The sequence below is a fragment of the Kosakonia sp. genome (assembly GCF_032052965.1).
Taxonomy (GTDB): Bacteria; Pseudomonadota; Gammaproteobacteria; order Enterobacterales; family Enterobacteriaceae; genus Kosakonia.
Map to the genome: position 1 here is coordinate 57,672 of NZ_DAMBVN010000015.1, position 56,561 is coordinate 114,232.

At 56.9% G+C, this 56,561-nt stretch carries 54 protein-coding genes (2 of these 54 cut by a window edge); 29 read left to right on the forward strand and 25 right to left on the reverse strand.

All coding sequences use genetic code 11. From position 1 onward, the window contains the following. Nucleotides 1-2,072 carry the 3' portion of a nitrite reductase large subunit NirB gene (gene nirB, locus RTX30_RS16880; RefSeq protein ID WP_312691371.1) on the forward strand. The gene continues 841 nt to the left of window position 1, outside the view, so only the last 2,072 of its 2,913 coding nucleotides appear in the window; the start codon falls outside the window, past its left edge; its stop codon occupies nucleotides 2,070-2,072. A 19-nt stretch (nucleotides 2,073-2,091) separates the two neighbouring features. Beyond that, nucleotides 2,092-5,835, forward strand: a complete 3,744-nt coding sequence (locus tag RTX30_RS16885) for a bifunctional nitrate reductase/sulfite reductase flavoprotein subunit alpha (RefSeq protein WP_312691318.1) — start codon at nucleotides 2,092-2,094, stop codon at nucleotides 5,833-5,835. 122 nt (nucleotides 5,836-5,957) lie between these two features. Here RTX30_RS16885 and RTX30_RS16890 read toward each other — a convergent pair whose 3' ends face one another. From RTX30_RS16890 to RTX30_RS22405, 4 genes are all read right to left on the reverse strand, one after another. Further along, nucleotides 5,958-6,461 carry a surface-adhesin E family protein gene (locus RTX30_RS16890; RefSeq protein ID WP_312691319.1) on the reverse strand — a complete coding sequence of 168 codons (504 nt, stop codon included), beginning with the start codon at nucleotides 6,459-6,461 and terminating at the stop codon, nucleotides 5,958-5,960. Continuing rightward, the gene (locus RTX30_RS16895) at nucleotides 6,458-7,066 is read right to left on the reverse strand and encodes a hypothetical protein (RefSeq protein ID WP_312691320.1); all 609 of its coding nucleotides are present in this window, start codon (nucleotides 7,064-7,066) and stop codon (nucleotides 6,458-6,460) included. Before RTX30_RS16895 ends, RTX30_RS16890 begins: the two co-directional genes overlap by 4 nt. 122 nt (nucleotides 7,067-7,188) lie before the next feature. Next, complete coding sequence (locus RTX30_RS16900) at nucleotides 7,189-7,746, reverse strand: hypothetical protein (protein WP_312691321.1); 558 nt, start codon at nucleotides 7,744-7,746, stop codon at nucleotides 7,189-7,191. A 13-nt stretch (nucleotides 7,747-7,759) separates the two neighbouring features. Further along, complete coding sequence (locus RTX30_RS22405) at nucleotides 7,760-8,080, reverse strand: LysR family transcriptional regulator (protein WP_409429827.1); 321 nt, start codon at nucleotides 8,078-8,080, stop codon at nucleotides 7,760-7,762. A gap of 94 nt (nucleotides 8,081-8,174) precedes the next feature. Between RTX30_RS22405 and RTX30_RS16910 the strand changes: the two genes are divergently transcribed. Continuing rightward, a complete protein-coding gene (locus RTX30_RS16910) occupies nucleotides 8,175-8,519 on the forward strand; it encodes a nitrous oxide-stimulated promoter family protein (RefSeq protein WP_312691322.1) in 345 nt (114 codons plus the stop codon). A 71-nt stretch (nucleotides 8,520-8,590) separates the two neighbouring features. On the opposite strand, the gene flhA is transcribed toward RTX30_RS16910, so the two are convergent. Genes flhA through hypA form a run of 6 tightly spaced genes read right to left on the reverse strand, consistent with a single transcriptional unit; the run spans nucleotide 8,591 to nucleotide 14,323 of the window. Further along, nucleotides 8,591-10,663: a formate hydrogenlyase transcriptional activator FlhA gene (flhA, locus tag RTX30_RS16915; protein ID WP_312691323.1), complete on the reverse strand. Its 2,073-nt coding sequence runs from the start codon at nucleotides 10,661-10,663 to the stop codon at nucleotides 8,591-8,593. Between the two features lie 45 nt (nucleotides 10,664-10,708). Beyond that, the gene (hypE, locus tag RTX30_RS16920; protein WP_312691324.1) at nucleotides 10,709-11,719 is read right to left on the reverse strand and encodes a hydrogenase expression/formation protein HypE; all 1,011 of its coding nucleotides are present in this window, start codon (nucleotides 11,717-11,719) and stop codon (nucleotides 10,709-10,711) included. Beyond that, a complete protein-coding gene (gene hypD / locus RTX30_RS16925) occupies nucleotides 11,716-12,837 on the reverse strand; it encodes a hydrogenase formation protein HypD (protein ID WP_312691325.1) in 1,122 nt (373 codons plus the stop codon). Before hypD ends, hypE begins: the two co-directional genes overlap by 4 nt. Further along, a complete protein-coding gene (locus tag RTX30_RS16930; RefSeq protein ID WP_312691326.1) occupies nucleotides 12,837-13,109 on the reverse strand; it encodes a HypC/HybG/HupF family hydrogenase formation chaperone in 273 nt (90 codons plus the stop codon). The genes hypD and RTX30_RS16930 overlap by 1 nt, the downstream gene beginning before the upstream one ends. Next, entirely contained in the window at nucleotides 13,100-13,972 is an 873-nt protein-coding gene (gene hypB, locus RTX30_RS16935) for a hydrogenase nickel incorporation protein HypB (RefSeq protein ID WP_312691327.1), read from the reverse strand. Before hypB ends, RTX30_RS16930 begins: the two co-directional genes overlap by 10 nt. Nucleotides 13,973-13,975: 3 nt before the next feature. Beyond that, complete coding sequence (gene hypA / locus RTX30_RS16940; RefSeq protein ID WP_312691328.1) at nucleotides 13,976-14,323, reverse strand: hydrogenase maturation nickel metallochaperone HypA; 348 nt, start codon at nucleotides 14,321-14,323, stop codon at nucleotides 13,976-13,978. Nucleotides 14,324-14,523: 200 nt separating this feature from the next. Here hypA and hycA point away from each other — a divergent pair, with 200 nt between their 5' ends. The 9 genes from hycA to hycI all read left to right on the forward strand — a co-directional run bounded on the left by hycA (nucleotide 14,524) and on the right by hycI (nucleotide 22,342). After that, a complete protein-coding gene (gene hycA / locus RTX30_RS16945) occupies nucleotides 14,524-14,991 on the forward strand; it encodes a formate hydrogenlyase regulator HycA (RefSeq protein WP_312691329.1) in 468 nt (155 codons plus the stop codon). 97 nt (nucleotides 14,992-15,088) lie between these two features. Continuing rightward, nucleotides 15,089-15,697 (forward strand): 4Fe-4S dicluster domain-containing protein, encoded by a 609-nt coding sequence (locus tag RTX30_RS16950; protein WP_312691330.1) that lies wholly within the window; start codon nucleotides 15,089-15,091, stop codon nucleotides 15,695-15,697. Then, complete coding sequence (hycC, locus tag RTX30_RS16955; protein ID WP_312691331.1) at nucleotides 15,694-17,508, forward strand: formate hydrogenlyase subunit 3; 1,815 nt, start codon at nucleotides 15,694-15,696, stop codon at nucleotides 17,506-17,508. The genes RTX30_RS16950 and hycC overlap by 4 nt, the downstream gene beginning before the upstream one ends. A gap of 2 nt (nucleotides 17,509-17,510) precedes the next feature. Continuing rightward, nucleotides 17,511-18,437, forward strand: coding sequence for a respiratory chain complex I subunit 1 family protein (locus tag RTX30_RS16960; protein WP_312691372.1), 927 nt, complete (start codon nucleotides 17,511-17,513; stop codon nucleotides 18,435-18,437). A 12-nt stretch (nucleotides 18,438-18,449) separates the two neighbouring features. Continuing rightward, nucleotides 18,450-20,162, forward strand: a complete 1,713-nt coding sequence (locus RTX30_RS16965) for a hydrogenase large subunit (RefSeq protein ID WP_312691332.1) — start codon at nucleotides 18,450-18,452, stop codon at nucleotides 20,160-20,162. A 15-nt stretch (nucleotides 20,163-20,177) separates the two neighbouring features. After that, entirely contained in the window at nucleotides 20,178-20,720 is a 543-nt protein-coding gene (locus RTX30_RS16970; RefSeq protein ID WP_312691333.1) for a formate hydrogenlyase complex iron-sulfur subunit, read from the forward strand. After that, nucleotides 20,720-21,484, forward strand: a complete 765-nt coding sequence (locus tag RTX30_RS16975) for an NADH-quinone oxidoreductase subunit B family protein (protein WP_312691334.1) — start codon at nucleotides 20,720-20,722, stop codon at nucleotides 21,482-21,484. Before RTX30_RS16970 ends, RTX30_RS16975 begins: the two co-directional genes overlap by 1 nt. Beyond that, a complete protein-coding gene (locus tag RTX30_RS16980) occupies nucleotides 21,484-21,894 on the forward strand; it encodes a formate hydrogenlyase maturation HycH family protein (protein ID WP_312691335.1) in 411 nt (136 codons plus the stop codon). The genes RTX30_RS16975 and RTX30_RS16980 overlap by 1 nt, the downstream gene beginning before the upstream one ends. Continuing rightward, entirely contained in the window at nucleotides 21,887-22,342 is a 456-nt protein-coding gene (gene hycI / locus RTX30_RS16985; RefSeq protein WP_312691336.1) for a hydrogenase maturation peptidase HycI, read from the forward strand. Before RTX30_RS16980 ends, hycI begins: the two co-directional genes overlap by 8 nt. 27 nt (nucleotides 22,343-22,369) lie before the next feature. On the opposite strand, the gene RTX30_RS16990 is transcribed toward hycI, so the two are convergent. Both RTX30_RS16990 and RTX30_RS16995 read right to left on the reverse strand, forming a co-directional pair. Continuing rightward, on the reverse strand, nucleotides 22,370-23,326 hold the full coding sequence (locus tag RTX30_RS16990; RefSeq protein WP_312691337.1) for a sensor domain-containing diguanylate cyclase: 957 nt from the start codon (nucleotides 23,324-23,326) through the stop codon (nucleotides 22,370-22,372). Nucleotides 23,327-23,384: 58 nt separating this feature from the next. Next, complete coding sequence (locus RTX30_RS16995; protein WP_312691338.1) at nucleotides 23,385-24,299, reverse strand: LysR substrate-binding domain-containing protein; 915 nt, start codon at nucleotides 24,297-24,299, stop codon at nucleotides 23,385-23,387. A 97-nt stretch (nucleotides 24,300-24,396) separates the two neighbouring features. On the opposite strand from RTX30_RS16995, the gene RTX30_RS17000 reads away from it, so the two are divergent. After that, complete coding sequence (locus RTX30_RS17000; RefSeq protein ID WP_312691339.1) at nucleotides 24,397-25,257, forward strand: aldo/keto reductase family oxidoreductase; 861 nt, start codon at nucleotides 24,397-24,399, stop codon at nucleotides 25,255-25,257. Between the two features lie 61 nt (nucleotides 25,258-25,318). Here RTX30_RS17000 and RTX30_RS17005 read toward each other — a convergent pair whose 3' ends face one another. Both RTX30_RS17005 and RTX30_RS17010 read right to left on the reverse strand, forming a co-directional pair. Beyond that, a complete protein-coding gene (locus RTX30_RS17005; RefSeq protein ID WP_312691340.1) occupies nucleotides 25,319-26,338 on the reverse strand; it encodes a LacI family DNA-binding transcriptional regulator in 1,020 nt (339 codons plus the stop codon). A 20-nt stretch (nucleotides 26,339-26,358) separates the two neighbouring features. Continuing rightward, nucleotides 26,359-28,218 (reverse strand): beta-glucoside-specific PTS transporter subunit IIABC, encoded by a 1,860-nt coding sequence (locus tag RTX30_RS17010; protein ID WP_312691341.1) that lies wholly within the window; start codon nucleotides 28,216-28,218, stop codon nucleotides 26,359-26,361. 210 nt (nucleotides 28,219-28,428) lie between these two features. Between RTX30_RS17010 and RTX30_RS17015 the strand changes: the two genes are divergently transcribed. Genes RTX30_RS17015 through RTX30_RS17025 form a run of 3 tightly spaced genes read left to right on the forward strand, consistent with a single transcriptional unit; the run spans nucleotide 28,429 to nucleotide 29,841 of the window. After that, nucleotides 28,429-28,752 carry an antibiotic biosynthesis monooxygenase gene (locus RTX30_RS17015; protein ID WP_312691342.1) on the forward strand — a complete coding sequence of 108 codons (324 nt, stop codon included), beginning with the start codon at nucleotides 28,429-28,431 and terminating at the stop codon, nucleotides 28,750-28,752. Beyond that, the gene (locus tag RTX30_RS17020; protein ID WP_312691343.1) at nucleotides 28,745-29,137 is read left to right on the forward strand and encodes an amino acid-binding protein; all 393 of its coding nucleotides are present in this window, start codon (nucleotides 28,745-28,747) and stop codon (nucleotides 29,135-29,137) included. The genes RTX30_RS17015 and RTX30_RS17020 overlap by 8 nt, the downstream gene beginning before the upstream one ends. Next, nucleotides 29,134-29,841: a winged helix-turn-helix domain-containing protein gene (locus RTX30_RS17025; protein ID WP_312691344.1), complete on the forward strand. Its 708-nt coding sequence runs from the start codon at nucleotides 29,134-29,136 to the stop codon at nucleotides 29,839-29,841. The genes RTX30_RS17020 and RTX30_RS17025 overlap by 4 nt, the downstream gene beginning before the upstream one ends. Nucleotides 29,842-30,224: 383 nt before the next feature. Here the strand turns inward: RTX30_RS17025 and RTX30_RS17030 are convergent, their stop codons facing one another. Together RTX30_RS17030 and ascF are read right to left on the reverse strand one after the other, a co-directional pair. Next, nucleotides 30,225-31,649, reverse strand: coding sequence for a 6-phospho-beta-glucosidase (locus RTX30_RS17030; RefSeq protein ID WP_312691345.1), 1,425 nt, complete (start codon nucleotides 31,647-31,649; stop codon nucleotides 30,225-30,227). A 20-nt stretch (nucleotides 31,650-31,669) separates the two neighbouring features. Beyond that, entirely contained in the window at nucleotides 31,670-33,112 is a 1,443-nt protein-coding gene (ascF, locus tag RTX30_RS17035; RefSeq protein WP_312691346.1) for a PTS cellobiose/arbutin/salicin transporter subunit IIBC, read from the reverse strand. Nucleotides 33,113-33,374: 262 nt separating this feature from the next. On the opposite strand from ascF, the gene RTX30_RS17040 reads away from it, so the two are divergent. The 4 genes from RTX30_RS17040 (at nucleotide 33,375) to hypF (ending at nucleotide 39,541) form a co-directional block, all read left to right on the forward strand. Continuing rightward, nucleotides 33,375-34,388, forward strand: a complete 1,014-nt coding sequence (locus tag RTX30_RS17040; protein ID WP_312691347.1) for a LacI family DNA-binding transcriptional regulator — start codon at nucleotides 33,375-33,377, stop codon at nucleotides 34,386-34,388. Between the two features lie 143 nt (nucleotides 34,389-34,531). Next, complete coding sequence (gene hydN, locus RTX30_RS17045; RefSeq protein WP_312691373.1) at nucleotides 34,532-35,077, forward strand: electron transport protein HydN; 546 nt, start codon at nucleotides 34,532-34,534, stop codon at nucleotides 35,075-35,077. A 35-nt stretch (nucleotides 35,078-35,112) separates the two neighbouring features. Then, nucleotides 35,113-37,263, forward strand: coding sequence for a formate dehydrogenase subunit alpha (gene fdhF, locus RTX30_RS17050; RefSeq protein ID WP_312691348.1), 2,151 nt, complete (start codon nucleotides 35,113-35,115; stop codon nucleotides 37,261-37,263). A gap of 4 nt (nucleotides 37,264-37,267) precedes the next feature. After that, on the forward strand, nucleotides 37,268-39,541 hold the full coding sequence (gene hypF / locus RTX30_RS17055; protein ID WP_312691349.1) for a carbamoyltransferase HypF: 2,274 nt from the start codon (nucleotides 37,268-37,270) through the stop codon (nucleotides 39,539-39,541). Here the strand turns inward: hypF and norW are convergent. Next, entirely contained in the window at nucleotides 39,486-40,619 is a 1,134-nt protein-coding gene (gene norW, locus RTX30_RS17060) for an NADH:flavorubredoxin reductase NorW (RefSeq protein WP_312691350.1), read from the reverse strand. The genes hypF and norW overlap by 56 nt on opposite strands. Further along, nucleotides 40,616-42,067, reverse strand: a complete 1,452-nt coding sequence (gene norV / locus RTX30_RS17065; protein ID WP_312691351.1) for an anaerobic nitric oxide reductase flavorubredoxin — start codon at nucleotides 42,065-42,067, stop codon at nucleotides 40,616-40,618. The genes norW and norV overlap by 4 nt, the downstream gene beginning before the upstream one ends. A 182-nt stretch (nucleotides 42,068-42,249) precedes the next feature. On the opposite strand from norV, the gene norR reads away from it, so the two are divergent. Continuing rightward, a complete protein-coding gene (gene norR / locus RTX30_RS17070; RefSeq protein ID WP_312691352.1) occupies nucleotides 42,250-43,764 on the forward strand; it encodes a nitric oxide reductase transcriptional regulator NorR in 1,515 nt (504 codons plus the stop codon). Here norR and gutQ read toward each other — a convergent pair. From gutQ to srlA, 7 genes are all read right to left on the reverse strand, one after another. Then, nucleotides 43,761-44,726 carry an arabinose-5-phosphate isomerase GutQ gene (gene gutQ / locus RTX30_RS17075; protein ID WP_312691353.1) on the reverse strand — a complete coding sequence of 322 codons (966 nt, stop codon included), beginning with the start codon at nucleotides 44,724-44,726 and terminating at the stop codon, nucleotides 43,761-43,763. The genes norR and gutQ overlap by 4 nt on opposite strands. Beyond that, complete coding sequence (locus RTX30_RS17080) at nucleotides 44,719-45,492, reverse strand: DNA-binding transcriptional repressor (protein ID WP_312691354.1); 774 nt, start codon at nucleotides 45,490-45,492, stop codon at nucleotides 44,719-44,721. The genes gutQ and RTX30_RS17080 overlap by 8 nt, the downstream gene beginning before the upstream one ends. Nucleotides 45,493-45,562: 70 nt before the next feature. Beyond that, nucleotides 45,563-45,919, reverse strand: a complete 357-nt coding sequence (gutM, locus tag RTX30_RS17085) for a transcriptional regulator GutM (protein WP_312691355.1) — start codon at nucleotides 45,917-45,919, stop codon at nucleotides 45,563-45,565. Nucleotides 45,920-46,030: 111 nt separating this feature from the next. Continuing rightward, on the reverse strand, nucleotides 46,031-46,810 hold the full coding sequence (gene srlD / locus RTX30_RS17090; RefSeq protein ID WP_312691356.1) for a sorbitol-6-phosphate dehydrogenase: 780 nt from the start codon (nucleotides 46,808-46,810) through the stop codon (nucleotides 46,031-46,033). Nucleotides 46,811-46,827: 17 nt separating this feature from the next. Beyond that, a complete protein-coding gene (gene srlB / locus RTX30_RS17095; protein ID WP_312691357.1) occupies nucleotides 46,828-47,190 on the reverse strand; it encodes a PTS glucitol/sorbitol transporter subunit IIA in 363 nt (120 codons plus the stop codon). Nucleotides 47,191-47,200: 10 nt separating this feature from the next. Continuing rightward, nucleotides 47,201-48,160, reverse strand: a complete 960-nt coding sequence (locus RTX30_RS17100; RefSeq protein WP_312691358.1) for a PTS glucitol/sorbitol transporter subunit IIB — start codon at nucleotides 48,158-48,160, stop codon at nucleotides 47,201-47,203. Beyond that, complete coding sequence (gene srlA / locus RTX30_RS17105) at nucleotides 48,157-48,717, reverse strand: PTS glucitol/sorbitol transporter subunit IIC (protein WP_312691359.1); 561 nt, start codon at nucleotides 48,715-48,717, stop codon at nucleotides 48,157-48,159. The genes RTX30_RS17100 and srlA overlap by 4 nt, the downstream gene beginning before the upstream one ends. Before the next feature lie 269 nt (nucleotides 48,718-48,986). Between srlA and mltB the strand changes: the two genes are divergently transcribed. From mltB to alaS, 8 genes are all read left to right on the forward strand, one after another. Then, nucleotides 48,987-50,072 (forward strand): lytic murein transglycosylase B, encoded by a 1,086-nt coding sequence (gene mltB, locus RTX30_RS17110; RefSeq protein ID WP_312691360.1) that lies wholly within the window; start codon nucleotides 48,987-48,989, stop codon nucleotides 50,070-50,072. 225 nt (nucleotides 50,073-50,297) lie between these two features. Then, on the forward strand, nucleotides 50,298-50,972 hold the full coding sequence (locus RTX30_RS17115; RefSeq protein WP_312691361.1) for an ATP-binding cassette domain-containing protein: 675 nt from the start codon (nucleotides 50,298-50,300) through the stop codon (nucleotides 50,970-50,972). Beyond that, a complete protein-coding gene (locus RTX30_RS17120) occupies nucleotides 50,969-51,832 on the forward strand; it encodes a metal ABC transporter permease (RefSeq protein WP_312691362.1) in 864 nt (287 codons plus the stop codon). The genes RTX30_RS17115 and RTX30_RS17120 overlap by 4 nt, the downstream gene beginning before the upstream one ends. Nucleotides 51,833-51,844: 12 nt before the next feature. Continuing rightward, nucleotides 51,845-52,723, forward strand: coding sequence for a metal ABC transporter substrate-binding protein (locus RTX30_RS17125; RefSeq protein ID WP_312691374.1), 879 nt, complete (start codon nucleotides 51,845-51,847; stop codon nucleotides 52,721-52,723). 185 nt (nucleotides 52,724-52,908) lie between these two features. Continuing rightward, entirely contained in the window at nucleotides 52,909-53,406 is a 498-nt protein-coding gene (gene pncC / locus RTX30_RS17130) for a nicotinamide-nucleotide amidase (protein WP_312691363.1), read from the forward strand. A 90-nt stretch (nucleotides 53,407-53,496) separates the two neighbouring features. Further along, nucleotides 53,497-54,561 (forward strand): recombinase RecA, encoded by a 1,065-nt coding sequence (gene recA / locus RTX30_RS17135; protein ID WP_312691364.1) that lies wholly within the window; start codon nucleotides 53,497-53,499, stop codon nucleotides 54,559-54,561. 68 nt (nucleotides 54,562-54,629) lie between these two features. Beyond that, nucleotides 54,630-55,130, forward strand: coding sequence for a recombination regulator RecX (gene recX, locus RTX30_RS17140; RefSeq protein ID WP_312691365.1), 501 nt, complete (start codon nucleotides 54,630-54,632; stop codon nucleotides 55,128-55,130). A gap of 131 nt (nucleotides 55,131-55,261) precedes the next feature. Further along, a protein-coding gene (gene alaS, locus RTX30_RS17145) for an alanine--tRNA ligase (RefSeq protein ID WP_312691366.1) crosses the window boundary here: on the forward strand, nucleotides 55,262-56,561 show its 5' end (the start). 1,331 nt of this gene lie beyond the right edge of the window; the window shows 1,300 of its 2,631 coding nt (coding positions 1-1,300); the start codon lies at nucleotides 55,262-55,264; its stop codon lies off the right edge, out of view.

The following is a 56,561-nucleotide window of genomic DNA, read 5'->3' on the forward strand; positions in this document are numbered from 1 at the left end:
GCGCCGCGTGGAACGGGCAGATCTTTGGCCTTGTGGCGCCGGGTTACCAGATGGCGCGCAGCGTTGCGGATACGCTGGCTGCCCGCGACACGCCTTTTACCGGCGCAGACATGAGCACCAAACTGAAATTGCTCGGCGTGGAAGTGGCGTCCCTCGGTGACGCGCACGCCAAAACCGAAGGCTGCCAGAGCTACCAGTGGACCGATGGCCCGAACGAAATCTACAAGAAAATTGTGGTGTCGGGGGACGGGAAACGGTTGCTGGGCGCGGTGCTGATTGGCGACAGCGGCGACTACAGCATGCTGCTGCAAATGATGCTCAACGCCATGCCGCTACCTGCGCAGCCGGAAGGGTTGATCCTGCCAGCCCGCGCGGGCGATGCGCCAAAAGGGCTGGGAGTGGCAGCGCTCGCCGCCAGTGCGCAGATCTGCTCCTGCCATAACGTTAGCAAAGGCGATATCGCCGCTGCGGTGGCGGGCGGTTGCAGCGAGTTGGGCGCGCTAAAAACCTGCACCAAAGCCGGAACGGGCTGCGGCGGCTGTGTGCCATTGCTGAAGCAGGTGATGGAGCATGAGTTGCAGCAACGGGGCGTGGAGGTGAAAAAAGATGTCTGCGAGCACTTTGCCTGGTCACGGCAGGAGCTGTACCACCTGATTCGCCTGCATGAGATCCGCAGTTTCGACGCGTTGCTCGAACGTTTCGGGCGCGGTCATGGCTGCGAAGTGTGTAAACCGCTGGTGGGATCCATGCTCGCCTCCTGCTGGAATGAGTACCTGTTAAAGCCGCAGCACCTGCCGTTGCAGGACACCAATGACCGCTTCTTTGCCAACATTCAGAAAGATGGCACGTACTCGGTAGTGCCGCGTATTCCGGCCGGAGAGATCACGCCGCAAGGTTTGATAGCCATTGGGCAGGTCGCGCAGCGTTACAACCTCTACACCAAAATTACCGGCGGCCAGCGCGTAGATCTGTTTGGCGCGCACCTCGAACAGTTGCCTGCTATCTGGGAGGAACTCATCGCTGCCGGGTTTGAAACCGGGCATGCGTATGGCAAGTCGCTGCGTACGGTAAAATCCTGCGTCGGCTCCACCTGGTGTCGCTACGGGGTGCAGGACTCAACCGGCATGGCGATCGCCCTTGAGAATCGTTACAAGGGGCTGCGTGCACCGCACAAAATTAAGATGGCCGTTTCCGGTTGCACCCGTGAATGCGCCGAAGCGCAGGGTAAAGACATTGGGGTGATCGCCACCGATAAAGGCTGGAACCTTTATGTATGCGGTAACGGCGGCATGAAGCCGCGCCACGCCGATCTGTTTGCCAGCGATCTCGACAGTGAGACATTGATCCGCACGATTGATCGCGTACTGATGTTCTATATCCGTACCGCCGACCGGCTTCAACGCACCAGCACCTGGCTGGACAATATGGAAGGCGGGCTGGACTACCTCAAACAGGTGATCCTGCAAGACAGCCTCGGGCTGGGTGCTGCGCTGGAAAGCGAGATGCAACAGGTGGTGGCAAGCTACCAGTGCGAATGGAAAACCACGCTGGACGATCCGCAAAACCGGCTGCTGTTCCGTGGGTTCCTCAACAGCAGCCGCCCGGATGAAGCGGTGGTGATGGTTGAAGAGCGTGGGCAAATTCGCCCGGCGACGGCAGAGGAAAAACCCCGCCAGCCGCAAGAGAGCGATCTGCCCGGCAACGAATGGGTGCATATGGGCGCACTGGCCGACATTCCGGCCAATGCCGGCATGGCCGCACGCCTCGGTCAGCAACAAATTGCGCTGTTTCATTTGCCGGGAGCGGAACCGCAGGTCTTCGCTCTGGAGAACCACGAACCGGGCAGCAACGCGAACGTGCTGTCGCGCGGGCTGGTGGGCGACATCGCCGGCGAGCCCATCGTTATCTCTCCCTTGTACAAAAAACGTTTTCGCCTGAGCGATGGCATCAGCCCGGATGACGCGGCGCTGCGGTTGCGCTGCTGGCCGGTGAGAGTGGATCAGGGGCAAATCTGGGTGAAGCGCACGCCGCAAAGCCAGGCCACTTTCCCGGCAATTGCCGAGGCATCTTAAGTCATTACCGGGGGCGAAAATGGAGCAGATAAAAAGTGTATGCCCCTATTGTGGGGTAGGCTGTGGTCTGGTCTTACAGGTTGAAAACCAGCGCATTATCGACGTAACAGGAGATAAGTCACACCCCGCGAATGCTGGCCGCCTTTGTACTAAAGGCAAAAGCAGCGCGCAGGCCATTACCGCACCGGGCAGGCTGGCTCACGCTTATGTGCGGGCGCAGCGTCAGCAGGAACCCACGCAGGTGGCGCTGACGGACGCAATTGGCGAAACGGCGCGGCGGCTACGCGCCATCCTTGATACGCATGGCCCGGATGCGCTGGCGCTGTATGTTTCCGGGCAGATGTCGCTGGAGGCGCAATACCTGGCGAACAAGCTGGCGAAAGGGTTTATCGGCACTAACAATATTGAGTCCAACTCCCGGCTTTGTATGGCCAGCGCCGCCAGCGGGTACAAGCTGTCGCTGGGATCGGACGGCCCCCCCGGCTCTTATGATGACTTCGATCGCGCCGATCTGTTTTTGGTGATAGGTGCCAATATGGCTGACTGCCACCCGATCCTCTTTTTACGCATGATGGAGCGGGTTAACGCCGGGGCGAAATTGATCGTTGTCGATCCACGGCGTACCGCAACGGCAGAGAAAGCCTCGCTGTTTTTACAGATCAATGCCGGGACCGATCTGGCGTTATTGAATGGCCTGCTCGGGCTGCTGGTGCAAAACGGCCATCTTGATAACCCTTTTATTGAGACGTTTACCGAAGGCTGGCAGGGCATGCCGGACTTTTTACAGGACTACCTGCCGCAGCAGGTGGCGGAACGCACCGGGCTGGCAGAAGCCGACATTCGGCAGGCCGCAGAGTGGATTGGTCGCGCAGGCGAGTGGATGAGCTGCTGGACCATGGGGCTGAACCAGAGCACGCACGGCACCTGGAGCACCAATGCCATTTGCAACCTGCACCTCGCCACGGGCGCGATTTGCCGTCCTGGCAGCGGGCCGTTTTCGCTTACCGGCCAGCCGAATGCAATGGGGGGCCGTGAAGTGGGTTACATGGGCGGCGGCTTGCCGGGCCAGCGTTCGGTATTGGTCGAAAAAGATCGCGCCTTTGTTGAACAGCTCTGGCAGCGGCCGCCGGGGACATTACGCCGTGAGACTGGCGGCGGCACGATCGCGTTGTTCGACGAGATGCGCGCCGGGCGCATTAAAGCCTGCTGGATAATCTGCACCAATCCGGTCGCGACCGTGCCGAACCGGCAAAACGTGATTGCCGGGTTGCAACAGGCGGAACTGGTTATCGCCCAGGATGCTTTCCTCAATACCGAAACCAACCGCTACGCCGATATTCTGCTGCCGGGCGCGCTGTGGGCAGAAGCCGAAGGGGTGATGATCAACTCTGAACGCAACATGACGTTGATGCAGCAGGCGGTGACGCCGCCGGGCGAAGCGCTGGCGGACTGGCAAATTATCGCCAGGGTGGCTTGCGCAATGGGGTACGCCGACGGTTTTACTTATGCCAGCGCGCAGGAGGTATTCGACGAAGTTCGCCAGACCTGGAACCCCGATACGGGCTATGACATTCGCGGTGCCAGTTATGCACGCCTGCGTGATGCGCCGTTGCAGTGGCCGTGCCCGCCGGGTGACGACCAGCCGCGCCACCCGATCCGCTACCGTCAGTCGACGCTGCGTTTTGCCACGCCCAGCGGCAAGGCACAATTCTTTGCCCGCCCGGATTTACCGCCTGCCGATATGCCGGACGATAGCTTTCCCCTGGTGCTGAATACCGGGCGCCTCCAGCACCAGTGGCACACTCTGACCAAAACCGGCAAAATCCCGATGCTCAATAAACTCAATCCAGGGCCGTTTATTGAAATCCACCCCCAGGATGCCGCGCGACTTGGGATTAGCGAGGGCGACAGGGTGGATATTTCCTCACGACGCGGGCAGGCGACCTTGCCTGCGGTCATCACCGATCGGGTTCTTGCCGGGCACTGTTTTGCCCCGTTTCACTGGAACGATCTGTTTGGCGACAAACTGGCGATCAATGCGGTCACCAGCGATGCCGTCGATCCCCTGTCGTTGCAACCGGAGCTGAAACATTGTGCCGTTGCCCTGACGCGCAGCGCGTTGCAGCCGGTGGAGAAACCGGCAAGCAGCGGGCAAAACAACGCAGAGGAGCAAGCCGGAACCCTGGTGCTGTGGGCCTCGACCACCGGTAATGCCGAAACCTTTGCCCGCGCCTGTGGCGAACGTTTACGCCAGGCCATGCCTGCGGTAAAAGTCTGTGGCATGGAGAGCATCACGTTGCAGGACATCGCCGCTACCCCTCGTGTGCTGTGGATTGCCAGTACCTTTGGCGATGGCGACCCACCCGACAATGCCACGGCGTTATGGGCTGAATTACAGACAGATCGCGCGCCACGGCTTGCCGCCACCGAATTCGCAGTGCTGGCCTTTGGCGATGCCAGTTACGACCGTTTTTGCGGCTTTGGTCGCCAGCTTGATGCCCGGCTGGCGGCGCTCGGCGGGAAACGGCTTATCCCGCGTGTAGATTGTGAAGCCGACAGTGCCGACGCCCGGCGCTGGCTCCACGATATTCTGCGGGCATTGCCCTGTTCTGTTGACGTATTACCCGATGATATGCCGCAGCAATCACCGCCCGGCTTCAGTCGCCATGCGCCTCTGACTGCTCCGCTGGTGGGTAACCGGCTGCTGAATGGGCCGGGCGCAGAGCGGGAAATCCGCCAGTTTGTGTTTGATTTACAGGTCAGCGGGATGCACTACCAGGCCGGGGATGCGTTGGGTGTCTGGCCCCAGAATTGCCCGCAGCAGGTTGACGCATTTATTGCTGCGCTTGGCATTGCCCCCCACACGCCGGTGCAGGTGGCTGAGCGGGGCGAGATGTCGCTCGCCGACGCGCTGAGCCGCCATATCGACATTAGTCGAATTACGCCGGAGATCCTGCGTTTTGTGGCCGAACACTCCGCCAGCCCGCAGTTGCATCGCTGGCTTGCGAGCGAAAACAGCGAGGCATTACAACAGTGGTTGTGGGGGCGGCAGATTATCGATCTGTTGCATTTGTTCCCACTGCGGGCGACGGCAGAAGCCTGGGTCTCGGTGCTCCGGCCATTGCAGCCCCGTTTGTACTCCATCTCCTCCAGCCCGACAGTGTCGCCGCAGCAGGTCGCGTTGACGGTGTCTACGGTTCGTTATGGTGATAAACCCCTGCGCGGTGGTGTCTGTTCCACTTTTCTGGCCGATCGCGCCGACAGCGCCGCCATTTTTATTCACGCATCGCCCCATTTTCGCCTGCCAGCTGATCCGCATACGGCGGTGATTATGGTCGGTGCGGGAACCGGTATTGCGCCGTTTCGCGGCTTTTTACAGGAGCGCCAGGCCACAGCTGCCAGCGGGAAAAACTGGCTCTTCTTTGGCGAACAGCGTGCCGCGACCGATTTTTACTACCGTGACGAACTGGAAGCCTGGCAGCGCGAAGGGGTTCTGCACCGTTTGAGCACGGCCTTTTCCCGCGATCAGCCGGAAAAAGTCTATGTGCAACACCGTATGCTGGAAGAGGGCGAAACCTTATGGCGCTGGCTGCGCGACGGCGCCCATTTTTACCTGTGCGGCGATGCCAGACGAATGGCAAAAGATGTGGACAGCGCGCTCAAACAGGTAGTGCAGCGCTGGGGCGCAATGAGTGCCGACGAGGCCAGCGCGTGGGTGGCAAGACGGATACAGGAGAAGCGCTACCTTCGGGATGTCTATTAACCTTTGTCCGCTGTGATACAAAGCGGCGACCCCGCGACGGCGCATTCAGCCGGGGTTGCGGTGTGAAAAAGGGGGCACAATTGCCCCCTGAGTCTTTTACTGCTGCTCTGTATTTTACGGTATCAATCGCCAACGTCTGGCGTGTCGGTATCACGCGGGGGTTCCGGCTTCAGACGTGCAGGGTCAATCAGGCAGACGGCCGCAGCGACAATCCCCATTAACGACTCCTGCGGATAGGGCTGCCACTGGCCGATGCTGTGGCGTTTAAACACTTTGTCGCCTTCGGCCCAGCGCTGCGTAAAGTAGATGCGTTCGAACTGGGCGTATTCTTGCGTATCGCAGTTGAAAACATAAATGGCGCGTGAGCTGTAAACCGAGATGGGCGGGTTTTTCTGGTACAGGCCGCCTTGCTCATAATTATTAATCAGCCAGAGACGGCGCAGACGCGTGTTGCCCTTGTAAGTGGAGACGGTGCGCATATCTGCATAGGTGCCGCCAGTTTCATCTTCCAGCATTTTGATAAGACCATGCGGGCGCGCTTTCGCCGCCGGTACAGCAGGCTTATTCACGCTGGCACAGCCCGTCATCAGCAGCAGTGCGGCGCATAACCACAGCGGTTTCATCATTTGTGGTTGCCTTTCAGATCCGGGCGCAGCGGCAGTAAATCCTCGTCGGTGACGTTGCCCTGCAGCGTACATAACAGTTGCGATTTGTCGCCGCTGGTTTCCAGCATTGCCAGTTTCTCAACGCTGTTCTTGCCGGGCGCGATGCCGCTGGCCGCGCCGGTATTGTGTTGCCATGCTTTATCGCCGACGCGTTTGATCATTGGCTCCACGATGTAATTGTTGCCATCCTGCTGCCATTTCACATTCGGCAGGGCGCTGACGATAGCCTGCGGCGGCTGGTCAAAAACCAGTCCCCAGAAATAGAATTTCCCCAGTTCATCGCCGTCGCTGGTACGCATGAAGTAACCGGAAATGGTCAGTTGCTGCACCTTGAGTGGCTGTGTAAACCACACCACATCTTCCCCCTCTTTAGGCGCAACAAACCAGGCGTGGCCTTGTTTATCGGTTTTCAGCGGTGCGGTGTGAGCTAAGGCGGCGCGTTGCGCGTACAGTTCGCTAAAAAACTGACTGTCACAGCGCAGTAAACTTTCCGGGAGGGTTTGCGCAGTTGCTGTGGCGGTTGTCGCCAGGGCCAACAGCGCCAGAGAGATCAAACGGACGTGCATAAAGCATCCTTACCTATAAATTTGAGTGATTAATTTATCGTTAATCAGACGGAATTCTTTAGAAGTTTTGGCAAGGGAGAGGCAATCCGGTGCGCTGCGTTGACCGCAGCGGCAGAGAGGGGCTATAGCAGCAGGGAGCGGGCGAAATGGATATCCGTGCAGTGATCCAGCCAGGTGAGTTGGTCGTACAGTGACGGTGCATCTTGCAGCCGGGCGCAGCAGTCGAAAAACTTGCGGGCGCGTGCTTGCGCGCTGAATGGCTCTTCCCGTGAACCGGCGGCGTGCAGGCGCGAATGGCGCAGGGTGAGGCCATTTTTTAGCGTCAGCGTTAACACATGGGGCAACGCCGGATCTTCCGCTTCTTGCTCCGCCGTCCAGGCGCTCATGGTAATGCGCGCCAGCTTCTGTGCATCGGCCTGTAACGCCACTGCCTGTGGGGTAAAATCGGCGACGCTGAGCATGCCTTTTTCCAGCATCAGCGCCACGCAGTAAGGCATGGAAAACCGCGCCTGCATTTCATCCGCCGGCTGCGGATAAGCGAGGTTCCGCCAGTTGGCAATCCCCACCAGACAGTGCACCTGTTCGACCTCGTCAGCGCGGAAAGGGTGCTGTGCCTGTAAATCGCCCAGCGCGTCAAGAATGCGGTGTGTCGAGCCGCAGCAGGGGTGTTTTTTCGGCATTACGCCAATGCGCTCAATCACATGCTGGGGGTGGTACAGCCACGTTGGTAGGCTCAGATGACCCGCAGAACAGCGGAACGCCCAGCCACTCCTCCAACTGGCGAATACGGCGACTGAGTGCAGACTGGGTGATATACCGTTCATCGGCCGCGCGGGTGAAGCTGACATTGCGGGCGACACTGAGAAAATCTTCGAACCATTTCAATTCCATAGCGGCACCTTGTGAAATGAATGGGAAAACGTCTTCAGGTGAAACAGAAAGAGAGTTACGCAAGAAACGCGCCAGTGTTGCAGGCGGGGAATGACGCTGGCTGTGGCGACGGCGGGTTGTCATTGCCCCCATCATTGCGCAGAAAATGCACTCATGGGGTGCAACCCGGCCTCGTTAAGTTGTATTATTCATGCATCTTATTGAGGAGGTGCTCGTAATGTCTGGCCCACGTATCCTGCGGGAAAAACTGACCATCCAAAAGATGATTGCGCTGTATCATCGCGCCTGCCCGGATGCGGTCAGCAGTGCGACGCACTATGCGGACCTGTATGCCTATGCACAAAAACGGTTAGATAAATGTGTGTTTGGCGAAGAGAAGCCGGCCTGTAAACAGTGCCCGGTGCACTGCTACCAGCCGGCAAAACGTGAAGAGATGAAACAGATTATGCGCTGGGCCGGGCCGCGTATGCTCTGGCGGCACCCTCTGCTCACTGTGCGCCATCTGATTGACGACAGTCGCCCGGTCCCCGAGCTCCCCGAGAAATATCGCCGCAAAGGCTAGCGGAGCAGCCGCAGCTCCCGCCCGCATAACTACGCACAGGCCCGATTGCCCCTGTGACACAGGGGCTGTCGTTACAATGTCTCTTTATCAATGCCCAGCCGTTTCATGCGCGACAGCAGCGTCGTGCGTTTCAGCCCCAGACGCTGTGCAGCGCCTTTTGGCCCGGCCACCACGCCGTTTGTTTCGCGCAGCACCCGCACAATTAACTGATATTCATCTTCACCCTCGCGCGCCACTTCTGCAGGCTCTGGCGACGGCGTCTGCGGTACGCTGATTTCCGGCAGCGACAGTTGCAGGACGTTGCCGCGCGTCAGCAGGACGGCGCGCTCAATGACGTTTTCCAGTTCGCGCACGTTGCCTGGCCACTCCATGGCGCTCAGTACGCGCAATGTTTCTGCCGGAATGCTGTCGATACTGCGCCCCATTTTGCGGGCAATCTTAAAGGTGAAGGCTTTCACCAGCAGCGGAATATCTTCCGGTCGCTCGCGCAGCGGCGGCAGATGGATCGGGAAGACATTCAGGCGATAGTAGAGATCGCTGCGGAACTCACGATCGGCAACCATCTTTTTCAGATCGCGGTTAGTGGCGGCGATAAGCCGGACATCCGTGCGGATCAGTTTATTGCTGCCGAGCCGCTCAAACTCTTGTTCCTGCAATACACGTAGCAGTTTGGGCTGTAACTCCAGCGGCATATCGCCGACCTCATCCAGGAACAATGAGCTTTTATCCGCCAGTTCAAAGCGGCCAATACGCTGGGCGCTGGCACCGGTAAATGCCCCGCGTTCATGACCGAACAGGTCGCTTTCCAGCAGACCGGCGGGCATTGCCGCACAGTTCATTTTCACCATCCGGCGGCTGTTGCGATCGCTCAGATTGTGAATGGCGCGGGCGATCAACTCCTTGCCGGTGCCGGTTTCGCCGAGGATCAGCACTGTGCTGTTGCTCTGTGCGACCATCTCCACTTGTTTAAGCACGCTGAACATCGCTTCGCTGCGCCCGATGATCTCGCCAAATTCGCTGTCGACATTGTTAAGTTGTTCGGTCAGGGCAAGGTTCTCATCCACCAGCCGCTCTTTCAGGCGGTGGATCTCCTGGTAGGCCAGCGCGTTATCAACCGCAATAGCAATACGCTCGGCAATCTGGCGCAGCAGTTTCAGGTTTGCCTGAGTGAATACTTCTTTCTGGCACTGCGCCAGCTTGAGAACCCCCAGCAGATTCTGGCCCGACATCAGCGGCAACAGGCACAGGGTCTGGATTTTATTGCCCCAGGTTTCAAACAGCATCCGTTCGTAGGGCGCGAGTTTGTCGCGCTCATGCAGGTTCAGCAATAACATCTCTTTGCTGTGGAACACCCGCTCGGTCAGCGTTCCTTCTTCATCGGCTTCCTGGGTGTCGTGGGTGGGATCGGCTTCGTCCAGATAATGGGTTGAGTAGATAGTCAGTTTGCCTTTGCGGCTCCCGCGCAGGACCAGACTGATGGCATCGATGCCGAAGTAGTAATGGATCTCTTTGGCGACTTCGCTGACCAGTTCGTCCATATGCAGCCGTGAGAGCACCGCATTCGTAATGGCGACCAGAATACGAAAATCGTTCCGCTCCTGACACAGCAGTTCGTAATCCGGCGTCGGGTGGTCGCGGCTCTGTAACTGCTCAACGACCACGGCCACGATTTGCGTCAGCGTATGCAGGCGATCGGCTTCTTTGGCGGTCCAGGGGCGATCGTCGCGGCGAAAAAATTCACAGCCGCCAAAAATCTGCCCTTCCGACGCCAGCGGCAGCAGGCCATAGTGCGCGAAGGGGGGATTAATCCCGCTTTGCGCCAGTTGCGGCCAGCTTTCCGCGTATGCCTGCGCGGTACAATGCAGCGCCTGAGGATGAGAGAGAATATGCCGTATCGGGCCGCTTGCCAGCAGCGCCCGGTCGTCGTAGGCGGCGCTGTCATCTTCCGTCTGCACGACGTAGCGGCTGGCGCGGTGGCTGTCTGCATGCCACAACACAATGGCGGTGCTGTCTGCCAGCGCCGCCTGCCGCGTCAGGTGGGTCAGCGCTTCGCTAAGCGCAGCCAGGTCCGGCTGCTGGAGTAAAATACGCGTGATATCGAACAACCCTTGTTGCCCGAGATCGCTCATCGGTGTATACGACATTTTGCTAATCCAGGAACACACCCGCAGGTGTAAAAAAATAAAAAATCAGCAGATCCGCGGAAGCGGCTCGGCATGAGGCAAATCTAACAGGCGTTTCACGCCGTAAAGTCCCGTCAGTCGTACACCTTTGCGTTCGACCACTTCACCCACGATTGCTGCGTCGCGCCCTAAAGGGTGAGCGCGTAATTGTGCCAGCGCCTGCTCTGCGGCCTCGCGCTGGACGGCAATCACCAGTTTGCCTTCATTAGCAAAGTTTAGCGCGTCCAGTCCCAGCAGTTCGCATACGCCGCGCACCGCCGGTTTCACCGGAAGATCCCGTTCGTTCAGTTCAATGCCATACCCACAGGCGGCGGCGAACTCATGCACCACCGCATTGACGCCGCCGCGTGTGGCATCACGCAGGGCTTTGACGCCTGGGATGTCGCGCAGAGTGGCGATCAAGGGCGTCAGCACCGCGCAGTCGCTGATTAATTCCCCATCCAGCCCCAATCCTTCGCGCAGGTTAAGGATCGTCGCGCCGTGATCGCCAAGCGTGCCGCTCACCAGCAGGACATCGCCTGGCATCAGCGACTGTGCTGCCCAGCGGATCGTTGTGGGGATTGCGCCGATTCCCGCGGTGTTGATAAAGACTTTGTCTGCTGCGCCGCGCTGCACCACTTTGGTATCGCCGGTGACAATAGCGATATCGGCGCTGCGGGCCGTCGCCGCCATGCTGTCGACCAGGCTTTTCAGGGTGGCCATCGGCAACCCTTCTTCGAGGATAAACCCGCACGAGAGATAACGCGGCGTTGCGCCGCTGACGGCAATATCATTCGCCGTTCCGCACACCGCCAGTTTGCCGATATCGCCGCCGGGGAAAAACAGCGGATCGATAACGTAACTGTCGGTTGAAAACGCCAGCCTGTCGCCGCCTGCGGCCAGCGCAGAGAGATCAATACGCGCCTGATCTTCCTGCTCCGCCAGCCACGGGTTGGCGAAAGCCTCCAGAAACAACTGACTGATAAGCTGCTGCATCGCCTGGCCGCCGCTGCCATGAGCGAGTTGAACGTCATTCATGCTTCACACTCCTGAGCACGATATTGATACCACGCGGCGCATGCGCCCTCCGAGGAGACCATCAGCGCGCCAAAGGCGCTTTGTGGATTACAGGTGTTACCAAACAACGGGCACTGGTGCGGTTTGCACCGACCGGTCAGCACATCGCCGCAGCGCGCGCGCGGATCGTCATATACCTGCTGCACCGCCGGGCGAAAATGGCGTTCGGCATCGAAACGTTGGTACTCTGCCGTCAGGTGTACACCCGACTCGCCAATGATCCCCAGTCCGCGCCATTCACTGTCGCCATCGACGGCAAACACATCGGCAATGGCGGCCTGCGCCAGGCGATTGCCTTCATCCGGCACTACCCGGCGGTACTGGTTTTCTACCCGGCTGGCGGCGGCAATTTTCTGCCCAACCAGCATGACCACGCCTTGCAACAGATCCAGCGGTTCGAAACCGGCTACCACTAACGGGCGCTGGAACTCATCGGCAATGAAAGTATAGGCCCCGGTGCCGATCACCATGCTGACATGACCGGGGGCAAGGAAGGCGTCGATGCCATTATCCGGTTGCTCCAGCAGGCTACGCAGGGTGGGGATCAGGGTGATGTGCTGACAGAAGAAATAAAAATTGCTCACGTTGCGGGCTTTCGCCTGTTGGAGCGTAATGGCAGTGGCGGGCATAGTCGTTTCAAACCCAAGGCCAAAAAACACCACTTTGCGTTGTGGATTGTTCTGCGCCAGCGCCAGCGCGTCCATTGGCGAATAAACGATACGGACATCTGCGCCGCGCGCTTTCGCCTGCAACAGCGAGCCATTTTTTCCTGGCACGCGAATGGCGTCGCCAAAGGTACAAAAGATGACTTCCGGGTGGCTGGCGATCTCTACGCAGGTATCAATGCGCCCCATCGGCAATACGCAGACCGGGCAGCCGGGGCCGTGGATAAATTCAATATTTTCCGGCAGCAGTTGATCAAGCCCGAATTTGAAAATCGCATGGGTATGACCACCGCACACTTCCATAATGCGCAGTGGGCGCGCTGGGGTATAGGCGAGATGCGCCGCCTGTTCACGCAGGTGGGCGATAAGCTGCATCACGTGTTCCGGGGCGCGGTATTCATCGACAAATCGCATTATTTCGCCTCCCCGAACAGCAGCGCGCCGACGTCCGGCTCGACATCGAACATGTTCTCCAGCGCGGCCAGCGTGTCCCGGGCTTCTTCTTCATTAATAACGCTCATGGCGAAGCCCACATGTACCAGCACCCACTGCCCAAGGCGCGGCTGACCGTGGTCGTCGTGACTGCCCACCAGTGTTAAGTCGACATCGCGTTGAATGCCACAAACATCAACTTTGGCCTGTAAACCGTCAATGGCGCTGATTTGCCCCGGAACGCCTATGCACATCGCTGCGTCTCCAGCCAGTCAATCCAGTTCGCCATGCCTTCGCCGTGCGTTGCCGAGATAAGGATGATCTCTATGTTCGGGTTGACCTCTCTGGCGTACGCAATGCACTTGTCGACATCAAAGTTGAGGTACGGCAGCAGGTCCACTTTATTCAGCAACATTAGCGAGGCAGCGGCAAACATATGCGGATATTTCAGCGGTTTATCTTCACCTTCGGTGACCGACAGCACCGCCACTTTATGGCGTTCGCCCAGATCGAAACTGGCCGGACACACCAGGTTGCCCACGTTTTCAATAAACAGAATGCCGTTATTCGCCAGCGGCAGACGCGGCGCGGCATCGGCAATCATTTGCGCATCGAGATGGCAGCCTTTACCGGTATTGACCTGGATTGCGGGCGTGCCGGTGGCGCGAATACGCGCGGCGTCGTTGACGGTTTGTTGATCCCCTTCGATCACCGCGCAGGAGACGCGTGATTTCAGGCGTTGCAGCGTTTCGGTGAGCAGGGTGGTTTTACCGGAGCCGGGGCTGGAAACCAGGTTCAGCACCAGTTGTTGTTGCGCGGCGAAACGGGCGCGGTTGCGGGCGGCGATACGGTTATTTTTATCCAGTACGTCGATTTCCACTTCCAGCATGCGCTTCTGGCTCATGCCCGGCGCATGGGTACCGGCTTCGCCATGGCCATAGTGCAGGTCGCCGTTATCGAGCTGGGTCGGGTTAAACTCACGCGTTTTTACGCCAGTGATTTTCAGCACCGGGCGATCCGCCGGAGCAAAGGGGGCACCGCGAAAAGCGGAATGAGGGTTATGCTCATCGCCCTCAATATAAAGGTTACCGTCCTGACAACCACATGTTGTACACATTCTTTACTCCTCAATTTCCAGTCGCTGAATTTGCATTCCATCGTCGGCGACGATGTGCAGTTGGTCGCTGTGGCATTGTGGACAGCGGCGAACGCGCTGGGATAGCAACGTCACATAGCGCTGGCAGGACTCGCACCAGCACTCCGCCTGTTGTTCTTCGATGTGCAGTGTACAACCTTCCGCCAGGGTGCCACGGCACACCAGATCAAAACAAAACGTTAAAGCCTCGGTTTCGACGCAGGAAAATGCGCCGACTTTTAACCACACGCCGGTAACCCGATGCGCGCCGTTTGCCCTGGCCTGCTGTTCAATGATTTCCAGCGCTCGCTGACACAGTGTGATTTCGTGCATAACGCCTCCTTAGGAACTTTGCCGCGTTAATGCAATAAGAGTGCCAGCGTGGGAAAAGACACGGTGTCGATGTCGAACATGACGAAATGACACGTCGAAATGGTGACGGTTTGTGATTTTAAGTTATAAAAATCAATATGTTAAAATTTGGCATGGATGATGCTTTACCGCCGTTGTTTCAATTAACCGGGTAAGCAGATATGACGATTTGGGAAATGAGTGAAAAGGCGGACTATATCGCCGGGCGGCATCATCGACTACAGGAAGCGTGGCGCGATTACTGCAATACGCTGGTTCAGGGCATTACGCTGTCGAAGGCGCGTTTGCACCATACCATTGGCAGTGCGCCGGAACATCAACTGTGCTTTGCCTTATTCGAACACTTCACTGTCTCCATCACCCTCACCGGGGGCTTTAACGGTCACACCATTGAATACGCGCTGGCCAGCAAAGACGGTAGCGCCCCGCGCCTGATTGGCGAAGCGAAGATCACCTGTGAGGGCCTGATTGACGGCGTGATTAACAATCGCGATCGCGAAAAAGTGCTGGAGCACTATCTTGGCAAGATCGCCGATGTTTACAACAACCTCTATACCGCCATGGAAACGGACTCGCCGGTCACGCTCACGTCGCTTGCCAGCCATGGTCAGCAACCTGTGCTGGCCTGAGTCCGGGTGTCGACACGTGTCGAAGTGACACGTTGGGTGACACGTTTCGTCATAAATGACCGCCCGAAAGCCGGGTGAATCAGTTGAGGATTTGCTGGTGAACCGTTTTGTAATTGCCGACGCTTCGCTCTGTATTGGTTGCCATACCTGCGAAGCTGCCTGCGCCGAAACGCACCGCGCGCAAGGGTTGCAGGCAATGCCGCGACTGCGTGTAATGCGTAGCGAACATGAGTCTGCGCCGCAGCAGTGCCACCACTGCGAAGATGCGCCCTGCGCGGGCGTCTGCCCGGTGAACGCGATTAACCGCGTTGACGGCGCGGTGCAGTTAAATGAAAGCCTGTGTGTCAGTTGTAAACTGTGCGCGATTGCCTGCCCGTTTGGCGCGATTGAATTTTCTGGTAGTCGCCCGCTGGACATTCCCGCCAACGTCAACTCACCGAAAGCACCCGCTGCCCCCCCTGCGCCTGCGCGTGTCAGTTCCCTGCTCGACTGGGTTCCCGGGGTGCGTGCTATCGCCGTGAAGTGCGATCTCTGCCATTTCGATGATCAGGGCCCCGCCTGTGTGCGTATGTGCCCGACCAAGGCGCTGCATCTGGTCAATAACCGCGACATGGCCCGCGCCAGCCGTCGGAAGCGCGAACTGACTCTCAATACTGGATATGGCGATCTCTCGCTGTTTCAGGCGCAAAACCGGAGTGCGAAATGATGACCCTCTCTTTGTTAAGCGGTGCGGTTGCTGTCTGGTGTTGTGCGGCGGCGCTGGCCTATTTATTTAGCCCTGCCAAAGCGCTCAGCGGTGTGCTGGCTGGCCTTGGCGGCGCGGCGGGCGGTGTAATGACCACCGCGGCGGGTGTGATGACACTGTTAAGTGCGCAGCCCGTGAGCGGCGCGATGCAGATCATTCACTATCACCTGTTGGTCACGCCGTTAAATGCGGTCTGGCTGATAACGCTGGGGGTGTGCAGCACGTTTACCAGCCTCTATAACATTGCCTGGCATCGGCATGAGGCAGTAAAGAGCAACGGCTTGCTGATCAATTTACTGATGGCTGCTGCCGTTTGTGCTGTCTGCGCAGCGAACTTTGGCGCGCTGGTGGTGATGGCAGAGATCATGGCGTTGAGCGCGGTGTTTCTCACCGGGAGTAGCGAGTCCGGCAAATTGTGGTTTGTGATGGGGCGTTTCGGCACGATCCTGCTGGCGATAACTTGCTGGCTGCTGTGGCAGCGATATCACACGCTTGACCTGCTGTTGTTGAGCGGGCAAACGCCGGGCAGCGATGTCTGGTTACTGGGCGTGGTGGGGTTTGGTCTGCTGGCAGGGATCATTCCGCTGCACGCCTGGGCACCGCAAGCGCATGCGAACGCTGCCGCGCCTGCGGCTGCGCTCTTTTCTACCGTGGTGATGAAAGTGGGGGTGTTCGGCATTCTTAGTCTGTCCCTGCTCGGCGGTCAGCCACCGCTGTGGTGGGGTGGGGTGTTGCTGGTGCTGGGCATGCTGACGGCTTTTGTCGGCGGCTTGTATGCGCTCATGGAACACAACATTCAGCGCCTGCTGGCATACCACACGCTGGAGAATATCGGCATTATCCTGCTCGGCCTGGGTGCGGGCGTTACGGGGCTCGCGTTGCAACAGCCCGCGCTCATCGCGCTGGGTCTGACGGGCGGCTTGTACCATTTGTTCAATCACAGCCTGTTTAAAAGCACGCTGTTCCTTGGGGCCGGTGCGTTGTGGTTTGGCACGGGCTATCGCGATATCGAAAAACTGGGCGGTATTGGCAAACGGATGCCGGTGATTTCGCTGGCGATGCTGGTCGGTCTGATGGCAATGGCCGCGCTGCCGCCGCTCAATGGTTTTGCCGGCGAATGGGTGATTTATCAGTCTTTCTTCCGGTTAAGCACCAGTGGTGCGTTCTCACTGCAACTTATCGGGCCGCTGCTGGCGGTTGGCCTGGCCGTCACTGGCGCGCTGGCCGTGATGTGTATGGCCAAAGTGTATGGCGTCACGTTTCTTGGCGCGCCGCGTACCCCGCAGGCGGAAACCCCACGTTCTGTTCCCTGGCTGATGACCGCCTGCGTTGCCGCACTGGCGCTGTGCTGCGTAGCGGGCGGGGTGGCAGCCCCCTGGCTGCTGCCGCGGCTGTTTGCCGCGGTACCGTTGCCGCTGGAAACCGCCAATACGCTGGTATCGCCGCCGATGATTGCCCTGCTGCTCATCGCCACGCCGCTGTTGCCATTGCTGCTGATGCTGCTGTGCAAGGGCGATCGTTTGCCAGCCCGCCGCCGCGGAAGCGCGTGGGTGTGTGGTTATGACCATGAAGGATCAATGGTCATTACGGCGCACGGTTTCGCCATGCCCGTGAAAGCGGCCTTTGCACCCGTGCTGAAACTACGGAAATGGCTGGAGCCAACGCTGCCGCTTCCTGGCTGGCGGGCCGAGGCGGCACCGGTGCTGTTCCGTCGGCTGGCGCTGATCGAACTGGCAGTGCTGGTGGTGGTCGTGATTTCGCGAGGAGCCTGATGATGAGTTTTCTGTTTGCTGTCTTACAGGCGCTGGTGCTGTTTGCGTTTGCGCCGCTACTTTCTGGGATCAGCCGCGTGGCGCGGGCACGTTTGCATAACCGCCGTGGGCCAGGCGTGCTGCAGGAGTACCGCGATCTGTTCAAATTGCTGGGTCGGCAGAGTATAGCGCCCGCAGCGTCCGGGTGGGTATTCCGCCTGACGCCGTTTGTCATGACCGGTGTGATGCTCACCGTGGCGACCGCGCTGCCTGTGGTGAGCCTGGCATCGCCGCTGCCCGAACTGGGCGATTTAATTACCCTGATTTATCTGTTTGCCGTTGCCCGCTTTTTCTTTGCCATTTCGGGGCTGGATACCGGTAGCCCGTTTACCGGGCTGGGGGCCAGCCGTGAAGCGATGCTCGGTGTACTGGTGGAGCCCATTCTGTTGTTGGGGCTGTGGGTCGCAGCGCTGGTGGCGGGTTCTACCCATATCAGCGCCATCACCGATACCGTTTACCACTGGCCGCTGCATCGCTCCATTCCTCTGTTGCTGGCCTTGTGCGCCTGCGCCTTCGCCACGTTTATCGAAATGGGCAAACTGCCGTTTGACCTTGCTGAAGCGGAGCAGGAGTTACAGGAAGGCCCGCTTTCGGAGTACAGCGGCAGCGGTTTTGCGGTAATGAAGTGGGGCATCAGCCTGAAGCAACTGGTGGTGCTGCAAATGTTTGTCGGCGTCTTTCTGCCCTGGGGGCAGATGCGTGATTTCAGTATCGCAGCGTTAGGGCTGGCGGTAGTGGTGGCGCTGGCAAAATTGATTCTGGGCGTGCTGGTGATTGCGCTGTTTGAAAACAGCATGGCGCGTCTGCGCTTTCTCGCCACGTCACGCGTGACCTGGGCCGGGTTTGGCGTCGCCTTTTTAGCGTTCGTCTCCTTACTGGCGACGTATTAAGAGAGTTTATGCATGTCTGAAGAAAAAATCGGTCGACACTATCTCGCTGCGCTGCACGAGAAATTTCCTGGCGTTGTGCTGGATGAAGCGTGGCAGACCAAAGATCAACTGACCATTACCATTAAAATCAACTCCCTTCCAGAAGTGGTGGAGTATCTCTACTACCAGCAGGGCGGCTGGCTGTCGGTGCTGTTTGGTAACGATGAGCGCAAACTGAACGGCCACTTCGCGGTGTATTACGTGCTGTCGATGGAGCAGGGCGTTAAATGTTGGATCACCGTGCGTATTGAGGTCGATGCGCTGAAACCGGAATATCCGTCGGTGACATCGCGTGTACCTGCTGCGGTGTGGGGCGAGCGTGAAGTGCGCGATATGTACGGCCTGATCCCGGTCGGCCTGCCGGATGAGCGCCGCCTGGTGCTGCCGGATGACTGGCCGGATGAACTTTATCCGCTCCGTAAAGACAGTATGGATTACCGCCAGCGTCCGGCACCAACCACCGATGCGGAAACTTACTCGTTTATTAATGAACTGGGCGATAAGAAAAATAACGTGGTGCCGATTGGCCCGTTACATGTCACCTCTGATGAACCGGGCCACTTCCGCCTGTTTGTCGACGGAGAGAACATTGTCGATGCCGATTACCGTATGTTTTATGTCCATCGCGGGATGGAGAAGCTGGCTGAAACCCGTATGGGTTACAACGAAGTCACTTTCCTCTCTGATCGGGTATGCGGCATTTGTGGCTTTGCCCACAGCACCGCGTATACCACCTCGGTAGAGAATGCGATGGGCATTGTAGTGCCTGAGCGTGCCCAGATGATCCGCGCTATTTTGCTGGAAGTGGAACGCCTGCACTCTAACCTGCTGAACCTCGGTCTGGCCTGCCACTTTGTCGGGTTTGATTCCGGATTTATGCAGTTCTTCCGCGTGCGCGAAGCCTCCATGAAAATGGCAGAAATCCTGACCGGGGCGCGTAAAACGTACGGCCTGAATCTGATTGGCGGCATTCGTCGCGACATGCTGAAAGAAGACATGATCCAGACTCGCCAGCTGGCGCAGCAGATGCGCCGCGACGTGACCGAGCTGGTGGAGATGTTGATGAGCACGCCGAATATCGAACAGCGTACCGTCGGCATTGGTCGTCTCGATCCACAAATCGCCCGTGATTTCAGTAACGTTGGCCCGATGGTGCGCGCCAGCGGCCACGCGCGCGACACCCGCGCCGATCATCCGTTTGTCGGCTACGGGCTGCTGCCGGTTGCGGTCCACACTGAGCAGGGCTGCGATGTGATTTCGCGCCTGAAAGTGCGTATCAATGAAGTGCTGACGGCACTCAATATGATTGATTACGGGCTGGATAACCTGCCAGGCGGGCCGCTGATGGTTGAGGGCTTTACCTATATTCCACACCGTTTTGCGTTGGGCTTTGCCGAAGCGCCGCGTGGTGATGACATTCACTGGAGCATGACGGGCGATAACCAGAAGTTGTACCGCTGGCGTTGCCGCGCGGCAACGTACGCTAACTGGCCAACGCTGCGTTATATGCTGCGTGGCAATACCGTCTCCGATGCGCCGCTCATTATTGGCAGTCTCGATCCCTGCTACTCCTGCACCGACCGTATGACAGTGGTCGATGTGCGCAAGAAGAAAAGCAAAGTGGTGGCTTACAAAGAACTTGAGCGTTACGGGGTCGAGCGTAAGAACTCGCCATTGAAAGGGTAGGGGAGAGCTGTAGCCATGTTTACCTTTATCAAAAAAGTGATCAAAACCGGTACCGCGACCACGTCGTACCCCTTGTCGCCGATGCCGGTAGATAAAAACTTCCGTGGCAAGCCTCAGCACACGCCGCAGCAGTGCATTGGCTGTGCCGCTTGTGTCAACGCCTGCCCGTCGAATGCGCTCACGGTGGAGACGGATCTCGCCACGGGCGAGCTGGCCTGGCAATTCAATCTCGGGCGTTGCATATTTTGCGCCCGTTGCGAGGAGGTATGCCCGACGGCGGCCATTACCCTGTCGCAGGAGTATGAACTGGCAGTCTGGAGCAAGGCTGACTTTTTGCAGCAATCGCGCTTCGAGCTGTGCCAGTGCCGCGAATGTGCCCGGCCGTTTGCGGTGCAAAAAGAGATCGACTACGCCATTGCGCTGCTTGCGCACAACGGTGATAGCCGTGCAGAACAGCACCGCGCCAGCTTTGAAACCTGCCCGGAGTGCAAACGGCAGAAGTGCCTGGTGCCCTCTGACCGTATTGATTTGACCCGCCATATGAGAGAGGCCAGCTAATGAGCCAGCTGATAGGTCCGCGCGATGCGGACGGGATCCCGGTACCGATGACGGTGGATGAGTCTATCGCCAGTATGAAAGCCTCGCTGCTGACGAAAATCAAACGCTCGGCTTACGTCTACCGTGTTGACTGCGGTGGCTGTAATGGCTGCGAAATCGAGATTTTCGCCACGCTTTCGCCGCTGTTCGACGCAGAGCGGTTTGGCATTAAAGTGGTGCCCTCGCCGCGTCACGCCGATATCTTGCTGTTTACCGGGGCAGTGACCCGTGCCATGCGCTCCCCGGCGCTGCGTGCCTGGCAATCTGCGCCGGATCCCAAAATCTGTATCTCCTACGGCGCGTGCGGCAATAGCGGTGGTATCTTCCACGACCTGTACTGCGTATGGGGTGGCACTGACAAAATCGTTCCGGTAGATGTGTATATTCCCGGTTGCCCGCCCACACCGGCCGCCACACTGTATGGCTTTGCTATGGCGTTGGGGTTACTTGAGCAAAAAATTCATGCCCGTACGCCCGGCGAGCAGGATGATCAACCGGCGGAGATCCTGCACCCCTCTATGGTGCAGCCGTTGCGCGTGAAAGTGGATCGCACTGCGCGCCGTCTGGCCGGTTATCGTTACGGTCGGCAAATTGCGGATGATTTCTTGCGTTTGCGCAGTGTTGGCGAGCATGAAGTGGTGCGCTGGCTGGCGCAGGAGAACGACCCGCGTCTCACGGAAATTGTCAGCCACCTGAATCAGGTGGTGCAGGAGGCGAAAATCTGATGGGCGAATCGGTGGTCTTTAGCCAGCTGCGGCGTAAGTTTGTCGACGAAAATGACAACGCGCCGCAACAGGCGCAGCAGGTGGTCTATTACAGTCTGGCGATTGGCCACCATTTGGGCGTGATCGACTGCCTGGAAACCGCACTCACCTGCCCGTGGGAGGCCTATCTGGCGTGGATAGCGACCCTGGAAGCGGGTAGCGAGGCGCGCCGCAAGATGGAAGGCGTACCGCGTTACGGCGAAATCGTGATTGAGAGTAGCCACATCATGATGCTGGCCAACGCGTTTGATGCGGCGCAGTCGCGGCAGAATGCGCAGCAACGGGTCTGGACGCAGACACTGCTGTCGATGCTGCATGATATTTACCAGGAGAGCGCCATCTATCTGATGGTAAGGAGACTACGTGACTAACGTGTTGTTATGCGTGGGCAATAGCATGATGGGTGACGATGGCGCAGGCCCGCTGTTAGCCGACATGTGCGCAGCAAATCCGCCGGGAGACTGGCAGGTTATTGATGGCGGCAGCGCACCGGAGAACGACGTGGTGGCGATCCGCGAACTGCATCCAACGCGATTGTTGATTGTCGATGCCACCGATATGGGGCTGAATCCTGGTGAAATTCGGGTGGTCAATCCGGATGATATTGCCGAGATGTTCCTAATGACCACCCACAATATGCCGCTAAATTACCTGATTGATCAGTTGAAAGAGGATATCGGTGAGGTGATTTTTCTTGGCATTCAGCCGGATATTGTCGGTTTTTACTACCCGATGACGCCGCCCGTAAAAACCGCCGTGGAAGACATCTACCAGCGACTGGCAAGCTGGCAAGGCAACGGCGGTTTCGAGCTGCTGTGACAGGTGCGCCGGTTCCCCGGCGCAGCGTTAGCGGCGGCGTTTTTCCGCGTACATAACTTTATCGCTGTCTTCCAGCATGGCATGCAGCGTCGGGTATCGGTTGCCACCGTTTTCAATAATGCCGTGCGAATAATTGATGTGATAATTCTTGCCGGAAAGATGGTCGATAGCATCCATGCGGGTTTGCAGATCAAACAAAAATGCATCGACGCCATTCACTGCGGTATTGCCCAGCAACACCGCAAACTCACCGCCACCAAGCCGTGCCGCGATATCCTGTTCTTTCAGGCACTTGGTCAGATTGGAGGCGAAGGTTTTTACCACATCATCGCCCTCTTTATTGCCCAGCAACTCATTAATCGATTTCAGGTTATCAATACTGAAATAGAGCAGGCTGAACTCTTTTTTGTGATCTTTTAACCAGGCGAAACGCTTTTCGCCGGTACGGTAAAAACCACGGCTGTTCGGCATGCCGGTGAGGGTATCGGTCATCGCCATGCTGAGGATCAAAAACTCATCTTCCACGATGGCGGCAAAGTCGAGCAGGGTATTAATTTCCGCACTGGAGAAGGGGCGCGGATAGGTATCGATAATACAAATGGTACCCGCGATGGCTCCGTCCGGCAGACGCACCGGGCACCCGGCGTAGAAGCGCACCCACGGCTCTCCTGTCACGAAGGGGTTTTCACAAAAACGCGGATCGGAGAGGGTGTCTTTCACAATAAACACGCCCTCTTCAAGGATGGCATGTGCGCAAAATGAGAGGTTGCGCGGTGTTTCATGAGTATCGACACCGCTACGCGACAGGAGCCACTGACGATCGCGATCGAGCAAACTGATAACCGCGATGGGCACGTCAAAAGTGGTCTTCGCCATTCTGGTCAACCGATCAAAGCGTTCATCATCCTTTTTGTCCAGTAAATCCATCATATACAACGACTTGAGTCGTTCATTTTCATTTACTGGCATCGCCGGGAATATCATAGGTCATCCTCGCAGAACGTTGTCTCTTCAAGTGTAGACATTTCTTCAAACGATTGCGTTATATATCCGCGGCTTGCTCTCCGGCACGGATAAAGTCGATAAATGCCTGCAATGGCGCGGGGATCAGCCGCCTGGAATTATAGTAAAGATAGGGGCCGTTAAACGACAACCACCAGGGTTGCAGAATAGGTTCCAGTTCCCCACTGGCAAGCGCAGGGTGCAGCCACTCCTCAAAAAGATAGATGATACCGCTGCCGGCAATCGCCACTTGTACCGCCAGGTCTACCGCGCTACCAACGCTAACGACCAGTGAACCATTCACCTGCACCCGTAACGTTTCGCCGTCACGCTCGAATTCCCATTCACCCATGACGCCACTGGCATAGCGCCCGCGAATGCAGTTGTGTTCGATCAATGCCTTGGGGTGTTGCGGTCGGCCATAACGTTGCAGATAGGCCGGTGCAGCGGCGGCGGCAAAGCGCTGGCGGCGGGGTCCAATCGGTAGGGCCACCATATCCTGCTCCAGACATTCGTCGTAACGGATCCCGGCATCGCAGCTGTCGCGAAAGACATCCTGAACATTGCTTTCGGCGATGATCTCAAGGCGAATATCCGGGTAGCGGGCGAGAAAGGAGGGAACAATCGCGGGCAAGACCAAGCGTGCTGCGCTGACCGGTACATTCAGGCGCAGGGTGCCGCTGGGCGTAGTGCGAAAGCGGTTGATAGCATCCAGCGCGGCGTCGACTTCGCTCATGGCCGGCTGCAGGCGTTCCATCAGCGCCTGGCCGGCTTCCGTCAAGGCCACCGTGCGGGTGGTGCGATTAAACAGCCGCACGCCAAGTTGCTGTTCGGCGCGCCGCACCGCATCGCTCAGGCGGGAAGGGTTAGAGCCTGTGACGCGGGCCGCTTCACGGAAACCGCCCGCATTAGCGACGGCCACAATGGCGTTTAACAGGGCGAAATCCAGCTTCATTGTTCGGTAATCCGTACACTGTGTATGAATTTCGCTGGATTGTTGCACAGCGGCGATGCTCCTACAATCTGTTTACATCTCACACAGGAGGTTTGCCATGTCTCATTCCACACTTACTTATCGTCTTGGCGATCGTCAGGTTGGTCGCCTGGGTTACGGTGCCATGCAACTGGCGGGACCTGGCGTGTTTGGTCCGCCCGCCAATGAAGCCAACGCGTTGCAGGTGCTGCGGGATGTGATTGCCGCCGGGGTAAATCATATTGATACCAGCGATTTTTATGGCCCGCATGTGACCAATAAACTGATTAAACAGGCATTACATCCCTATCCGGACGCGTTATGTATTGTGACCAAAGTGGGCGCCAGACGCGATGATAAAGCCAACTGGCTTCCGGCATTCAGCGCAGAAGAACTGACCCGTGCGGTCGAGGATAACCTGCGTCATCTTGGCCTTGATGTGATGGAGGTGGTGAACCTGCGGGCAATGTTTGGCGTTCATGGCCCGGCGGAGGGATCGCTGGAAGCGCCGTTAGAGGCGCTGATCACCTTGAAAGAGCGCGGTTTGATCCGCCATATTGGCCTGAGTAACGTCACGGCGAAGCAAGTGGCAGATGCGCAGAAAATGACACCTGTTGCCTGCGTGCAGAACCTGTATAACGTGGCGAACCGCGCGGATGATGCGCTGATTGATTCGCTGAATGCGCAGGGCATTGCCTATGTGCCGTTCTTCCCGCTGGGCGGTTTTACGCCGTTGCAGTCCGGCGAACTGAACGAAGTGGCTCAAACTCTTGGCGCTACGCCAATGCAGGTCGCGCTGGCGTGGCTGTTGCAACGTTCTCCCAATATTCTGTTAATCCCGGGTACGTCGTCGCCACAGCATTTACAGGAAAACCTGGCGAGTGCGCAACTCACTCTGTCGCCAGAGGCGCTGGTGAAACTGAACGGGATTGGCGCGTAGCCGGAGAAGGGGGAAGGGGGGTGCCCTGAGACTTCTGTTGCGCTCAACGGTAAATCTTGAGTCAGGGCACGCCGGTTAACGCTCTTTTTTTATAGCTTGCCACCGACTCGCGGCAAACCAGTTCGCCCTGATGGGTGTAGTGCGTTTTCGCCTCCGGTTGCAATAAGATCGACACCGCGTTGCGGATCATCTCATCCATCGGGACATGAATCGTGGTTAACGCCGGGTTGTAGTATTTGCCGATCACCGAATCGTCAAAACCGGCAAGAGAAACATCCTGCGGTAGCCGTAAGCCCGCCTCCTGGCAGGCTTTCGCCACACCGATTGCCATATCATCATTTGCCGCCAGTATGCAGCTGAAGGGCACCTTCCGCGCCAACAGCTCGCGCGCGGCCTGGTAGCCACTATCTGTGCTCCAGGTGCCGCGTACCAGCAATTGCGGATCGGCATCAATACCGGCGTTGCGTAGTGCATGGCAATAGCCAGCGTAACGGCTATCCCCGGTAGGTGAACCTTCAGTACCGCCTACAAAAGCAATGCGCGTATGCCCCTGTGCCAGCAAGTGTGCCATCATCATTTCACTGTTTTGCTGGTTATCGACAAATACACACTGGCTGCGGTGGCGCGGGAGTTCGCGGTTGATCACCACGATTGGTGTCTGGCTGGCGGCGATGATCTCATCAAGTTCCGCCACGGTAAGGTACTTCGGGTAGATCATAATGCCTTCGCAGCGCAGCGACAGTAGCAGGTTGATGGCGTCGCGCTCTTCTTGCGCGCTGTGTTTGCCATCGGCCAGCACCAGCTGGCGGCCATGGCTTTCACTGAGGGTGGCGGCATGGTAAGTCATGCTGGCGAAGAACGGGCCGTTATACAGCCCGTTAGTGATCACCAACCCTATCGAGTTGGTTTTATTGTTGGCAAGATTGCGCGCCAGCTGGTTTGGCCGGTAGCCCGTTTCAGCAATCGCCTGAAAAATGCGGGCTTTAACTTCCTCACGAACAAAAACCTTACCATTTAGCGCGCGCGATACTGTCGCTTTTGAGACGCCAGCCAGTCTGGCGACATCCAGTATCGTTACCATAATCAACCTCACTGTTGTTATCAGGCCAGCGACATGAGCGGTTCCCCCACCGTGACGGCCCCTGCGGATTGATGGCGGGTCAGCGTGAATGCGTCGCTGTTCACCACCAGCACCGGCGTGGTCAAATCGTAACCTGCCTGTTCAATACGCTCTTTATCAAATGCCAGCAGCGGTGTACCCGCAGCCACTCTGTCGCCCTCTTTGACCAGCGGCGTAAAATACTGCCCCTGAAGATTGACGGTGTTAAGTCCGACATGAATCAGTAATTCTGCGCCATTATCACATATCAAACCGATGGCGTGATGAGAGTCGATCAATGTTGCGACCTGTGCATCACATGGCGCAACCACATTCCCTTCATGCGGGATGATGGCGATACCGTCGCCCAACATTTTACCGGCAAAGGCTTCGTCTGCCACGCTGTCCAGCGCGATCACTTCGCCTTTAATCGGGCTGAGCATTTGCAATGCGCCGACCTTAACTACGGGGGCGCTTTCGTCCGGGGTTGCCTCTTCTGCCGGGTCGTCAAAGCCCACAAATTGTACCATCACCACGGTCAGGACTATCGCCGTTCCGGCACCTGCCAGCTCACCGATAAATGACATTGGGGCATCCGGGCTGATGGCGTTCACCAGCGTAAACAGCCCTGGCAATGCAGCGTAGGCGTAATAGAGACTGCCAAACAGGCTGGCAACCACTGCACCAATCGCACCGCCGATACAGCCACAGATAAAGGGCTTTTTAAAGCGCAAGGTCACGCCATAAATCGCCGGTTCGGTAATACCGAAAATGGCCGTGACGCCCGCAGACAGTGAAGTCGCTTTCAGTTGCTTATTACGGCTCTTAATAAACACGCCAAATACGGCGGCCATCTGGCCGATCACCGCAATGGTCTGGTAAGCCTGGAAAGAGTCATACCCCTGGGTGTCGAAGTTCGCCATGATCACCGGGGTTATCCCCCAGTGCACACCAAAAATAACGATGACCTGCCATACGCCGCCGATAATTGCCGCAGCCAGTGCCGGAGCCGCCTGGAATAATGTGTTATAGCCGTGCGCCACGCCCATCGCCGCCCAACTGGTGATCGGCCCGATCACAATCAGCGTCAGCGGCACAATCACCACAAAACAGATCAAAGGGGTGAACAGGGGACTGATGACCTCCGGTAACCACTTTTCCACACGACGCTCAAACCATGACAACGCCCACACGAGGAACAAAGGCGGCAACACCGATGAGGTATAGACCGTTTCTGCCAGCGGGAAGAAGAGGAATTTAACTTCACTGCCGGTGGCGATTTTCCCGGCCAGGGCCGTCCACTCCGGGTTGATCAACGCGCAGCAGCAGAGTACGGCAATAAAAGGGTTACATTTAAAATGGCGCGCGGCGGTCATGGCGATGAACACGGGCAGGAAGGCAAACGGTGTCCATGACATAAAGTTAAGGATCGCAAAAGTGCCGGACTGTTTGATCTCCGCGTCGGCCATGCCCAGCAAAATCAGCAAACCTTGCAAAATCCCCGCAGCGGCAAGGATGTAGACGATAGGCGCGAACACTGCCGACATGGTGGCGATCACCGCATCCAGCCAACGGGTTTTGGGTTGCTGGCCGCGATTGTCCTTCTCTTTCACCATACCGCTCAGGGCGTTAAAGACGTCGGCAACGTGGGTGCCAATCACCACCTGAAACTGACCGCCGCTTTCGACGACGGCGATGACGCCGGGCAAGCTTTGTATACGGGCTTTCGCGGTCGCGGGGGTGTTGTTCAGTACCAGACGCAGACGGGTGGCGCAGCGGGAGAAGTTGCTGATGTTCTCTTCTCCACCCACTTCCCGCAATATGTCGCTGGCTAACTTATTGTAATCTCTGATTATCGTCATGTTTGCTGACCTTTTATTATCGGCAACTGAGTAGGTGTAACTGGGCGAAACCGGTTTCATGCTAACCTGGTCGCTCTTCCATGCAACCGGTTTCATGGAATTCTGAGAGCCAAATCACTCCCCGGAATGTCAGCCATATTTCGTTGCATAACGAAGCATGCCGATGCGAACTGCATAAACTGGCGGCACTGACCCAGAGGGAGTAACGCTATGATCGCAGTACTGTTTGAAGCGGATATCGCCGCCGGGGCGCAGGAACGTTATCTGCACCTGGCTGCTGAACTCAAACCACACTTGACGCAACTCGACGGTTTTATCGCCATTGAGCGTTTTCAAAGCCTGACCCATGACGGCAAAATTTTGTCGCTGTCGTGGTGGCGTGATGAAGCGGCGGTGCAGGCCTGGCAGAAGGACGCCCGGCACCAGGCGGCACAGGTGGAAGGGCAATACGCAATCTTTTCCTTTTACCGTATCCGCGTGGCGCAGGTGTTGCGCGATTATTCATCGGAAAGCAGGAAAGCAAGCCATGTATGATATTCACGTTATGCTTAACACCACGCCCGGCGGGCTGGCGGCGCTCGGTTCGACACTGGGCAGCCATGGCATCGGGCTGGAAGGGGGCGGCGTCTTCACGGTCGGCAGTGAAAGCCATGCTCATTTTCTGGTGGTGGAAGGAGAGCGCGCCAGGCAGGTGCTACAAGCGGCTGGCTTTACCGTGCTGGCCATCACGCAGCCTGTCATTCGCAAGCTCCGTCAGGAAAAAACCGGCGAGTTAGGCGAGATTGCCCGCACGATAGCGCAACACGGCATTAATATTGTTGTGCAATACAGCGATCACGATAATCGACTGATCTTGCTGACGGATAATGACACCCTGACCCGCGAGGTCACCCAACGTTGGGATATACCGCCACAATGAGCTTACCCGGTTTGCACCGTCCGCCAGAGAGCGGACCTGAATTGGAAGAGGCGCTGGCTGGCATTGCCAGCGCGATGTCTGACCCTTCACGGGCGCGAATGCTCTGCGCGCTGATGGACGGACGGGCGTGGACCGCAACGGAGTTGAGTGCGGTAGCCGAGATTGCTGCCTCAACCGCAAGCGCGCATCTCAACCGGTTGCTGAATCATGGTCTGCTGGTCTGCGTATCGCAAGGACGGCACCGTTACTACCGCCTGGCGGGAAGCGATGTCGCCGGGCTACTGGAAAATATGATGGGCGTGTCGATGCGCCAGGCGCGCGCGCTGGTCACCCGTACCCCGGTTGAGCTGCGCCGGGCCCGCACTTGCTACGATCACCTTGCGGGGGAAATTGCCGTGAGGATTTTCGAATTTATGCAGGCAGAAGGCTGGATAACGCAGGACGGCAGCGCCGTAACAGAACGGGGTAAGAGTAAGCTGGCTGCGCTGGGCGTGACGCTGGATCCGCGTACCCGGCGTAAAGCCTGCTGTGCGTGCCTGGACTGGAGCGAGCGCCGTTTTCATCTTGGCGGCGATGCCGGTGCATCGTTGCTGGTTGCGTTTGAACAGAAAGGTTGGTTATGCAGAGTGCCGGGTTACCGTGAAGTCACCGTCACCGGAGAGGGCAAAAGCGCGCTTTTTCGCGTGTTTGGCGTGGAGGCGTAAGCGGGTTTCAATAAAACATCTATCCGTGATGCCAGAGCCTTCAGGCTTTGAGGAAACGATAATGTCGGACATTATAACGACGTAACGGTTGCAAATGGCTATGTTGATAACCTGAAAGAGAGAGTTAATGCTGCCGATGCGGGGTGCTATCAGCGCGTCATTCGCTTGTCTGAACGCGTAGCGCGAAAACGGGGATTATTTTACGGCGCTCTTTTTTGGTCATGACCCGCGGTTTGAGGCAGATAAGCAAAAGTTCATCGCCAACGATCCCTCATCAGGTCATGAGGTGGCGAGTTTGCCCAGGCCAGGCGCAGCGTACTGCTGTCTTTCTGTCCCTGATGTTTGCCTGGTCTGAGAAAGGGCAGACCAGGCAAAATGACCACTTAATCCAGATCTGCGCCGTTGCTGGCAATCACTTTTTTATACCACCAGAACGACTTCTTGCGGCTGCGCGCCAGCGTACCGTGACCGGTATCGTCGCGATCGACATACACAAAGCCATAGCGTTTGCTCATCTCGCCAGTTGAGGCCGCCACCAGATCGATGCATCCCCAGGTGGTGTAGCCTATCACCGGGATCCCGTCTTCAATGGCATCGCTCATGGCGCGGATGTGCTCGCGCAAATAGCTGATGCGGTAATCATCCTCAATCTCGCCGTTGTCAGTGATCTCATCTTTGGCACCGAGGCCGTTTTCCACCAGGAACAGCGGTTTCTGATAGCGGTCGTACATCATATTCATGGTGATACGCAGCCCCAGAGGATCGATCCCCCAGCCCCATTCGCTGACTTCAATATGCGGATTACGCAATGATTTTACGATGTTCGCCGCACTGGTGTTATTGGCGTTCATCTCTGCCGATGCGCAGCGGGAGGCGTAGTAGCTGAAGGAGACGAAATCGACGGTATGTTTCAGGATCTCGTCGTCGCCATCCTCTTTGATAATGCTCACCCCTTTTTCACGGAATACGCGGGCGGAATAGGCCGGGTAGGCGCCGCGCGCCTGAACATCGATAAAGAACAAGTTTTCACGATCTTTTTCCAGCGCGGTCCATACATCGGCCGGTTTACAGGAGTACGGATAAAAGTTACCGCCTGCCAGCATACAGCCCACCTGGCTTTGCGGATTCACTTCGTGGGCGATTTTGGTCGCCAACGCGCTGGCAATCAGCTCATGGTGCGCCGCCTGGTATTTCACCTGATCCTGATTTTCTCCCTCTTCAAACACCAGCCCGGCACCCGAAAAGGGGCTATGCAGCATAATGTTGATTTCATTGAAGGTCAGCCAGTACTTCACCAGCCCGTCGAATGCCTCAAAACAGGTCCGCGCATAGCGGGTAAAAAACTCCACCATTTTGCGGTTGCGCCAGGAGCCATACTCAATGACCAGATGCATCGGCACATCGAAATGGCACAGCGTCACCAGCGGTTCAATATTGTATTTTTTGCACTCTTCGAACACCGCGCGATAGAAGGCAATGCCTTCCGGGTTCGGCGTTAACTCGTCGCCTTTCGGGTAGAGACGGCTCCAGGCAATGGACGTGCGAAACACGGTAAAGCCCATTTCCGCCATCAGCGCGATATCTTCTTTATAACGGTGATAAAAATCGATCGCCTGGTGGCTCGGGTAATATTCGTCATCACGCAATGCGAAGCGTTTTTCCTGCCCCAATTTGACCGGCAAACGGTTCACGCCGTGTGGGATCATATCGACGGTGGTCAGCCCCTTACCGCCCTCCAGATATCCCCCTTCCGACTGGTTGGCGGCAAGTGCGCCGCCCCATAAAAATCCTTGCGGAAATACTGACATGCGTTACCTCGTTGTGTTAATCAGGCTCGTGCTTCTTTCACATTAACCGGCGTTGCAGGCTGCGGTTTGTTCTCGGTTTCGACCGGAATATCTTCAAACCCGAGCAGCAGCGTCAGCACAAAAGATAGCACCACTGCCAGCGCCATCACGCCAAACACCCAGACAATGGTCATTGGGTTCGCCGGGTCAAAAAACTGCACGCTGGTAAACAGGCCCGGAGCGGCCATTGAGTGGCTGGCCAGACCGGCAATACCGGCGACTGCGCCGCAAATAAAACCGCTGATCAGGCTGGCGATCAATGGGCGTTTCAGACGCACCGCGACCCCGTAGAGCGCGGGTTCAGAGATCCCGGCCAGAATAGCGGAAGCGGCTGCCGCCATCGCCGTCTGGCGCAGTTCCGGGTTTTTCGTTTTCCATGCCACCGCCAGCGACGAGCCGCCCAGTGACAGGTTGGCACCAATTTCAGACGGCATCACCATGCCTTCTTTACCGGTTTCGGCAATGGTCTGAATAATGGTCGGGGTAAAGACGCGGTGCATACCGGTCATGACCAGCAGCGGCCAGAGCGCGCCCATAATGGCGACCGACAACCAGCCAAGATAACCGTGAATGGTATAAACCAGCGCAGAGATGGCGCTACCGATCCAAATGCCGAGCGGCCCAATGAGCACAATCGCCAGCGGTGCGGCAATCAGCACAATCAGCATCGGTTTCAGGAAGTTTTTTGTCACCGCAGGCGTAATACGATCCACCCAGCGTTCGATATACGACAGGCACCAGGTCATTACCAGCGCCGGGATCACCGTATAGGTGTATTTCACCGCCGTGACGGGAATGAGCGCGAACTCGACATGCTCGCCCTGGGCGGCTTTCGCCATCAGGTCAATAAAGCTCGGGTGCACCAGCACGCCGGCAATGGCGATTGCCAGCGACATATTGGTTTTAAATTTAACCGCCGCAGAAGCAGCGACCATCAGCGGCAGGAAGAAGAACGCACCGTCGCCGATCACCGTCAGAATGGTCAGCGTTGAGGAGCCTTTTGGCAGCACACCGGACATCTCCAGTACCATTGCCAGCAGTTTCACCATTGAGCCGCCGATAATCGCCGGGATCAGTGGTGACATGGTACCGATCAGCGCATCCAGGATCCCTGCACCGATACGTCTGAGCGTCAGTTTCTGCGTGGTCTGCACGTCTACCGGCTGCATATCCTGTGGCAACAGGCTGACCACTTCGCGGAACGCCTGCGAAACGGTATTGCCAATGATCACCTGGCACTGATTGTCGTTACGCACCACGCCCATCACGCCGCTAATACTTTTCAGCGTTGGACTGTCGACGCGGGTTGCATCCTTCACCACAAAGCGCAGGCGCGTCATGCAGTGCGTTACGGCGGCGATGTTATCCGCCCCGCCAAGCGCGTCCACGACCGAGTGGGCCAGCGCCGCATAATTTTTTGCCATTGGATTATTATCCTGTTTTATCAATGAGATACATTTTCACGGCCAGATCATTCAGCCATGAAACAGAAATAGGTAACCGGTTCCACAAAATCATGATGAGTTTATTTGAGTCTAACAAGATCTAAATTTGACCAATTTTTAAAATCGTGATGCTTATCACTCTGTTGCGTTAAGCAGCGCGGCACAGTGGCGGTTGTTAACTGTTCCAATAATCCCGGAGGCTGCAGTACACTGCGGCTGAGGATATTGGCGAGGGGAAAAGATGGCGACAATGCAGGAAGTGGCAAAGCGGGCAGGGGTGTCGAAGGCGACGGTGTCCCGCGTGCTCACAGGCAAAGGCTATGTCGGCGAGGAGACAAAAGCGCGCGTGTTTCAGGCCATTGCCGAAAGTGGTTACCGCCCGAATTTGCTGGCCCGCAGCCTGGCGACCAACAAAACCCAAACGCTGGGGCTGGTGGTCACTAACACCCTTTACCACGGCGTTTACTTTAGTGAACTGCTTTCCCACGCCGCGCGGATGACCGAAGACAAAGGACGCCAGTTATTGTTGGCAGACGGTAAGCACAGCGCCGATGAAGAGCGTCAGGCCATTCAATATTTGCTCGATTTACGTTGTGACGCGATCATTATTTATCCGCGTTTTCTGAGTGTCGACGAGCTGGATGAGATAATTCAAAACCATTCGCAGCCAATTATGGTGCTTAATCGTCGTTTACGTAAAAACAGTAGTCACTGTGTTTATTCAGATCAAAAAGCGTCAAGCCAGAATGCTGTCGCGAAAATTATTACTCAAGGGCACCGGGATATTGCTTTTATTACCGGCTCGCTGGATTCCCCAACCGGGATTGAGCGTTTATCCGGTTATAAAGATGCGCTAACGCAGCACGGTATTACCCTTCGTAATGAGTTGATCGTTCAAGGGAAGTGGACGCCGGCCAGCGGCGCGTCTGCCGTGGCGAAATTATTGTCGCGCAACGTCACGTTTAGCGCACTGGTAGCCAGTAACGATGATATGGCGATCGGGGCAATTAAACAGTTACATGATAATAAAATAGCCGTGCCGCAGCAGGTTTCGGTAATTGGTTTTGATGATATTGCAATTGCACCTTTTACGGTTCCGGCTTTATCGAGTGTCAAAATTCCGGTCACGGAAATGATCAAAGAAACCATTAACCGCTTAATCTTTATGCTCGACGGCGGAGACTTTAAATACCAGCAAAGCTTTCCCGGCGAATTAATGTTACGCGATTCACTAATTGCCGGCCCCCACGCCTGATCTCGTCATCTGTCATCGACACTTCTGTCGATGACAGTTTTTCACTGTCTCCTTTTTGTAAAATATCTTTAAATTTCAATGAATTAATATTTGGCACGTTTTATGAATACTCCGGCGGGTTAAGGCATATTGCTGGAGGAATGATGAACCGATTTATGATGGCAGACGCTGCGAAGTGCATTGGCTGCCGAACCTGCGAGGTCGCCTGTGTGGTGTCTCACCAGGAAAACCAGGACTGCGCGGCGCTCACCCCCGAGACGTTTCTACCGCGTATTCATGTCATTAAAGGCGTAAACGTGTCGACGGCGACCATTTGCCGTCAATGTGAAGATGCCCCCTGTGCCAACGTCTGCCCGAATAACGCCATTCGCCGCGATGAAGGTTTTGTGCATGTCATGCAGGAGCGCTGCATTGGCTGCAAAACCTGCGTGGTGGCATGCCCCTACGGTGCGATGGAGGTGGTTGTCCGCCCGGTTATTCGCCAGAGCGGCGTGGGACTGACCGTACGTGCGGAAAAAGCCGAAGCCAATAAATGCGATTTATGCAGCGACCGGGCTGAAGGTCCCGCCTGTATGCAGGCGTGCCCGACCAAGGCGCTGGTGTGTGTCGATCGCAACTTACTGGAGCAGATGAGCGCAGAGAAACGCCGTCGTGCGGCGCTGGATAGCGCCATTTCACTGGTGTTTTAAACACCCATCTTTCACTTTTAACAGGTCTGTTACTGATGAAAAAAATTACGAGCGTTTGCCCTTATTGCGGCGCAGGCTGCAAACTTAAACTGGTGGTGGATGAGGGGAAAATCATTCGTGCGGAAGCAGCGAATGGCCACACCAACCAGAACGAACTCTGCCTGAAAGGCTATTACGGCTGGGATTTCCTTAACGATACCAAATTGCTGACGCCACGCCTGACGCAGCCGATGATCCGCTACGAAAAAGGCGGCAAACTTACTCCGGTGACCTGGGATGAAGCCATCCGTTATACCGCGAAGCGCCTGAGCGAAATTAAAGCGAAATATGGCCCGCGTTCGATTATGACTACCGGGTCGTCACGCGGCACGGGGAATGAAACCAACTATGTGATGCAGAAATTCGCCCGCGGCGTACTTCACACGAACAATGTCGACTGCTGCGCGCGGGTGTGCCACGGGCCTTCCGTCGCCGGGTTGCAAGAAACACTCGGCAATGGCGCAATGAGCAACTCCATTGAAGACATTGAAAACTCCAGTTGCCTGCTGGTGTTCGGGTATAACTGCGCCGATTCACACCCTATCGTGGCGCGCCGGGTGATTAAAGCGCGGCAGAAAGGCGCGAAAATCATCGTCTGCGATCCGCGTCGCATTGAAACTGCGCGCATTGCCGACCAACATTTGCAACTGAATAACGGCTGCAATATGGCGATGGTCAATGCGTTTGGCTATGTGCTGCTGGAAGAAGAACTCTACGACAAAGATTATGTCGCCAACTTCACTACCGGGCTGGAAGCCTACCGGGAAACGGTAAAAGATTATGCCCCGGAAGCGATCGAGCATCTGACCGGTGTTCCGGCAAAACAGATCCGCCAGGCAATGCGCACCTACGCAGCGGCACCCTCTGCCACCATTATGTGGGGCATGGGCGTGACCCAGTTTGGTCAGGCCGTTGATGTGGTAAAAGGGCTTTCCAGCCTGGCCTTGCTCACCGGTAACCTGGGGCGCGAGCATGTGGGCGTGGGACCTGTGCGCGGGCAGAACAATGTGCAGGGCGCATGCGACATGGGGGTGATCCCAAATCAATTCCCTGGCTATCAGGATGTGGTGAATGCCGAAGTGCGGGCGAAATTCGCCAAAGCCTGGGGCATTGATCCTTCCGTGATGGACGATAAAGTCGGCGTGCGTATTACTGAAGTGCCGCATCTGGCGCTGGAAGGCAAGGTCAAAGCCTATTACATCATGGGTGAAGATCCGTTGCAGACCGAAGCAGACCTGGGGCTGGTGCGTAAAGGTTTTGAAGCGCTGGAACTGGTGGTGGTGCAGGACATCTTTATGACCAAAACCGCGGAACAGGCCGATGTGCTGCTGCCCGCCACCTCATGGGGCGAACATGGCGGCGTCTTTACCTGTGCCGACCGGGGATTCCAGCGTTTTGAAAAAGCCATTGAGCCGAAATACAACGTCAAACGCGACTGGGAAATCATCAGCCTGATTGCCACCGAAATGGGCTACCCCATGCACTACGACAACAACCAGCAGATTTGGGATGAGCTGCGTGAGTTGTGCCCGCTTTTCTACGGAGTCACCTATGAAAAAATGGGCGACATGGGACATGTGCAATGGCCTTGCCCAACGCTGGACCATCCGGGTACGCCGTATCTGTATCAGAACAATAAGTTTGATACGCCCGACGGCAAAGGCCACTTGTTCGCCGCGCAATGGCGCGCACCGGCGGAACGCCCGGATGCTGATTTCCCGCTGGTGTTGTGTACCGTACGCGAAGTCGGTCATTACTCCTGCCGTTCCATGACTGGCAACTGCGCGGCGCTGCAAACCCTGGCCGATGAACCGGGCTTTGTGCAGATGAGCCCGGCAGACGCCGAAGCATTAGGCGTGAAAGACAGGCAACTGGTGTGGGTAGAGTCGCGTCGTGGTAAAGTGATTTCCCGCGCTGATGTGAGCGAGCGTATCAATCACGGCACGGTATATATGACGTACCAATGGTGGATTGGCGCTTGCAACGAACTGACGCAGGATAATCTGGATCCGATTTCGAAAACGCCGGAAACCAAATATTGCGCAGTGCGGGTGAGTGCGATCAACGATCAGCGCTGGGCGGAAGAGTACACTCAGACCACTTACCAACAGATGAAGACTCGCCTGCTGACGGCGGCGACGCAATGACAATATGACCAACAGCCACGGTGTCTGCTTACGCGTTTATGGAAAGGTTCAGGGGGTTGGTTTCCGCCCCTTTGTCTGGCAACTGGCGCAGCAGCTCGGGCTGAAGGGCGATGTCTGTAACGATGCGCAGGGTGTGGAGGTTCGTTTGCTCGGCGACGCGCGCGAATTCCTCACCCTGTTGCAGCAACAATGCCCGCCGCTGGCGCGTATTGACCGTGTGATAAGCACTCCGTTTCGCTGGCCATCCCAGCCGCATGATTTCGCCATCCGCCACAGCGCGGGCGGCGCAATGAATACCCAAATCGTCCCCGACGCGGCAACCTGTCCCGCCTGCCTGGCGGAGATGAACAATCCTGATGAGCGGCGCTACCGCTACCCGTTTATTAACTGCACCCATTGCGGGCCGCGCTTTACCATCATTCACGCTATGCCCTATGACCGCCCGTATACCGTGATGGCGGCCTTCCCGCTCTGCGCGGCCTGTGACGCCGAGTACCGCAACCCGCTGGACAGGCGTTTTCACGCACAGCCGGTTGCCTGCCCTGAATGTGGCCCAACGCTGGAGTGGCGCAGCCCGGCACAGCATTCCGCCGGAGAAGAGGCGTTGCAGGCGGCCATTCAGTTGCTGAAAAACGGCGGTATTGTGGCGGTCAAAGGCGTGGGCGGTTTTCATCTCGCTTGTGATGCCACCCAACAGAATGCGGTGCACCGCTTGCGTGAGCGTAAACGTCGCCCGGCAAAACCCCTGGCGGTAATGGTCAGCGGAACTGATGGTTTTACAGCGGATACCCGGCGGTTACTGGCTACGCCTGCGGCACCTATTGTGCTGGTGGATAAATCCTATGTCAGCGGATTATGTGCCGCCATTGCGCCAGGTCTCGATGAGGTGGGCGTTATGGTGCCGGCGAACCCGCTGCAGCATTTGCTGGCGCAGGCGTTGCAACGCCCGCTGGTGATGACCTCCGGCAACCTGAGCGGGAAACCGCCCGCGCTCACCAATGCACAGGCACTGGCCGATCTGGCGGACATTGCCGACGGTTTTCTGCTGCATAATCGCGATATCGTTCAGCGCATGGATGATTCGGTGCTGCGGGCGAATGGCGAAATGCTGCGGCGTTCCCGTGGCTATGTGCCCGACGCTATTCCCCTGCCGGAGGGGTTTCACGATATTCCGCCGATGCTGTGCGTCGGCGCCGATATGAAAAATACTTTTTGCCTGCTGCGCGGCAACAGCGCTGTTCCGGGGCAGCACTTTGGCGATCTGACGGATGATGGTGTAGAAGCACAGTGGCGCAACGCGCTGCATCTGATGCAGGCCATTTATGATTTTACGCCGCAACACTGTGTGGCGGACGCGCATCCCGCTTACCGTAGCCGTCAGTGGGCAGAAGGGGCCGTTTTACGCGTGCAGGACGTTTTGCATCACCATGCCCATGCCGCGGCGTGTCTTGGGGAGCATGGCTGGCCGCTGGAGGGGGGCGATGTGGTTGCCATGACCTTCGACGGGATTGGCATGGGGGAGGGCGGTGCGCTGTGGGGCGGTGAATGTTTACGGGTAAATTACCGCGAATGCGAACATTTAGGGGGGTTACCCGCTGTGGCGCTGCCGGGGGGCGATCTGGCGGCGCAGCAGCCGTGGCGCAATTTGCTGGCGCATATGCTGGCCTTTGTTCCTGACTGGCAGCATTACCCGGAGTGTGCAGTGCTTGAGCGGCAGAACTGGCCATTACTGGCACGGGCTGTCGCGCGGGGCATCAATGCGCCGCTGGCTTCCTCATGTGGTCGGCTGTTCGATGCCGTGGCCTGTGCGCTGGAGTGCGCGCCGCTGCAGTTGAGCTACGAAGGTGAGGCGGCCTGTCAGTTAGAAGCGCTGGCGGCGGGGTGCAGCGGGGTAAACCATCCGGTGACGCTGCCGGTGCGCGGCAACCGTCTCGATCTGACTGTGTTCTGGCGGCAGTGGCTGAACTGGAAAGCCAGCCCGGCGGAACGGGCATGGGCGTTTCATGATGCGCTGGCGCAAGGAATGGCAACGCTGGCGCGCCAGCAGGCAACGTCGCGCGCGATTTCGACGCTGGTGTTCAGCGGCGGAGTCATGCATAACCGCCTGCTGAAAGCCCGCCTGCGGGCGTATCTGTCGGAATTCCGGTTGTTATTCCCGCATCGTTTACCCGCCGGCGACGGCGGAATTGCCTTTGGTCAGGGGTTAGTGGCGGCAGCTCGCCTTAAGCAGACAGCGTCTTCAGAAGTGCAAAAGCGTCTTTCATCCGATCTTCGCTGACGACAAACGCGCGCAGTGTATCCTCTGCATCCATTCCTTTGGCCACCATGCCATCGGCGTCGGTGGCGATGTGCCAGCGCAGATCGTTGCGCGCCGTCTCACCGGCCAGATGCAGCGGCATCAACGGCGTTTTCACTTTCACCAGCATGGCAGGCAGCGTGAGTGGCGTGCTGTTGCCGGTCAGATTCTTCGCCAGCGTCATGGCGCTTAACTGGATAGGTTGCAGGTAGGGCAGTACGCGGCCATTGATCTCTGCACAGTCGCCAAGCGCAAAGATCTGCGGCTGGCTGGTTTGCAGCGTGCTATCGACCACAATGCCGCGCCCGACGTTAATACCAGCAGACTGCGCCAGACCAACCTGCGGCGTCAGACCGGTTGCGGCAACCACCACATCCACTTCGGTTTCACGATCATCATCCAGCGCGGCGCGGATGCCGTTGTCGGTTTGTTCGAGCGACAGCAGGCGGGATTTCAGCAGCAGTCGCACACCCATCGCCGTCAGGCAGTGCTGTAAACGGCCGCTCACTTCAGGCGGCATCAGTGAGGGCAGAATGCTGGCGGCGTTATCCAGTACGGTGACGGTTTTGCCCGCGCGGCAAAAATCCATCGCCAGTTCGCAGCCAATCAGTCCTGCGCCGACAATCAGTACCCGGCGGGCATCGCGCAGTTGCGCTTCGCATTGGCGGTACTCTTGCTGGCTGTTGAGCGTCAGCATGAGCGCACTGCCAGGTAGCGGCGGAATAAATGCCGCTGCTCCGGTTGCCAGCACCAGTTTGTCGTACGGCCAGTGCTGGTCGGCACTTTTCACGATCCGGTTCTCTGTATCAATGGCGGTAACGCGGGTATGCGGAAACAGTTGCACAGCATATTGCTCGGCAAACTCCCCCGCCGACTGGCGGGTGAGGTCGTCTGCTCGCTGTGCAAGACTGATGACATGGCTGAGATCCGGTTTGTTGTACTCGTCCATGCTGTCGGCGGCGATAAGCGTCAGCGGCAGGGTGGCATCCAGTTTGCGGATGTTTTTAACCAGCGTGCGGGCGGCAAAGCCGGAGCCAATAATCACAATGCCTGCGTTCATTTTGCCTCCGTCGCCAGTTCGTCGAACACCTCTTTACCTAATGAGCATTCCGGGCACAGGAAGTTATCCGGCACATCGCTCCACGGCGTGCCTGGGGCGACGTCCTGCATCGGCTCGCCTTTGGCGGGATCGTAGATCCACTGGCAGACGCTGCACTGCATTTGCGGGCCGAGAGAGGCTGCAGCGGCAGCTGCACACGCGCAGGCTTGTTGCGCTGGCGTACTGACGGGAGTCGCCGGTTCTGGCAGTGGTGACAGCGCCCACTGGCGGGCAATCTCGCGACCGTGCTGGCGGCACACTTCCAGTGCATCAATATCGGGCCGCCATTTGGCTTTCAGACTGACAGACATCTCAAAGCCTGCATCCTGTAAGCGGGTTGAGAGTCTATCTACGGCACCGCCGCTCCAGCCATGCGAGCCGAAAGCACTGGCGCGTTTGTTGCGAAAACGCAGGCCGGTTATCTCTTCGACCAGGCCGGCGATTTTCGGCATCATCACATTATTCATTGTTGAGGTGCCGACCAGGACACCTTTAGAACGGAACACATTGGTCAGAATGTCGTTTTTGTCGCTGCGGGCAACGTTGAAAATTTTCACCGCCACGCGCGGGTCTACTTCGTTGATCCCCTGGGCAATGGCATCTGCCATCATGCGGGTATTATTGGACATGGTGTCGTAGAAAATCGTGATGCGATCTTCCTGATAATCCGCCGCCCATTTCAAATACAACTCAACAATTTGCGTGGGGTTGTCGCGCCATACCACGCCGTGTGAGGTCGCAATCATATCAACCGGCAGGTTAAAGCCGAGGATTTCAGTAATTTTTGGCGTTACCAGGCGGCTGAACGGCGTCAGAATATTGGCATAGTAGCGCTGGCACTGTTCAAACAGTTCAGCCTGATCCACTTCATCATTAAATAGCCGTTCATCGCAGTAGTGCTGGCCAAAAGCATCGTTACTGAACAGCACAGCGTCACCAGTCAGGTAGGTCATCATGCTGTCTGGCCAGTGCAGCATCGGGGTTTCAACGAAAATCAGCTGTTTGCCGTTGCCAATATCCAGCGTGTCGCCGGTTTTGACGACGTGAAAATTCCACTCCGGATGGTGATGGTGGCCATTAATGGAGTCGATGGCATTGTTGGTACAGTAAATGGGCGTGTCAGGGATATGCGACATCAGTTCGGTGAGCGCGCCTGCATGATCTTCTTCAGCGTGGTTAATCACGATGTAATCGATCATCTCCAGGTCGATTTCACTCCGCAGGTTCTGCACAAACTCGCGGCTGAATTTATGATCAACAGTATCGATCAGGACGGTTTTGCCTTCGCGAATTAAATAACTGTTATAGCTGCTCCCTTTCAGGGTCTTATATTCGGTACCGTGGAAGTCACGCACTTCCCAGTCGCGTTGCCCAACCCAGTGAATGTTATTTTTTACATGAATGGTCATTTCAGTTGTCCTGTGTCGTTTTCTTAAATTCGATGCAGGACATATATCAAGTAACGTGCCAACTTTTATTTGTATGATTTTAAATGTTTTTATTTTTATAGTGAAAATTTCACAGTCAGAATGACTATGATGTATGCAGTCAATATGACACTATGCATTGTCAAATTGACAGTGAGGCCGGAATGAGTTTTTCCTTGAATGTGCTGGCGGGCATCGCCATTGAATTGCAGAGCGGTATTGGGCATGCGGATCGTTTCCAGCGGTTGATCACCACGTTGCGTCAGGTGCTGGAGTGCGACGCCTCAGCGCTGCTGCGCTATGAGGCACGGCAGTTTATTCCTCTGGCCATTGATGGGCTGGCGCAGGACGTACTGGGGCGGCGTTTTACCCTGGAAGGCCACCCGCGGCTGGAAGCCATTGCCCGTGCCGGAGATGTGGTGCGTTTCCCGGCGGACAGTGGCTTGCCCGACCCCTACGATGGGTTAATTCCCGGGCAGGAGAGCCTGAAAGTGCATGCCTGCGTTGGTTTGCCACTGTTTGCCGGGCAGAACCTGATTGGCGCCCTGACGCTGGATGGGATGGCACCTGACCAGTTCGACACCTTTAGTGATGAAGAGCTGCGGCTGATTGCGGCGCTGGCGGCAGGAGCGCTCAATAATGCGCTGCTGATTGAGCAACTGGAAAGCCAGAATATGCTGCCCGGCGCGCCAGCGGCGTTTGAGCAGGTGGCGCACAGCGAGATGATTGGTCTTTCCGCCGGGATGACGCAGTTGAAAAAAGAGATCGATATTGTCGCGGCGTCCGATCTTAATGTGTTGATCAGTGGCGAAACCGGCACCGGCAAAGAACTGGTCGCGAAAGCGATCCACGAAGGGTCGCCGCGTGCCGCGAACCCGCTGGTTTATCTCAATTGTGCTGCATTGCCGGAAAGCGTAGCGGAAAGCGAATTGTTTGGTCATGTCAAAGGGGCCTTTACCGGTGCGATTAGCCACCGTAGCGGCAAATTTGAAATGGCTGACAATGGCACGCTGTTCCTGGATGAAATCGGCGAGCTTTCACTGTCGTTACAGGCAAAACTGCTGCGTGTGCTGCAATATGGCGACATTCAGCGAGTGGGGGACGATCGTAGCTTACGTGTGGATGTGCGTGTGCTGGCGGCCACTAACCGGGATCTCCGCGAAGAGGTGCTGGCCGGGCGGTTCCGCGCAGATCTGTTCCACCGGCTGAGTGTTTTTCCGCTGTCGGTGCCGCCGCTGCGCGAGCGGGGCGACGATGTGGTGCTGCTGGCCGGGTATTTCTGCGAGCAGTGCCGCCTGCGCCTTGGGCTTGGCCGCGTGGTGCTCAGCCCCGGCGCGCGTCACCACTTGCTCAGTTACCGCTGGTCAGGCAATGTGCGCGAACTGGAACATGCTATCCACCGGGCAGTGGTGCTGGCGCGCGGCACGCGTAATCAGGGTGAAGTGGTGCTCGAAGCACGCCATTTTTCCCTGACTGATGAACCCGCGCAGCCGGAACCGGCACTGGCGGAACTGCCTGTCGGGCTGAACCTGCGCAAGGCAACAGAGGATTTTCAACGGACGATGGTTTCCCGCACGTTGCAGGAGAGTGGCGGCAACTGGGCCGCCAGCGCCCGCAGGCTGGAAATGGACGTTGCCAACCTGCACCGGCTGGCGAAACGCCTGGGCCTTAAGGGTTAGAGAATGCCCGCCTGATAGAAGTCCTGCAGGTTGATGGCGCCGACCAGAAGTCCGGCGTCATCAATGACGGGGGCGGCAGCAATCTTACGCTGCATTAGCCGTTCTTTGGCGTCTACGGCGCGGCTGTGGGCATTTAGCGTGATACCGCCGTGGGTCATCGCTTCGCTGACGTCGGTGCTGAGCGCACCGCCCGCTACCAGCCAGCGACGCAGGTCGCCATCGGTAAAGACGCCCTGTACGCGGCGCTGGCTGTCGCATACTGCCACCATACCCAGCCCGGTGCGGCTGAGTTCCAGCATCGCGTCCATTACGCTGGTGGTCAGCTGTACCTGTGGCAGTTGCTCATCTTTGCGCATCAGGTGGTGCACTTTATTCAGCAAGCGTGCGCCCAGCGCGCCTGCCGGATGGGAGCGGGCAAAGTCTTCTTCATCAAAGCCGCGCGCCTGCATCACCGCCATAGCCAGCGCATCGCCCATCATCAGCGTGGTGACGGTGCTGGAGGTCGGGGCCAGATGCATCGGGCAGGCTTCGCGTTCCACGGAAATATCCAGCACCGCATGGGCGGCTAACGCCAGCGGCGAACGCGGTTTACCGGTCATCGCCAGCAGTGCGACGGATTTCTCTTCCAGCCGGGGCAGGATGAGTTCCAGCTCTCTGGCGGAACCGGAGTAAGAGATAAACAGCATAATGTCCCGGCTCTCGACCATGCCTAAATCGCCATGCAGCGCTTCCGCAGGATGAACGAAGAAGGCCGGGGTGCCGGTACTGGCTAGGGTGGCGGCGATTTTCTTGCCGATATGCCCGGATTTGCCAATACCCGAGACAATGACTTTGCCACGGCAGTTCAGTACGGTTTCGGCGGCGCGAACGAAATCGTCGCCCAGTCTTTCGGGCAGGCGGCTGGCTTCCTGAAGCTCCAGCAGCAGGGTTTGCCGCCCGGTATTGATGAAGGATTCACTCATGATGCTCTCCGGCAATGATCACCTCGACCCCTTTCTCCTCCAGCGCGGCACGAACGTCCGGCGGGATCCCGGCATCGGTGATCAGTTTATTCACGCTTTCCAGGCTGCAAACAACGTTAGGGCTTTTACGGCCGAACTTTGAGGAGTCTGCCATCAGGATCACCTCGCGGGCGGCGTTACACATGGCTTTGCTGACGGTAAACACTTCGTTGAAGGTGGTCACGCCGGCATTCAGGTCGATGCCGTCTGTCCCCATAAAGAGTTTGTCGAAACTGAAATGCTCAAAGGCGTTCTCTGCCAGTTGCCCATGAAAAGAGGCCGATTTTTTGCGGAATGTCCCGCCCGGCATCAGGATGGTTTGCTCGTTATCCAGCTCTGACAACGCGTTGACGATATGCAGGCTGTTGGTCATCACCGTGATGTTATTGAAGTGACTGAGCAGCGGCACCATCTGCAGTACGGTGCTGCCTGCATCAAGAATAATGGAGTCGCCATCGTGAATATAGGCAACCGCCGCTTCGGCGATCTGCCCTTTTTGCACGGTGTTGATCAGCGTTTTGTGATCGATGGGCGGATCGGCTTCGTCTTTATTAAGCACCACACCGCCATAAGTGCGGATCACCGCACCAGAGTGCTCCAGCGCGACAAGATCCTTACGAATGGTCGTCCCTGTGGTGTCGAAGTATGCTGCCAGCTGTTCAACAGAACACTTTCCCTGCTTTTGCAGATGCTCAAGAATAGCCGCCTGACGCTGACGTGGTTTCATAGGCGCTGATATCCTGCGTTACGTTGCGAAATGATAATTTCGCAAGCTAATAGCGTTCACAACGAAATTATCAATGTTTCATTTTAAGCGCTAATGATAGAGCATTCCGACAGCCAGGATCATGGGGAAAGATCACATCAGGGTTTAATTCCTCTCTTTTTAAGCCGATTAAGTGATTGATTTTTGCCGGACGGGCAAAAACAGTGATGCCGCGCATCAGCAGCGTGTCGCTGACGCAGTCCTGCTTATCAAAAGCCAGCGCCAGCACCGTGCGGGGTTTAAAGCGCCCACCTGAGCGCCCGACCCCTACGCGCCCGCGCAGGCAAAGCGCATCGAACGCATGGTTAAACTGACGGATTTGCCAGCCGCCCAGCGCAAGCTGGCTGAGCCAGGCGATAGCAGCAACGGTGATCAGTGCGGGAACCATAACTTTCTCCTTCTCCTTTTCAGGACGTATAACCCGGCCTGCACGCAGTGGCAGGCCAGATATAAAAAGCGCCACCAGCATTTGCCCGTGATGTCGCCGGAGGGGGATGCGTCAGAACATCACCTGGCCGCCGGTCACATTGATGGACTGGCCAGTGCAGTAAGACGCTTTACTGCTGGCGTAGAACATCAATACGTTCAGCACATCCTGGTAGTCGCAGCCACGTTTCAACGGCACTTTGTCGATGTAGTACTGCTCTACTTCGTCTGCAGCAATGCCGAGTTTGCTGGCGTATTGCGGGATCAATGACTGGAACATAGGCGATTTCAACAAGTTGCCGAGCATCAGCGAGTGGACGGTAATGCCATACTCTGCCAGATCCAGCGCCAGCGACTGCGTCAACCCTACGCCGCCGAACTTGGCGGCGCTGTAACCGGAGTTGTGTTTGCTGCCCACTTTGCCCGACTTCGAATTGATTTGGATAATGCGCCCCTGGATACCGTCGCGGATCATCAGCCTGGCGAATTCCCTCGCGCACAGGAAATAGCCCACCAGATTGACCTGCAATGAGCGGTCGAAGTCCCCGAGGGCAAAGTCGCTAATAAACGCTGCCTTGGCGATGCCAGCGCTGTAGACCAGCAGATCGGCGCGGCCGAAGATTTCATCGACGCCGCGTGCCAGCGCCAGTACGCTCTGTTCGCTGGTGGCATCGGCGCCAAAGCCGTAGGCAGTGCCTTCGCCAAACTCGCTGTTGATTCCCTGCGCGACATTCGCCGCTTTATCACTCTGAATATCCACTACCGCGACGCGGTACCCTTCTGCGGCAAGCCCACGGCTCAGGAACGCCCCAAGGGTTTGTCCTCCGCCAATGACTACGGCAACCTGTTTCATATGATTCTCCTTACCTCTTAAGCAACAAATTTCAAAATGCAACCTGGGGCGACGCCGGCCGGTGTCGGGCCGTCGACATGTACTGTGCCGGGGTATTCCGCCTGTGTTTGCCCGTCGAACCGCAGCGTAATGTGGCCCAGTTCGCGCAGATTAAGTTCGGCAACCTCGCCGACAGCGGTGACCGGATAGCGCTGTTCGCCCAGCAGTAACTCCGCGCCAGGGCGCAGCGCACCGGACAACTCACCGTGGTTATGGATAAAGCAGAACTCCGCCACGTCGGCAGGTGCGCCTTCACGAAACGTAATCAGCATGTTGTCGCTGAGCGCATCCTGCGCGCAGCCGCCGATATGGGTAATGGTGGTCTGGTAAATGACACTCATCGCACACCTCTTATTGGTAAATGAAACCCGACACGAACCAGGCAATCAGCACGGTAGGCGCACCGGTTAAAAAGCGACTGACGAGCACCGAAGGGACGCCAACGCGTACCGTTTCCTGGCGGGCTTCAGCCAGCGACAGACCGACCGGAATAAAGTCGCAGGCGGCCTGGGCATTAATCGCAAACAGGGCGGGCAGAGCAAGGTGCGGCGGAATGTGCCCCTGGCCGATTTGCACGCCAATCAGTACGCCGATCACCTGAGCGATAACGGCGCCAGGGCCGAGAAAGGGCGACAGCAGCGGGAAGGAGCAAATCAGCGCCAGCGTGACCAGCCCGAGCGGATGACTGGCAAGCGGCGCAAGACCGTGGGCAATCCAGTCGCCCAGTCCAGAGGCCATAATGATGCCGATCAGCGCCGAGACGAAGGCCATAAAAGGCAGGATGGTTTTCAGTACGGTATCGATGGTGTCGCGTCCGGCCTGAAACAGCACTGCGACGGCTGATCCCATGCCCATGCCGACTTTTGCCAGCAGGCCGTCGCTCTGCTCGGTGATTTTTTTGCTGGTGTCGTAATCGCGCGGCTGCGGCTGTTTTGCCGTTGACGATTCCCCCTGCAGGAAGATGTTTTCCTCTTTTACGCCAGAGACATAGATATCTTCCACAATGTACTGCGCCAGCGGCCCGGACTTGCCGGTGGCGTGGATATTGATGGTTGGAATACGGCGTTTTGGGTAGATGCCGCAGCGCAGCGTTCCGCCGCAATCAATGACCGCGACGCCAATCTCCTCTTCCGGCGGTTCACCTTCTTTAAAGCCATCCACCGCTTGCCAGCCGGTCAGTTGCGCCAGCTTGTCGACGATAGCCGGGCGGGTACCTGCAGTGATATAGACGATTTTTTTACTGGTACTGGCCTCGAGTTGCAGCGGGCCGCCCCAGCCGCCAGTGCCTTTTTCAATAACGATATTGCTCATGATGTTGCTCCGGCGAGTCGGACGTTTTGTTCAAGCTGAATGCCCATTTTTTTCTCGAAAATGGCGGTCGTCAGGTCGGTCACCCAGCCACGGAAGAAGTTGGTGACCAGGCCGACCAGCAGATAGCTGATCGCCAGCGGACCAAGCGGCAGGCCGAGCGTGGTAAGACCGTTGGCAATGCCGAGGTAGACAAATAATTCGCCGGGATTGATATGGGGAAACAACCCATTCATAGAGTGGCAGCTATAAGAGGCTGCGGCGTAATAACTGGGTTTGTACTTTTCTGGCATAAAGCGCCCGAGGCTGAGGGTCATCGGGTTGCAAAAAACAAAGGTGCCGACACAAGGCAGCAGCAGATAACGGGCAACGGGATTACCTGCGCAGCGCTGGGCGAATCTTTCAATACGGTGCTGGCCAATAAAATTTATCAGCGCGTTCATGATCACCAACAGGCTTATCAGTAGCGGCAGAATACCGGTCACCATCCCGGTAAAAACTTCGCCGCCTTTCTGAAACAGCCCGATGAACCATTCGGCGCCATGTGTAATGGTCTCCATTGTTCTCTCCTGTAGGGTTATCGTTTTGTGGTTTAACTGTGCACTATGATAATCATGATGAAAGCTAAAAATGTGTTATTTAGATCTCGTTATGAAAGAAAAAATGATCATTGTGAAAGTTTTTTGAATGAGCAAGGTTTAAATGCACGCGAAAGAAAGGGTGAACAAACGAAAAATGATCGTGCGGGGCCGTGTTGCGGCGCTTCCTTGTCGGTAGCCAGATGCTTTACCATACTTGCTCCTGGCTGAATTCGTTTAATGGATGCCCCATGTTGAAGCGTTATTACGCAGCGTTACTGCCTGCGTTTGTTGTGCTCTGTGCCTGTAGTAGTAAACCCCCGCTTGCTGAAACCCCGCAGACTGCCACACCCGCTGCGCCATCCGGTGGGTTCCTGCTGGCACCACAGCATAATGTGGTGATGGCGGGGGGGGATTTCGCCAATAACCCCGCGGCGGAGCGCTTTATCGACCGGATGGTCAGCAAGCACGGTTTTGACCGTCAGCAATTGCATGAAATTCTTTCGCAGGCCAAACGTCTGGACTATGTGCTGCGCCTGATGGACAAACAGGCACCGACCAGTGCCGGGCCAACCGGGCCGAATGGTGCCTGGTTGCGTTATCGCAAGCAGTTTATTACCCCGGATAATGTGCAGAATGGCGTTGCTTTCTGGAATCAGTACGAAGATGCGCTGAACCGCGCATGGATGGTGTACGGCGTGCCGCCGGAGATCATCGTCGGCATTATTGGCGTGGAGACACGCTGGGGCCGCGTGATGGGCAAAACCCGCATTCTTGACGGGCTGGCAACGCTGGCGTTCGATTATCCGCGCCGTGCCGACTATTTTGCGGGCGAGCTGGAAACCTTCCTGCTGATGGCGCGTGACGAAAGTGACGATCCGCTGGATCTGAAAGGTTCCTTCGCCGGAGCAATGGGGTACGGCCAGTTTATGCCGTCTTCCTATAAGCAGTTTGCGGTGGATTTCAACGGCGACGGTCACATCAACTTGTGGGATCCGGTGGATGCCATCGGCAGCGTTGCTAACTATTTCAAACAACACGGTTGGGTGAAAGGCGATGTGGTTGCCGTACCGGCTAACGGCCAGGCGCCGGGGCTGGAAAATGGCTTTAAAACCAATTACAGCATCGGGCAACTGGCGGCGGCCGGGTTAACACCGCAGCAGCCGCTGGGCGATCATCAACAGGCCAGCCTGCTGCGGCTGGATGTCGGCACCGGGTATGAGTACTGGTACGGCTTGCCGAACTTCTTCACGATCACCCGCTATAACCACAGCACGCACTACGCGATGGCAGTCTGGCAGCTTGGCCAGGCTGTAGCGCTGGCGCGCGTTCGCTGATCCACGTCCCCTCCCGCGGGAGGGGATTGAAACATTTCGACGCACTCCCGTTTCGTCTTGTCGTTTACATCATTATCACTTCTGATTATTGTTATGTTATAACATATGAGGTGTGTGAATGATTCCCGTAACGCTGTTCTCCCTTTCTGGCGTCGCCCGGTTGCTGCTGGCAGCCGGGTTAGTGCTGGTGCTCTGGCTGCTGACTTGCTGGGCGGTAGCGCTGCCATGATTGAACTGGATCACCTGGTCGCGGGCTATGATCGGCTGGCGATCACACCGGCATTGTGCGGCAGCGTGGCGCGCGGCAGCATGACCGCGATTGTCGGCGCGAATGGCTGCGGTAAGTCAACGCTATTGAAAACGCTGGCCGGTTTTTTACCGCCGGTAAGCGGCGTAATACGCTGGCCTTCGCACCGCCCGATGGTGGGCTGGCTTGCCCAGCGCCACGCTCTGGAGTCGCAATTTCCGGTTACCGTGCAGGATGTTGTTTGCATGGGGTGCTGGCCGCGCTTTTCGCTGTTTCGCGGTCTGAGCCGTGATGCCCGCCAGCGTGTGGCGCAGGGGCTGGAGCGCGTGGGTTTGTCGACGATGGCGCAAGAAACCATCGACACCCTTTCCGGCGGGCAGTTTCAGCGCATGCTGTTTGCCCGCATCTGGGTGCAAAATGCGCCGCTGGTGATGCTTGATGAACCTTTTACCGGTATTGATGAAGTGACTTCGCAGGTGCTGATGGAGCAGATTGTCGACATGCACCAAAGCGGGCAAACCATTCTGGCGGTACTGCACGACAGTGAACGCGTCACGCGTTATTTCCCTCAGACGTTGCGCCTTGACGAACAGCGGGCGCAATGGGGGGAAACACCCGCACAGGCGTTGCCGCCGGAGGAATGCCGCGCATGATCTGGCACCTCTTTTTCCAGCCTTTTATTGAGTTTGGTTTTATGCGCCGTGCGCTGGTGGTGTGTCTGGCACTCTCTGTTAGTACCACGGCGCTGGGCGTCTTTCTGCTATTGCGGCGAATGAGCCTGATGGGAGATGCGCTGTCGCACGCCATTCTGCCCGGTGTGGCGGTGGGTTTTTTGCTGAACGGTATGTCGTTACTGGCAATGAGCATCGGCGGTTTTATCGCTGGGATCGCCGTGGCGCTGGTGGCCGGTTGGGTAAGCCGCCGCACGCCCCTCAAAGAGGATGCCAGTTTTGCCGGTTTTTACCTCGGATCGCTGGCGCTGGGCGTGACGCTGGTGTCGTTACGCGGCTCCAGTGTCGATCTGCTCCATCTGCTGTTTGGATCCATTCTGGCGGTAGATAACGATGCGGCGCTCTTTGTTGCTGGGGTTTCCAGTCTGACGGTAGTGATACTGGCGCTGGGGTATCGCGGGCTGGTGAGTGAAGCTTTTGACAGTGCTTTTTTGCAGGTCAATGCCCCCCGGGTGCCCGGGCTGTTTCATGGGTTATTTTTGGCGTTGCTGGTGCTCAACTTGGTGGCGGGTTTCCAGGTGCTTGGCACGCTGATGGCCGTTGGGGTCATGATGTTGCCCGCCGTGGCAGCCCGTTGCTGGGCGCGCACCTTGCCGGGGCTGTTATTACTGGCGGCCGGCATTGGCGCACTCTGCGCCTGGCTGGGGTTAAGCCTCTCCTGGACGGCTGGCTTACCTGCGGGGCCAGCCATTGTGCTTACCGCCAGCATCACCTTCTTTTTTTCGATTTTATTCGGTACGCGTAGCGGGCTGGCGCACAGCCTGCGAGCGCTTTTAACGTAGCAAGGGGACATGATGAAACGTACAGGGGTAATTCTGGCACTCGCGCTGGGCTTAATGTCACAGGGCGTAATGGCTAAAACAATTAACGTGGTCGCCAGCTTTTCCATTCTCGGTGATATGACGCAGCAGGTCGGGGGCGAGCACGTGCACGTCACGACGCTGGTTGGGCCGAATGGCGATCCGCATACTTTCGAGCCGTCGGCAAAAGACAGCGCCATGCTTAACAAAGCCGATGTGGTGGTGGTCAATGGTCTGGGGCTTGAGGGCTGGCTGGACCGACTGGTTAAAGCCTCCGGCTTTAAAGGCCAGATTGTGGTGGCATCGAACGGTGTTGAAACCCACACGCTCGAAGAGGACGGCGCGACGGTAACCGATCCGCATGCCTGGAACAGCGCTGCCAACGGTGCGCAGTATGCGCAAAACATCCTCGCCGCATTAATCAAAGTCGATCCGGCGGATGAAGCGGCTTTAAATGCCTCCGGCCAGCGTTATATTGCCGCGCTAAAAGAGATGGATAGCTGGGCCAAAGAACGCTTCAGCGCCATCCCGCAGGCCAAACGTAAAGTGCTGACCAGTCATGACGCCTTTGGCTACTTTGCTCGTGCTTATCATGTTGAATTTATGGCGCCGCAGGGCCTTTCTTCTGAAAGCGAAGCCAGCGCCGCGCAGGTGGCCACGCTGATTAAACAGATCAAAGCCGATGGCGTAAAAGTATGGTTTATGGAAAACCAACTGGACCCACGACTGGTGAAACAGATTGCCAGCGCCACCGGTGCGCAGCCTGGCGGGGAACTCTACCCGGAAGCGCTGAGTGCGAAGGGGGGAGTGGCTGATACTTACCAGAAAGCGTTCCATCATAACGTTGAAACCATCGCAAGCAGCATGCAATAACCTCGTATGACCGGATGGCGACAGCGTTGGGATCATTACCCGGCGCTGTCGCCATCCGGCTTACCGAATCAGCCGCATAATTCCACTTTTTCTGAAGCGTCCTCGTAAATTTGTTCACCCATCCCCATCTCTGTGCTGAAAGTGGTATCTTTTCCGCCACGGTTTTTTGGCGCATGGGAGCCAGTATGACGGACAGTGAATTAACCCAACTGAGCGAACGCGTTGGACAGGCGTTAAAAGCGCGTGGTGCGACGTTGACGACCGCAGAATCCTGCACTGGCGGGTGGATAGCCAAAGCGATTACGGATATTGCAGGCAGCTCCGCCTGGTTTGAACGCGGATTCGTCACCTACAGTAATGAAGCCAAATCGCAAATGATAGGCGTTGAGCCTGCCACGCTGGACGCGCACGGCGCGGTGAGTGAGCCGGTAGTAATAGAGATGGCAATTGGCGCACTGAAAGCGGCATGCGCCGATTACGCAATATCGGTAAGCGGTATTGCCGGGCCGGATGGCGGCAGCGCGGAAAAACCGGTCGGCACTGTCTGGTTTGGTTTTGCCAGTGCTTGGGGCGAGGGCATTACCCGGCGTGAATGTTTCCTGGGGGACCGGGAAGCAGTGCGCCGACAGGCCACGGCTTATGCGTTGCAAACCCTGTGGCAACATTTTCTACAAAACACTTGATACTGTATGACCATACAGTATAATTGCGGCAACAAAACAGTAATTCACAGCGGAGCGTAACGCGCTTCACTCTGCATGACAGGAGTAATAATGGCTATCGACGAAAACAAACAAAAGGCGCTTGCAGCTGCACTGGGTCAGATCGAAAAGCAATTCGGTAAAGGCTCCATCATGCGTCTGGGTGAAGACCGTTCTATGGATGTGGAAACCATCTCTACCGGCTCGCTCTCTCTGGATATTGCACTGGGTGCTGGCGGTTTGCCGATGGGGCGTATCGTCGAAATCTACGGGCCTGAATCATCCGGTAAAACCACGTTGACGCTGCAGGTTATTGCCGCAGCACAGCGCGAAGGCAAAACCTGTGCGTTTATCGATGCTGAACACGCCCTCGACCCGGTTTATGCTCGTAAACTGGGCGTAGATATCGATAACCTGCTGTGTTCTCAGCCGGACACCGGTGAGCAGGCGCTGGAAATTTGTGACGCGCTGGCGCGTTCAGGTGCGGTTGATGTGCTGGTTGTCGACTCCGTTGCGGCGCTGACGCCGAAAGCGGAAATCGAAGGTGAAATCGGCGACTCTCATATGGGTCTCGCGGCACGTATGATGAGCCAGGCGATGCGTAAGCTGGCGGGTAACCTGAAGCAGTCCAACACGCTGCTTATCTTCATCAACCAGATCCGTATGAAAATTGGTGTGATGTTCGGGAACCCGGAAACCACTACCGGTGGTAACGCGCTGAAATTCTATGCTTCTGTACGTCTGGATATTCGCCGTATTGGCGCGGTGAAAGAGGGCGATAACGTCGTCGGCAGCGAAACCCGTGTCAAAGTGGTGAAAAACAAAATTGCGGCGCCGTTTAAACAGGCTGAGTTCCAGATCCTTTACGGTGAAGGCATCAACTTCTACGGTGAGTTGGTTGATCTTGGCGTGAAAGAGAAGCTGATTGAGAAAGCGGGCGCCTGGTACAGCTACAACGGCGACAAGATTGGCCAGGGTAAAGCAAACGCAACGACCTGGCTGAAAGAGAACCCGGCGGCTGCGAAAGAAATCGAGAAGAAACTGCGTGAAATTCTGCTCAGTAATCAGAACTCCGCAGCGGAATTTACTGTGGGTGACAACGGCGAGGACGTTGAAGAAACCAACGAAGATTTCTGATAATGTGAATCTCAATCAAGGGCTGCTGATGCAGCCCTTTTGTTTTTTTACGGTTACAGGATTTTGTCATGTCTGATAATGCTCCCCGACGCTCCTCCATTGCACGCTTGCGCGATCGCGCGATGCGGATTCTGGCCATGCGCGACCATAGCGAGCAGGAGTTCCGGCGGAAACTGACCGCGCCAGTCATGACCAAAAATGGCCCTGAGGCGCTGGACACCACGCCAGAAGAGATCGACGAAGTGGTGGAGTGGTGCCAGCAGCATAACTTTCTTGACGATGCGCGTTTTGCACGTCAGTTCATTGCCAGCCGCGCCCGGAAAGGTTATGGGCCTGCGCGTATCCGCCAGGAATTAAACCAAAAAGGCATACCGCGGCAAATGGGGGAAAACGCCCTCTATGAATGCGAGATCGACTGGGCCGTCAGCGCGCGAGAACAGGCCGTGCGGAAATATGGCGAACCGCTACCCACGGAATTCGTCGCCAAAATAAAAGTGCAACGCTTTTTGCTCTATCGCGGCTTTCTGCAGGAAGATATTCAGGAAATATGGCGAAATTTTGCCGACTGAGCGCATACGGGATTTTACTTCGCAGTAAAGAAAACTTATCTTATTCCCACTTTTTCCAGTAGCTGGCGCGTTTGCCGGGCAAACGGCTACGGTCAGTTACCACATTTCGTTAGCTTGATTTCAGGATAATTATGAGCAAGAGCACCGCTGAGATCCGTCAGGCGTTTCTCGACTTTTTCCATAGCAAGGGACATCAGGTAGTTGCCAGCAGCTCCCTGGTGCCGAATAACGACCCGACTTTGCTGTTTACCAACGCCGGGATGAACCAGTTCAAGGACGTATTCCTTGGGCTCGACAAACGTAATTATTCCCGCGCTACCACTGCACAACGTTGCGTTCGTGCAGGCGGTAAACACAATGACCTGGAAAACGTCGGTTACACCGCACGTCATCACACCTTCTTTGAAATGCTGGGCAACTTCAGTTTCGGCGATTACTTCAAACATGATGCCATTCAATACGCATGGGAACTGTTAACCGGTGAAAACTGGTTCAACCTGCCGAAAGAACGTCTGTGGGTAACGGTGTACGAAACGGACGACGAAGCCTACGAAATCTGGGAAAAAGAAGTGGGTATCCCGCGCGAACGTATTATTCGCATTGGTGATAACAAAGGCGCAGCGTATGCGTCTGACAACTTCTGGCAGATGGGTGATACCGGGCCGTGCGGTCCGTGCACCGAGATTTTCTACGATCATGGCGATCACATTTGGGGTGGTCCTCCAGGCAGCCCGGAAGAAGACGGCGACCGTTACATCGAAATCTGGAACATCGTCTTTATGCAGTTCAACCGCCAGGCCGATGGCACCATGGAGCCGTTGCCGAAACCGTCTGTGGATACCGGTATGGGTCTGGAGCGTGTTGCGGCGGTTCTGCAACATGTGAATTCCAACTATGAAATCGATCTGTTTGCGAACCTGATTAAGGCCGTGGCCGGGGTAACGGGCGCAACCGATCTGAGCAACAAATCACTGCGTGTGATTGCGGACCATATCCGCTCCTGCGCATTTCTGATTGCTGATGGGGTGATCCCGTCGAACGAAAACCGCGGCTACGTGCTGCGCCGCATCATTCGTCGCGCCATTCGCCATGGCAACATGCTGGGCGCGAAGGACACCTTCTTCTATAAACTGGTTGGCCCGCTGATTGCGGTAATGGGTTCTGCCGGTGAAGATCTGCAACGTCAACAGGCGCAGGTTGAACAAGTTCTGAAAACTGAAGAAGAGCAATTTGCCCGTACGCTGGAACGCGGTCTGGCGCTGCTGGACGAAGAACTGGCGAAACTGCAAGGGGATACGCTGGATGGCGAAACCGCTTTCCGTCTGTACGACACTTATGGTTTCCCGGTTGACCTGACGGCGGACGTTTGTCGTGAGCGCAATATCAAGGTTGACGAGGCCGGTTTTGAAGCCGCAATGGAAGAACAGCGCC

Excerpts from the sequence above, each read along its gene's own strand:
- RTX30_RS16885 (WP_312691318.1), top strand. The coding sequence starts at position 2,092 with ATGGAGCAGATAAAAAGTGTATGCCCCTATTGTGGGGTAGGCTGTGGT.
- RTX30_RS16890 (WP_312691319.1), bottom strand. The coding sequence starts at position 6,461 with ATGATGAAACCGCTGTGGTTATGCGCCGCACTGCTGCTGATGACGGGC.
- RTX30_RS16895 (WP_312691320.1), bottom strand. The coding sequence starts at position 7,066 with ATGCACGTCCGTTTGATCTCTCTGGCGCTGTTGGCCCTGGCGACAACC.
- RTX30_RS16900 (WP_312691321.1), bottom strand. The coding sequence starts at position 7,746 with ATGCCGAAAAAACACCCCTGCTGCGGCTCGACACACCGCATTCTTGAC.
- RTX30_RS22405 (WP_409429827.1), bottom strand. The coding sequence starts at position 8,080 with ATGACAACCCGCCGTCGCCACAGCCAGCGTCATTCCCCGCCTGCAACA.
- RTX30_RS16910 (WP_312691322.1), top strand. The coding sequence starts at position 8,175 with ATGTCTGGCCCACGTATCCTGCGGGAAAAACTGACCATCCAAAAGATG.
- flhA (WP_312691323.1), bottom strand. The coding sequence starts at position 10,663 with ATGTCGTATACACCGATGAGCGATCTCGGGCAACAAGGGTTGTTCGAT.
- hypE (WP_312691324.1), bottom strand. The coding sequence starts at position 11,719 with ATGAATGACGTTCAACTCGCTCATGGCAGCGGCGGCCAGGCGATGCAG.
- hypD (WP_312691325.1), bottom strand. The coding sequence starts at position 12,837 with ATGCGATTTGTCGATGAATACCGCGCCCCGGAACACGTGATGCAGCTT.
- RTX30_RS16930 (WP_312691326.1), bottom strand. The coding sequence starts at position 13,109 with ATGTGCATAGGCGTTCCGGGGCAAATCAGCGCCATTGACGGTTTACAG.
- hypB (WP_312691327.1), bottom strand. The coding sequence starts at position 13,972 with ATGTGTACAACATGTGGTTGTCAGGACGGTAACCTTTATATTGAGGGC.
- hypA (WP_312691328.1), bottom strand. The coding sequence starts at position 14,323 with ATGCACGAAATCACACTGTGTCAGCGAGCGCTGGAAATCATTGAACAG.
- hycA (WP_312691329.1), top strand. The coding sequence starts at position 14,524 with ATGACGATTTGGGAAATGAGTGAAAAGGCGGACTATATCGCCGGGCGG.
- hycC (WP_312691331.1), top strand. The coding sequence starts at position 15,694 with ATGATGACCCTCTCTTTGTTAAGCGGTGCGGTTGCTGTCTGGTGTTGT.
- RTX30_RS16960 (WP_312691372.1), top strand. The coding sequence starts at position 17,511 with ATGAGTTTTCTGTTTGCTGTCTTACAGGCGCTGGTGCTGTTTGCGTTT.
- RTX30_RS16965 (WP_312691332.1), top strand. The coding sequence starts at position 18,450 with ATGTCTGAAGAAAAAATCGGTCGACACTATCTCGCTGCGCTGCACGAG.
- RTX30_RS16970 (WP_312691333.1), top strand. The coding sequence starts at position 20,178 with ATGTTTACCTTTATCAAAAAAGTGATCAAAACCGGTACCGCGACCACG.
- RTX30_RS16975 (WP_312691334.1), top strand. The coding sequence starts at position 20,720 with ATGAGCCAGCTGATAGGTCCGCGCGATGCGGACGGGATCCCGGTACCG.
- RTX30_RS16980 (WP_312691335.1), top strand. The coding sequence starts at position 21,484 with ATGGGCGAATCGGTGGTCTTTAGCCAGCTGCGGCGTAAGTTTGTCGAC.
- RTX30_RS16990 (WP_312691337.1), bottom strand. The coding sequence starts at position 23,326 with ATGATATTCCCGGCGATGCCAGTAAATGAAAATGAACGACTCAAGTCG.
- RTX30_RS16995 (WP_312691338.1), bottom strand. The coding sequence starts at position 24,299 with ATGAAGCTGGATTTCGCCCTGTTAAACGCCATTGTGGCCGTCGCTAAT.
- RTX30_RS17000 (WP_312691339.1), top strand. The coding sequence starts at position 24,397 with ATGTCTCATTCCACACTTACTTATCGTCTTGGCGATCGTCAGGTTGGT.
- RTX30_RS17005 (WP_312691340.1), bottom strand. The coding sequence starts at position 26,338 with ATGGTAACGATACTGGATGTCGCCAGACTGGCTGGCGTCTCAAAAGCG.
- RTX30_RS17010 (WP_312691341.1), bottom strand. The coding sequence starts at position 28,218 with ATGACGATAATCAGAGATTACAATAAGTTAGCCAGCGACATATTGCGG.
- RTX30_RS17015 (WP_312691342.1), top strand. The coding sequence starts at position 28,429 with ATGATCGCAGTACTGTTTGAAGCGGATATCGCCGCCGGGGCGCAGGAA.
- RTX30_RS17020 (WP_312691343.1), top strand. The coding sequence starts at position 28,745 with ATGTATGATATTCACGTTATGCTTAACACCACGCCCGGCGGGCTGGCG.
- RTX30_RS17025 (WP_312691344.1), top strand. The coding sequence starts at position 29,134 with ATGAGCTTACCCGGTTTGCACCGTCCGCCAGAGAGCGGACCTGAATTG.
- RTX30_RS17030 (WP_312691345.1), bottom strand. The coding sequence starts at position 31,649 with ATGTCAGTATTTCCGCAAGGATTTTTATGGGGCGGCGCACTTGCCGCC.
- ascF (WP_312691346.1), bottom strand. The coding sequence starts at position 33,112 with ATGGCAAAAAATTATGCGGCGCTGGCCCACTCGGTCGTGGACGCGCTT.
- RTX30_RS17040 (WP_312691347.1), top strand. The coding sequence starts at position 33,375 with ATGGCGACAATGCAGGAAGTGGCAAAGCGGGCAGGGGTGTCGAAGGCG.
- hydN (WP_312691373.1), top strand. The coding sequence starts at position 34,532 with ATGAACCGATTTATGATGGCAGACGCTGCGAAGTGCATTGGCTGCCGA.
- fdhF (WP_312691348.1), top strand. The coding sequence starts at position 35,113 with ATGAAAAAAATTACGAGCGTTTGCCCTTATTGCGGCGCAGGCTGCAAA.
- hypF (WP_312691349.1), top strand. The coding sequence starts at position 37,268 with ATGACCAACAGCCACGGTGTCTGCTTACGCGTTTATGGAAAGGTTCAG.
- norW (WP_312691350.1), bottom strand. The coding sequence starts at position 40,619 with ATGAACGCAGGCATTGTGATTATTGGCTCCGGCTTTGCCGCCCGCACG.
- norV (WP_312691351.1), bottom strand. The coding sequence starts at position 42,067 with ATGACCATTCATGTAAAAAATAACATTCACTGGGTTGGGCAACGCGAC.
- norR (WP_312691352.1), top strand. The coding sequence starts at position 42,250 with ATGAGTTTTTCCTTGAATGTGCTGGCGGGCATCGCCATTGAATTGCAG.
- gutQ (WP_312691353.1), bottom strand. The coding sequence starts at position 44,726 with ATGAGTGAATCCTTCATCAATACCGGGCGGCAAACCCTGCTGCTGGAG.
- RTX30_RS17080 (WP_312691354.1), bottom strand. The coding sequence starts at position 45,492 with ATGAAACCACGTCAGCGTCAGGCGGCTATTCTTGAGCATCTGCAAAAG.
- gutM (WP_312691355.1), bottom strand. The coding sequence starts at position 45,919 with ATGGTTCCCGCACTGATCACCGTTGCTGCTATCGCCTGGCTCAGCCAG.
- srlD (WP_312691356.1), bottom strand. The coding sequence starts at position 46,810 with ATGAAACAGGTTGCCGTAGTCATTGGCGGAGGACAAACCCTTGGGGCG.
- srlB (WP_312691357.1), bottom strand. The coding sequence starts at position 47,190 with ATGAGTGTCATTTACCAGACCACCATTACCCATATCGGCGGCTGCGCG.
- RTX30_RS17100 (WP_312691358.1), bottom strand. The coding sequence starts at position 48,160 with ATGAGCAATATCGTTATTGAAAAAGGCACTGGCGGCTGGGGCGGCCCG.
- srlA (WP_312691359.1), bottom strand. The coding sequence starts at position 48,717 with ATGGAGACCATTACACATGGCGCCGAATGGTTCATCGGGCTGTTTCAG.
- mltB (WP_312691360.1), top strand. The coding sequence starts at position 48,987 with ATGTTGAAGCGTTATTACGCAGCGTTACTGCCTGCGTTTGTTGTGCTC.
- RTX30_RS17115 (WP_312691361.1), top strand. The coding sequence starts at position 50,298 with ATGATTGAACTGGATCACCTGGTCGCGGGCTATGATCGGCTGGCGATC.
- RTX30_RS17120 (WP_312691362.1), top strand. The coding sequence starts at position 50,969 with ATGATCTGGCACCTCTTTTTCCAGCCTTTTATTGAGTTTGGTTTTATG.
- RTX30_RS17125 (WP_312691374.1), top strand. The coding sequence starts at position 51,845 with ATGAAACGTACAGGGGTAATTCTGGCACTCGCGCTGGGCTTAATGTCA.
- pncC (WP_312691363.1), top strand. The coding sequence starts at position 52,909 with ATGACGGACAGTGAATTAACCCAACTGAGCGAACGCGTTGGACAGGCG.
- recA (WP_312691364.1), top strand. The coding sequence starts at position 53,497 with ATGGCTATCGACGAAAACAAACAAAAGGCGCTTGCAGCTGCACTGGGT.
- recX (WP_312691365.1), top strand. The coding sequence starts at position 54,630 with ATGTCTGATAATGCTCCCCGACGCTCCTCCATTGCACGCTTGCGCGAT.